The organism is Goodfellowiella coeruleoviolacea (assembly GCF_024171785.1).
GTDB classification, from domain to species: domain Bacteria; phylum Actinomycetota; class Actinomycetes; order Mycobacteriales; family Pseudonocardiaceae; genus Goodfellowiella; species Goodfellowiella coeruleoviolacea.
Map to the genome: position 1 here is coordinate 282,554 of NZ_JAMTCK010000003.1, position 57,671 is coordinate 340,224.

Annotated in this window: 49 protein-coding genes, 1 tRNA gene, 1 pseudogene and 1 riboswitch (2 of these 52 running past the window's edge); of the genes and pseudogenes, 32 read left to right on the plus strand and 19 right to left on the minus strand. The window is 72.5% G+C overall.

Features of this window, described 5'->3' with window-relative positions:
• Positions 1-82 (minus strand): annotated as a pseudogene (locus LX83_RS07370) (GNAT family N-acetyltransferase) (its annotated part extends 494 nt beyond the left edge of the window); the annotation flags it as partial.
• Between the two features lie 102 nt (positions 83-184).
• On the opposite strand from LX83_RS07370, the gene LX83_RS07375 reads away from it, so the two are divergent.
• A complete protein-coding gene (locus LX83_RS07375; RefSeq protein WP_253768451.1) occupies positions 185-934 on the plus strand; it encodes a DUF3067 family protein in 750 nt (249 codons plus the stop codon).
• A 151-nt stretch (positions 935-1,085) separates the two neighbouring features.
• On the opposite strand, the gene murQ is transcribed toward LX83_RS07375, so the two are convergent.
• The 7 genes from murQ to LX83_RS07410 all read right to left on the minus strand — a co-directional run bounded on the left by murQ (position 1,086) and on the right by LX83_RS07410 (position 10,282).
• Complete coding sequence (gene murQ, locus LX83_RS07380) at positions 1,086-2,021, minus strand: N-acetylmuramic acid 6-phosphate etherase (RefSeq protein ID WP_253768452.1); 936 nt, start codon at positions 2,019-2,021, stop codon at positions 1,086-1,088.
• Complete coding sequence (locus LX83_RS07385) at positions 2,018-2,947, minus strand: MurR/RpiR family transcriptional regulator (protein ID WP_253768453.1); 930 nt, start codon at positions 2,945-2,947, stop codon at positions 2,018-2,020. Before LX83_RS07385 ends, murQ begins: the two co-directional genes overlap by 4 nt.
• Positions 2,948-3,141: 194 nt before the next feature.
• Positions 3,142-3,771, minus strand: coding sequence for a L,D-transpeptidase (locus tag LX83_RS07390; protein ID WP_253769119.1), 630 nt, complete (start codon positions 3,769-3,771; stop codon positions 3,142-3,144).
• Between the two features lie 147 nt (positions 3,772-3,918).
• Complete coding sequence (locus LX83_RS07395) at positions 3,919-5,691, minus strand: serine hydrolase domain-containing protein (RefSeq protein WP_253768454.1); 1,773 nt, start codon at positions 5,689-5,691, stop codon at positions 3,919-3,921.
• Positions 5,692-5,699: 8 nt separating this feature from the next.
• Positions 5,700-7,010 carry an exo-beta-N-acetylmuramidase NamZ family protein gene (locus LX83_RS07400; protein WP_253768456.1) on the minus strand — a complete coding sequence of 437 codons (1,311 nt, stop codon included), beginning with the start codon at positions 7,008-7,010 and terminating at the stop codon, positions 5,700-5,702.
• 8 nt (positions 7,011-7,018) lie between these two features.
• Positions 7,019-8,713, minus strand: a complete 1,695-nt coding sequence (locus tag LX83_RS07405) for a glycoside hydrolase family 3 protein (protein WP_253769121.1) — start codon at positions 8,711-8,713, stop codon at positions 7,019-7,021.
• 786 nt (positions 8,714-9,499) lie between these two features.
• A complete protein-coding gene (locus LX83_RS07410) occupies positions 9,500-10,282 on the minus strand; it encodes an HAD-IB family hydrolase (RefSeq protein ID WP_253769124.1) in 783 nt (260 codons plus the stop codon).
• 672 nt (positions 10,283-10,954) lie between these two features.
• On the opposite strand from LX83_RS07410, the gene ssd reads away from it, so the two are divergent.
• From ssd to LX83_RS07450, 8 genes are all read left to right on the plus strand, one after another.
• Positions 10,955-12,139: a septum site-determining protein Ssd gene (ssd, locus tag LX83_RS07415; protein WP_253768457.1), complete on the plus strand. Its 1,185-nt coding sequence runs from the start codon at positions 10,955-10,957 to the stop codon at positions 12,137-12,139.
• Entirely contained in the window at positions 12,136-13,302 is a 1,167-nt protein-coding gene (locus LX83_RS07420; protein ID WP_253768460.1) for a TadA family conjugal transfer-associated ATPase, read from the plus strand. The genes ssd and LX83_RS07420 overlap by 4 nt, the downstream gene beginning before the upstream one ends.
• Positions 13,299-14,201, plus strand: coding sequence for a type II secretion system F family protein (locus LX83_RS38345; protein ID WP_253768462.1), 903 nt, complete (start codon positions 13,299-13,301; stop codon positions 14,199-14,201). Before LX83_RS07420 ends, LX83_RS38345 begins: the two co-directional genes overlap by 4 nt.
• Positions 14,198-15,124, plus strand: a complete 927-nt coding sequence (locus LX83_RS07430) for a type II secretion system F family protein (RefSeq protein WP_253768465.1) — start codon at positions 14,198-14,200, stop codon at positions 15,122-15,124. Before LX83_RS38345 ends, LX83_RS07430 begins: the two co-directional genes overlap by 4 nt.
• Positions 15,125-15,203: 79 nt before the next feature.
• Entirely contained in the window at positions 15,204-15,395 is a 192-nt protein-coding gene (locus tag LX83_RS07435; RefSeq protein ID WP_253768468.1) for a DUF4244 domain-containing protein, read from the plus strand.
• A gap of 596 nt (positions 15,396-15,991) precedes the next feature.
• The gene (locus tag LX83_RS38350) at positions 15,992-16,525 is read left to right on the plus strand and encodes a pilus assembly protein (protein WP_308203929.1); all 534 of its coding nucleotides are present in this window, start codon (positions 15,992-15,994) and stop codon (positions 16,523-16,525) included.
• Positions 16,526-16,681: 156 nt separating this feature from the next.
• Positions 16,682-17,083: an Rv3654c family TadE-like protein gene (locus LX83_RS07445; protein ID WP_253768470.1), complete on the plus strand. Its 402-nt coding sequence runs from the start codon at positions 16,682-16,684 to the stop codon at positions 17,081-17,083.
• Between the two features lie 212 nt (positions 17,084-17,295).
• Positions 17,296-17,937, plus strand: coding sequence for a bifunctional DNA primase/polymerase (locus tag LX83_RS07450; RefSeq protein ID WP_253768472.1), 642 nt, complete (start codon positions 17,296-17,298; stop codon positions 17,935-17,937).
• On the opposite strand, the gene LX83_RS07455 is transcribed toward LX83_RS07450, so the two are convergent.
• Positions 17,904-20,330, minus strand: coding sequence for a DEAD/DEAH box helicase (locus tag LX83_RS07455; protein ID WP_253769126.1), 2,427 nt, complete (start codon positions 20,328-20,330; stop codon positions 17,904-17,906). The two genes, LX83_RS07450 and LX83_RS07455, sit on opposite strands and share 34 nt — an antisense overlap.
• A 347-nt stretch (positions 20,331-20,677) precedes the next feature.
• Between LX83_RS07455 and LX83_RS07460 the strand changes: the two genes are divergently transcribed.
• From LX83_RS07460 to LX83_RS07480, 5 genes are all read left to right on the plus strand, one after another.
• Positions 20,678-22,975 (plus strand): sodium-translocating pyrophosphatase, encoded by a 2,298-nt coding sequence (locus LX83_RS07460; protein WP_253768475.1) that lies wholly within the window; start codon positions 20,678-20,680, stop codon positions 22,973-22,975.
• A 314-nt stretch (positions 22,976-23,289) separates the two neighbouring features.
• Entirely contained in the window at positions 23,290-23,889 is a 600-nt protein-coding gene (locus LX83_RS07465) for a hypothetical protein (RefSeq protein ID WP_253768477.1), read from the plus strand.
• Between the two features lie 480 nt (positions 23,890-24,369).
• The gene (topA, locus tag LX83_RS07470; protein ID WP_253768479.1) at positions 24,370-27,330 is read left to right on the plus strand and encodes a type I DNA topoisomerase; all 2,961 of its coding nucleotides are present in this window, start codon (positions 24,370-24,372) and stop codon (positions 27,328-27,330) included.
• Positions 27,331-27,820: 490 nt separating this feature from the next.
• Positions 27,821-29,989 carry a bifunctional MFS transporter/dTMP kinase gene (locus tag LX83_RS07475; protein WP_253768481.1) on the plus strand — a complete coding sequence of 723 codons (2,169 nt, stop codon included), beginning with the start codon at positions 27,821-27,823 and terminating at the stop codon, positions 29,987-29,989.
• Positions 29,986-31,191 carry a DNA polymerase III subunit delta' gene (locus LX83_RS07480; RefSeq protein WP_253768483.1) on the plus strand — a complete coding sequence of 402 codons (1,206 nt, stop codon included), beginning with the start codon at positions 29,986-29,988 and terminating at the stop codon, positions 31,189-31,191. Before LX83_RS07475 ends, LX83_RS07480 begins: the two co-directional genes overlap by 4 nt.
• Before the next feature lie 157 nt (positions 31,192-31,348).
• Here LX83_RS07480 and LX83_RS07485 read toward each other — a convergent pair whose 3' ends face one another.
• A complete protein-coding gene (locus LX83_RS07485; RefSeq protein WP_253768485.1) occupies positions 31,349-32,926 on the minus strand; it encodes a hypothetical protein in 1,578 nt (525 codons plus the stop codon).
• A gap of 121 nt (positions 32,927-33,047) precedes the next feature.
• Between LX83_RS07485 and LX83_RS07490 the strand changes: the two genes are divergently transcribed.
• A tRNA-Thr gene (locus LX83_RS07490) sits at positions 33,048-33,121 on the plus strand.
• A 530-nt stretch (positions 33,122-33,651) separates the two neighbouring features.
• Here LX83_RS07490 and LX83_RS07495 read toward each other — a convergent pair.
• Positions 33,652-34,563 (minus strand): MerR family transcriptional regulator, encoded by a 912-nt coding sequence (locus tag LX83_RS07495; protein WP_253768488.1) that lies wholly within the window; start codon positions 34,561-34,563, stop codon positions 33,652-33,654.
• A 127-nt stretch (positions 34,564-34,690) separates the two neighbouring features.
• Between LX83_RS07495 and LX83_RS07500 the strand changes: the two genes are divergently transcribed.
• Positions 34,691-35,068, plus strand: coding sequence for a hypothetical protein (locus LX83_RS07500; protein WP_253768490.1), 378 nt, complete (start codon positions 34,691-34,693; stop codon positions 35,066-35,068).
• An 81-nt stretch (positions 35,069-35,149) separates the two neighbouring features.
• Here the strand turns inward: LX83_RS07500 and LX83_RS07505 are convergent, their stop codons facing one another.
• On the minus strand, positions 35,150-35,851 hold the full coding sequence (locus LX83_RS07505) for an SDR family oxidoreductase (RefSeq protein ID WP_253768492.1): 702 nt from the start codon (positions 35,849-35,851) through the stop codon (positions 35,150-35,152).
• 60 nt (positions 35,852-35,911) lie between these two features.
• Positions 35,912-36,661 carry a GbsR/MarR family transcriptional regulator gene (locus LX83_RS38640; RefSeq protein WP_407649502.1) on the minus strand — a complete coding sequence of 250 codons (750 nt, stop codon included), beginning with the start codon at positions 36,659-36,661 and terminating at the stop codon, positions 35,912-35,914.
• A 234-nt stretch (positions 36,662-36,895) separates the two neighbouring features.
• On the opposite strand from LX83_RS38640, the gene LX83_RS07525 reads away from it, so the two are divergent.
• The 5 genes from LX83_RS07525 (at position 36,896) to LX83_RS07545 (ending at position 41,015) form a co-directional block, all read left to right on the plus strand.
• On the plus strand, positions 36,896-38,101 hold the full coding sequence (locus LX83_RS07525) for a cytochrome P450 (RefSeq protein WP_253768494.1): 1,206 nt from the start codon (positions 36,896-36,898) through the stop codon (positions 38,099-38,101).
• A 3-nt stretch (positions 38,102-38,104) separates the two neighbouring features.
• Positions 38,105-38,929, plus strand: a complete 825-nt coding sequence (locus tag LX83_RS07530; protein WP_253768496.1) for an oxidoreductase — start codon at positions 38,105-38,107, stop codon at positions 38,927-38,929.
• A gap of 113 nt (positions 38,930-39,042) precedes the next feature.
• Entirely contained in the window at positions 39,043-39,669 is a 627-nt protein-coding gene (locus LX83_RS07535) for a dihydrofolate reductase family protein (RefSeq protein ID WP_253768498.1), read from the plus strand.
• 246 nt (positions 39,670-39,915) lie between these two features.
• Positions 39,916-40,653, plus strand: coding sequence for an EndoU domain-containing protein (locus tag LX83_RS07540; RefSeq protein WP_253768500.1), 738 nt, complete (start codon positions 39,916-39,918; stop codon positions 40,651-40,653).
• A complete protein-coding gene (locus LX83_RS07545) occupies positions 40,650-41,015 on the plus strand; it encodes a hypothetical protein (RefSeq protein ID WP_253768502.1) in 366 nt (121 codons plus the stop codon). Before LX83_RS07540 ends, LX83_RS07545 begins: the two co-directional genes overlap by 4 nt.
• Before the next feature lie 155 nt (positions 41,016-41,170).
• Here the strand turns inward: LX83_RS07545 and LX83_RS07550 are convergent, their stop codons facing one another.
• A complete protein-coding gene (locus LX83_RS07550) occupies positions 41,171-41,323 on the minus strand; it encodes a hypothetical protein (protein WP_253768504.1) in 153 nt (50 codons plus the stop codon).
• 187 nt (positions 41,324-41,510) lie between these two features.
• Here LX83_RS07550 and LX83_RS07555 point away from each other — a divergent pair, with 187 nt between their 5' ends.
• From LX83_RS07555 to LX83_RS07575, 5 genes are all read left to right on the plus strand, one after another.
• Positions 41,511-42,239 carry an SGNH/GDSL hydrolase family protein gene (locus tag LX83_RS07555; protein WP_253768506.1) on the plus strand — a complete coding sequence of 243 codons (729 nt, stop codon included), beginning with the start codon at positions 41,511-41,513 and terminating at the stop codon, positions 42,237-42,239.
• A 256-nt stretch (positions 42,240-42,495) separates the two neighbouring features.
• Complete coding sequence (locus LX83_RS07560; protein WP_253768508.1) at positions 42,496-42,744, plus strand: hypothetical protein; 249 nt, start codon at positions 42,496-42,498, stop codon at positions 42,742-42,744.
• Entirely contained in the window at positions 42,741-43,007 is a 267-nt protein-coding gene (locus tag LX83_RS38355) for a hypothetical protein (RefSeq protein ID WP_253768510.1), read from the plus strand. The genes LX83_RS07560 and LX83_RS38355 overlap by 4 nt, the downstream gene beginning before the upstream one ends.
• On the plus strand, positions 43,000-44,505 hold the full coding sequence (locus LX83_RS07570) for an MFS transporter (protein WP_253768513.1): 1,506 nt from the start codon (positions 43,000-43,002) through the stop codon (positions 44,503-44,505). Before LX83_RS38355 ends, LX83_RS07570 begins: the two co-directional genes overlap by 8 nt.
• A gap of 61 nt (positions 44,506-44,566) precedes the next feature.
• The gene (locus LX83_RS07575) at positions 44,567-45,577 is read left to right on the plus strand and encodes a LysR family transcriptional regulator (RefSeq protein WP_253768516.1); all 1,011 of its coding nucleotides are present in this window, start codon (positions 44,567-44,569) and stop codon (positions 45,575-45,577) included.
• 20 nt (positions 45,578-45,597) lie between these two features.
• On the opposite strand, the gene LX83_RS07580 is transcribed toward LX83_RS07575, so the two are convergent.
• From LX83_RS07580 to LX83_RS07595, 4 genes are all read right to left on the minus strand, one after another.
• Positions 45,598-46,455, minus strand: a complete 858-nt coding sequence (locus LX83_RS07580; protein ID WP_253768519.1) for a S1 family peptidase — start codon at positions 46,453-46,455, stop codon at positions 45,598-45,600.
• A gap of 270 nt (positions 46,456-46,725) precedes the next feature.
• On the minus strand, positions 46,726-46,929 hold the full coding sequence (locus tag LX83_RS07585) for a hypothetical protein (RefSeq protein ID WP_253768521.1): 204 nt from the start codon (positions 46,927-46,929) through the stop codon (positions 46,726-46,728).
• Between the two features lie 45 nt (positions 46,930-46,974).
• The gene (locus LX83_RS07590) at positions 46,975-47,553 is read right to left on the minus strand and encodes an ArsR/SmtB family transcription factor (protein ID WP_253768523.1); all 579 of its coding nucleotides are present in this window, start codon (positions 47,551-47,553) and stop codon (positions 46,975-46,977) included.
• Positions 47,554-47,678: 125 nt separating this feature from the next.
• Positions 47,679-48,131 (minus strand): DUF4442 domain-containing protein, encoded by a 453-nt coding sequence (locus LX83_RS07595; RefSeq protein ID WP_253768525.1) that lies wholly within the window; start codon positions 48,129-48,131, stop codon positions 47,679-47,681.
• Positions 48,132-48,214: 83 nt separating this feature from the next.
• A riboswitch (ZMP/ZTP riboswitch) is annotated at positions 48,215-48,297 on the plus strand.
• Between the two features lie 37 nt (positions 48,298-48,334).
• Here LX83_RS07595 and LX83_RS07600 point away from each other — a divergent pair.
• The 3 genes from LX83_RS07600 to LX83_RS07610 all read left to right on the plus strand — a co-directional run bounded on the left by LX83_RS07600 (position 48,335) and on the right by LX83_RS07610 (position 52,233).
• Positions 48,335-49,597 (plus strand): serine hydroxymethyltransferase, encoded by a 1,263-nt coding sequence (locus LX83_RS07600; protein WP_253768527.1) that lies wholly within the window; start codon positions 48,335-48,337, stop codon positions 49,595-49,597.
• Between the two features lie 381 nt (positions 49,598-49,978).
• Positions 49,979-50,518: a MarR family winged helix-turn-helix transcriptional regulator gene (locus LX83_RS07605; RefSeq protein WP_253768529.1), complete on the plus strand. Its 540-nt coding sequence runs from the start codon at positions 49,979-49,981 to the stop codon at positions 50,516-50,518.
• A gap of 11 nt (positions 50,519-50,529) precedes the next feature.
• Positions 50,530-52,233 (plus strand): MDR family MFS transporter, encoded by a 1,704-nt coding sequence (locus tag LX83_RS07610; RefSeq protein WP_253768532.1) that lies wholly within the window; start codon positions 50,530-50,532, stop codon positions 52,231-52,233.
• Positions 52,234-52,346: 113 nt separating this feature from the next.
• Here LX83_RS07610 and LX83_RS07615 read toward each other — a convergent pair whose 3' ends face one another.
• Positions 52,347-52,847, minus strand: a complete 501-nt coding sequence (locus LX83_RS07615; protein WP_253768534.1) for an inorganic diphosphatase — start codon at positions 52,845-52,847, stop codon at positions 52,347-52,349.
• A gap of 208 nt (positions 52,848-53,055) precedes the next feature.
• Here LX83_RS07615 and dacB point away from each other — a divergent pair, with 208 nt between their 5' ends.
• From dacB to tilS, 3 genes are all read left to right on the plus strand, one after another.
• A complete protein-coding gene (gene dacB / locus LX83_RS38360; protein ID WP_253768536.1) occupies positions 53,056-55,791 on the plus strand; it encodes a D-alanyl-D-alanine carboxypeptidase/D-alanyl-D-alanine endopeptidase in 2,736 nt (911 codons plus the stop codon).
• Positions 55,792-55,917: 126 nt separating this feature from the next.
• The gene (locus tag LX83_RS07625; protein WP_253768538.1) at positions 55,918-57,114 is read left to right on the plus strand and encodes a zinc-dependent metalloprotease; all 1,197 of its coding nucleotides are present in this window, start codon (positions 55,918-55,920) and stop codon (positions 57,112-57,114) included.
• Between the two features lie 95 nt (positions 57,115-57,209).
• On the plus strand, positions 57,210-57,671 hold the 5' end (the start) of the coding sequence (gene tilS, locus LX83_RS07630; protein ID WP_253768540.1) for a tRNA lysidine(34) synthetase TilS. The gene runs 534 nt beyond the window's last position; 462 of the gene's 996 nt are visible here — the first part of the coding sequence; its start codon is at positions 57,210-57,212; its stop codon lies off the right edge, out of view.

A 57,671-nucleotide genomic window follows, 5' to 3' on the forward strand; every position in this document is an offset into this window, starting at 1 on the left:
CGGGGGCGTGTGCGGGAGTCAGGGGTTCGAGCCGGACGTGCTGACCGGTGAGGACGGGGCGGTGGTACCAGGGGTTGTTCACGGCGAGCAGGCTAAACAGCCCAAGTGGCTTTGGTGGATGGCCAGTTTTCGCCAAAATCAAAGGGCCACTTTGCGGTGTCGGGGCGACCGGTACTGTCCAGGCGTGACCGATGCCGATCCGCTGGGTCCGCTGCTGGACCTGCCCGGGGTGCCCGACGCCGTGCGCGACGCCAGAGCGGCGGTGGACGAGGTGCACCGGCACCCGACCAACCGCAAGGGCTGGCCGACCACGGCCGCGGAGGCGTCGGTGCGGGCCGCCCGCGCCTCGGCCGTGCTGGACGGCGGCGGCGCCGAGATCCCGGCCGGCGGTGCCGTGGACGACCCGGTGCTGGCCGGCGCGCTGCGCATCTCCGAGGCCATCGGCCACCTGCTGGCCACCTGGCGGCGGGCCCCGCTGCAGGCGCTGGCCCGGTTGCACGTGCTGGCCGCGGCGGACCTGGTGCCCGAGGCGGGCGAGGACACCCTGGGGCGGCCGCGCGCCGGGCGTGCCGTGTCCGCCCGGCTGGACCTGCTGGCCCAGCTGGTGGCCGGCGGCACGAGCGTGCCGGGGCCGCTGCTGGTCGCGGTGGTGCACGGCGAACTGCTCGACCTGGCCCCGTTCGAGGTGGGCAACGGCGTGGTGGCCAGGGCGGCGGCCCGGCTGACCGCGATCAGCACCGGGCTGGACCCCAAGGGGCTGACCGTGCCCGAGGTGGCCTGCCTGCGCCGGGCCGACCGCTACCGGGACACGGCGCGGGCCTTCGGCGAGGGCGACCCGGACGGCGTGCGGGACTGGCTGCTGTTCTGCTGCGAGACGTTCGTGGCCGGCGCGCGCGAGGCCACCAGCATCGCGGACGCCGCCGTGCCCTCCTGACCGCCGGCCGCACGGCCGGCGGTGGGGCTGCCGCTGGCCGTGACCGGAGCGCTCGGTCGGGTCCGCCGTGCCGGGTTCGGTTGTGCCGGGTTCGGTTGAGCCGGGATCGGTTGTGCCCGGTCCGGTCGAGCCCGGCCCGGTCCGGCCGGGGTCAGTTCTCGTCAGCCGGGACCAGCGCGCGCACCGCCGCCCGCACGTAGCCGTCGTGCTCGTCAAGCGCCTTGGCGGCCGCCTCGGTGGACGCGCCGGTCAGCAGGTGCACCAGCGCGACCTTGAGGTCGCCGCCGGCCCGGTTGAGCGCGGCCTCGCACTCCTGCTCGCCCAGCCCGGTGGCCTCGCCGAGGATGCGCAGGGTGCGCCCGCGCAGCTTGGCGTTGGTCGCCCGCATGCTCACCATCAGGTTGGAGTAGGTCCGGCCCAGCCGGACCATCACCGCGGTGGAGAACGAGGTGAGCACCAGCTTCTGCGCGGTGCCCGCCTTCATCCTGGTCGATCCCGCGATCACCTCGGGGCCGGTGTCCAGCGCGATCAGCACGTCCACCCGGATCGGCAGGGCGGCCAGCGGGTTGTTGGAGATCAGCGCGGTGCTGGCGCCCAGGCTCCTGGCCGCGTCCAGCGCGCCGAGCACGAACGGGGTGCGCCCGGACGCGGCCACGCCGACCACCAGGTCACCGGCGCGGGCGTGCGCCCGGATCTCGGCCGCGCCCCGCTCGGCGCTGTCCTCGACCCCCTCGGCCGCGTTGACCAGGGCGTCCACCCCGCCGGCGTGGTGGGCCACGAACCAGTCACTGGGGCTGTTGTAGGTGGGGCCCAGCTCGGCGGCGTCCAGGGTGGCCAACCGGCCCGAGGTGCCGGCGCCCACGTAGTGCACCCGCCCGCCGGCGCGCAGCGCGGCCACGGCCAGGTCCACCGCCCTGGCCAGCGCGGGCAGCGCGTTGGCCACGGCGTCGGCCACGGTGTGGTCCTCGGCGTTGATCAGCCGCAGCATGTCCAGGGTGCCCATCTGGTCGATGTCCACCGTGCGCGGATTGCGTAACTCGGTGGGCGACTGCACGTAGACCGAGGCCGCCGGCCGATTGTTGGTCATTTGCCCGTCTCCCGCCTGCGCCGCCCGTCCGGGCGCGACCCGAGTCGATGTCCGCTGACCGCCTGGTAGGTGGCTTCCAGCGCGGTCATGGCCGTGTCCATGTGCTGCTGTGCGACGCCGATGAACAGGCAGTCGATCACGGTGAGCTGTGCGATCCGGCTGGCCATGGCACCGGACCGGAATGTTGTCTCCCTGGCCGCCGTGCTCAGCACGTGGTCGGCGACCTCGGCGATGGGCGAGCGGGGGAAGTTGGTCAGCGCCACGGTGACCGCGCCCTGCTCCTTGGCCACCCGCAGCGCCTCCACGGTCTCCGCGGTGGAGCCGGTGTGCGAGATGCCGATGGCCACGTCGTTCGCGCGCAGCACGGCCGCGGAGGTGAGCGCGATGTGCGTGTCGTTCCACGCGAAGCAGGTGCGGCCGATCCGGTGCAGCTTCTGCTGGAGGTCGAAGGCGACGAACGCGCTGGCGCCGAACCCGTAGACGTCCACCCGGGACGCGGCGGCCACGGCGTCCACGACCTGCTGCAGGGTGCCGACGTCGAGCTGTTCCGCGGTCTCCTCCACGGCACGGGCGTCGGCGAACGCCACCTTGCCCACCACCTGGCGGAGTTCGTCGGAGGGGGTGATGGCACCGCCGAGGTCGCGGTTGGTCCTGGCCGCGCTGCGCGCGGTCTCCGCGGCCAGCGCGATGCGCAGTTCCGGGTACCCGCCGACACCGATCGCCTTGCAGAACCTGGTCACTGTTGTCTCACTGGTGCCGGCGGCCTCGGCCACCTCGGTGATGCTGCGGTGCGCCACCGAGGACGGGTGTTCCAACACCACCTTGGCCACTCTCTGCTCGGCCCGGGCCAGGCCGGGGAGCAGCGAACGGATCTTCACCAGTGGACTGGCGTCGCTTGGTTCTGTTGCCGGGGAGCTACTAACCACGTCGGAAACTTACTAACCGCTACTCCCGTGGTCAACGCGGGGATGGCAGAACGTCACCCTTTTGAGTAATAAAGGCGACATCTGAGCAGGTCGTTGTCCCGTTATAGCAGCGTTCCGTAATCGTTGCCTGTGAAGCGCTGCCCTGGCTGGGGGCTGCCCACTGGTCCTGGTGACTGTTAGGCAACCCCCGACGACTAGGCCAGCACCTGCACCGCGTCCCCGGGCCGCAGGGAATCGAAGAACCTCGCCGCGGCGTCAGCGGCCAGGTGCACGCAGCCGTGCGAGGGCTCGGTCAGGCTGCCCTCGTGGAAGGCGATGCCACCCGAGGCGAAGAACACCGAGTACGGCATGGGCAGGCCGTAGATGTTGCTGGTGTGCTCGCGGTCCTTCCAGGACACCCAGAAGCTGCCGACCGGTGTCTCGTGGCCGGGTCGGCCGTACATCATCGGCACCGGCCCGTAGTCGATCCGCCCGTCGGTCAGCAGCCACGCCTGCTTGGTGGACAGCCGCACGCACGCCCGCACCCGAGGACCGCACGGCGCGGCCTCGGGCACCGGCGAGACCGCGACCTCGGCCGGGGCGGCCGGCTCCGCGCTGGCGCCCTGCTGGATCCCGGTTGCCGCACCGGTCGGCGCGGCGCTGCCGGCCGGTGCCGCACTGCTGGCCGGTGCCGCCGTGCTGGTCGCGCTGGTCGCGCTGGTCGTGTCCGCCACCGGGGCCACCGACCGGCCGGCCGACGCGTCCGGCGTGCCGCTCCCGCAGCCGGCCAGCGCCACCGCCAGCGTTCCCGTCACGGCCGCCAGGAGCCACTTGGTCGCCACCATGATCACCCATCCGTTCCTGTCGCGTACTGCCCATGAATATGGGGTTCGCGGCGCGCGGGTTGCACGGGCGACGAAGAAAAAACCGGGTGGTGCCGGGACATCACGGCACCACCCGGTCGGGAGCGGTCGGGGAAGGAGGTCGGTGGTTCAGCGGGACACGGGCGTCCAGGACGACGCGGTCAGCGCCCCGGGGTGGCGTTCGCCGTCCAGCACCGGGCCCCGGCCGTCGCGCACCTGGATGTCGTCCACGAACACGCCGCGCCCGGCGTAGCTGCCGCCCTTGGTGAACTGCCAGCGCAGCAGGCCGTTGCCGGGCAGTTCGGCCGACACCCGCCACCAGGCCCGGTGGCCGTGCCCGGTCAGCGCGGTCACCACGCCGCCGGGCGCGCCCTCGCCGCTGACCCGCAGGCCGACCGGCTGCCAGGTCGCGCCGTTGTCCTGGCTGGTCTGCACGGTCAGCACGTCACCGGCGTCGGTGTCCACGAACGCGTCGAAGCCGACCCGCAGCACGCCGGCGCGCGCGGTGAGCGCGGGCGTGGTCAGCGTGCCGGTCTGCCCGGTGGCCGCCGCGGTGGCCTGCCAGGACTGGCCGCCCGCCCGGGGCCGCACGGCCAGCGCGGTGGCCAGGCCGTCGGCCAGGGCCCGCCGGGCCGGGTTGATCGAGCCCCAGTTGCGTGACGGGTGCACCCGGTTGGTGAGCAGGATCGACACCGACCGGGACCGCGGGTCGATCACCAGGGTGGTGCCGGTGTAGCCGGTGTGCCCGGCGGTGACCTGGCTGCTCAGCGCGCCCATGTACCAGCGCTGGTCCAGCTCGAAGCCCAGGCCGTGCGAGTCGTCCGGGAAGCCGGTGTTGAAGTTGGTCAGCATCTGCCGCACGGTCTCCGGCCGCAGCACCCGGTGACCCCGGTAGCTGCCGCCGTTGAGGATGGTCTGGCCGAGCACGGCCATGTCGGCGGCGGTGGAGAACACGCCGGCGTGCCCGGCCACGCCACCCAGCGACCAGGCGTTCTCATCGTGCACCTGGCCGCGCACCATGCCCCGGGGCGGGGTGGCCTGGTACTCGGTGGCCGCGATCCGGTCCAGCTTGCTGGCCGGCGGGTTGTACCCGGTGTCGACCATGCCCAGCGGCGCGGTGATCCCGGTGCGCACCAGTTCGTCCAATGTGGACCCGGTGACCCTGGACACCAGCACGCCCAGGGTGATCAGGTTCAGGTCGGAGTAGACGTAGGCGCTGCCCGGCGGGTTGGCCGGCGCCACGTCCATGACGGCCTTGATCCGCGCGACCGGGTCCGGCCAGTCCCGCCACAGCGGCAGGAACGGCTCCAGCCCCGAGGTGTGCGTGAGCAGTTGGCGGACGGTGATGTCCGCCTTGCCGTTCACGCCGAACTCGGGCAGGTAGTCGGCCACCCGCGCGTCCAGCGCCACCCGGCCCGCCTCCACCTGCCGCATCACCACGATCGAGGTGAACAGCTTGGACACCGACGCCATGTCGAAGATGGTGTCGGCGCGCATCGGCACCCGCGCCTCGACGGGCAGCTCGGTGCCCTCGCCGTCGGCGTAGCGCACCGCGTACCCGGTGGCCCGGGTGCTGACCACGGTGCCGTTGTGCGCCAACAGCGAGACCGCGCCGGCGAACAGCGGGTGGCCGCTGGCGTCCGGCTCGGTCCACCGGGTGATCCGGGCCAGCGCGTCCTCGATCGGCGCCCGGGCCAGCCCGGCCTGCTCCGGACTGCCCGGCCGCAGCACGGTGCCGGCCGGCGCGAACCCGGTGAACGGCTGGTCGAAACGGGCCCGGCCGAGGTGGTCGGGCCCGGCCTGGCCGGGACTGGCCGGCGCGGGCCCGGTCCCGGTGGGCTCGGCGACCGCGGTGCCGCCGAGCAGCACCAGCGCGGCCAGGGTCGCGGCAACGGTTCGCATCGGCCACCTCACCGGTAGATCAGGTACCGCTCGCGCTGGCGGCGGAACTCGGCCAGCTCGGTCTGCCAGGACGCGACGATCTCGGCGGTGTCCGCACCCGCGTCCACCATGGTGCGCAACCGGGCCGACCCGGACAACCGGTCGATGGCGTTGTCCGGCCGCCAGCCGAACACCTCCGGGTACAGCGCCCTGGCCGTGACGATCATCGCCACGGCCGTGCGGACCGCGTCCAGCCGAGCGGGGTCGGTGAGGTGCAGCTGCACGCCACCGCAGGTCTGGTTGGGGAACTTGCCGAAGGTCGGCACGAAGTAGGTCTCGCGGAACCGCACGCCGGGCAGGCCGAGTTCGTTGAGCCGCTCCGCCCAGCGCCAGTCGATGCCGGGCGCGCCAACGGTTTCGAACGGCCGGGTGGTGCCCCGGCCCTCGGCCAGCAGGGTGCCCTCGAACAGGCAGGTGCCCGGGTAGACCAGGGCGGTGTCCGGGGTGGGCATGTTCGGGCTCGGCGGCACCCACTGCAGACCAGTGGCCGCGAACAGCGTGTTCCTGCGCCAGTTCCGCACCTGCACGACGTCCAAAGCGGACAGTCGGCCGCCGTCGGCTGGCAGGAACTCGGCGTCGAAGAACCGGGCCAGCTCGCCCACGGTCATGCCGTGCTGCTGCACGATCGGCTTGCGGCCGACGCCCGAGGCGAACGCCGGGTCCAGTCGGGGCCCGAACGCCGTGCCGCCCACCGGGTTGGGCCGGTCCAGCACCACGAACGCGGCCCCGGTCCTGGCCGCGGCCTGCATGGCCGTGTACATCGTCCAGATGTAGGTGTAGAAGCGGGCGCCCACGTCGGCGATGTCGAAGACCACCGTGTCCAGCCCGGCCTTGCGGTACAGCTCGGCCAGCTTGTCCGCGGTCACGCCGTAGGCGTCGTAGACGGGCAGGCCGGTGCGCGGGTCGGTGTAGTCGCCCTCGGAGCCGCCGGCCTGGGCGGTGCCCCGGAACCCGTGCTCCGGGCCGAACACCGCGACCGGGCGCAGGCCGGCCGCGACCATGGCGTCCACCACGTGGGTCTGGTCGCGCAGCACCCCGGTGGGGTTGGTGACCACCCCGACCTTGCGGCCGGCCAGGTCCCGCCAGCCGCGCTGGGCCAGCAGGTCGGCCCCGGGCAGCACCCCGCCGGGCCGGCCGGCGGTGGCGTCGGCGCCGTTGGGGCCGGCGGGGTTGGTGTCAACGGGGTTGGTGTCGGCGCTGGCCGTGGCCGAACCGGCGGCCAGCGCGGGCGCGGCCAGGGCCGAGGCGGCCAGGAAGCGTCGTCGGTCCAGGTTCGGCACGCTCCACCTCACCAGGACAGGCCAAAGCCGAGCGGGTAGCGCACCTTGGTGGCGTCGGCGCCGTCCGGCACGTCCACCGGCAGCTTGCCCCTGGGCTTGATCTCGCCGAAGAGCACCTTGGTCAGCGCCTCGGTGGAGGTCGCGCCGTAGAAGTAGGTGGCCAGCCAGGTCTGGGCGCTGGGCACGTAGCCGGTGTCGTAGGGGTTGCGCACGGCCACGGCCACCACCGGCTTGCCGGTGGCCACCAGCGCGTCGACGAGCTGCTGCTGGGCCGGCGAACCGGCCAGGTTGTAGGTCAGCACCACCACCAGGTCCCGCTGCCCTGCCGCGTCGACCGCGGCGCTGATCTGCGCGGCGGTGGGCGCCGAGCCGGTGTCCAGCGCGGTGGTGGCCGGACCGCGGGCGGCGATCTGGTTGGCCAGGGTGGTGGTCACCGTGCCGGCCGAACCCCAGCCGGTCACCAGCGCGCTGGCCGGCTTGCTGGTCAGCGGCAGCAGGTTGGCGTCGTTGCGCAGCGCGGTGACGGTCTGGTCGGTGATCCGCTGCGCCTCGGCCAGGTGGCTCCGGTTGCCCACCACCGAGTTCACCGCGCGCACGTCCACCAGCGGCTTGGCCACGAGGCCCCGCTTGTACTTGAGCTTGAGGATGCGGGTCACGCTCTGGTCGATGCGCTGCTCGGTGATCTCGCCGCGGCGCACCGCGTCCAGCACGCTGGTCGCGGCCAGTTCCAGGTTCACCGGCATGAGCAGCTGGTCCACCCCGGCCTTGAGGGCCAGCACCGGGATCTCGGCGTCGCTGTGCAGCTTGCGCACGCCGGCCATGGCCAGCGAGTCGGTGACCACCACGCCGTCGAAGCCCAGTTCGTCGCGCAGCATGCCGGTGAGGATGGGCTTGGACAGGGTGGCCGGCTCACCGGACGGGTCGATCTTGGGCATGGTGATGTGCGCGCTCATGATCACGTCGATGCCGGCGTCGATCGCGGCCCGGAACGGCGGAGCGTCCACTGTGGACCACTGTTCCTTGGTGCGCTTGGCCTCGGGCAGGCCGTAGTGGCTGTCGTCGGAGGTGTCGCCGTGGCCGGGGAAGTGCTTGGCGGCGGCGGACACCGTCTCGGTGGCCCGGCCGGAGTCCTGGTAGCCGTGCACCTGCGCGGCGACCAGCTGGGCGGCCAGTGCCGGGTCGGAGGAGAACGATCTGACCCCGATCACCGGGTTCTGCGGGTTGGAGTTGACGTCCGCGTCCGGGGCGAAGTTCTGGCCGATGCCCATGGCCCGCAGCTCGCGGCCGGTGATGGCGGCGGCCTGCCTGGCCGCGGCCGGGCTGCGGCTGGCGCCGAGCGCCATGTTGCCGGGGAACTGGGTGGCGGGCGCGGTGATCCGGGTGACGATGCCCTGTTCCTGGTCGGTGGAGATGATCAGCGGCACCCGGCTGCCCGAGCTGAGCGCGGCCCGCTGCAACCCGTTGGACAGCTCGGCGACCTGCTTGGGGCTGTCGATGTTGTCGTAGCTGCTGTTGTTGAAGTAGATGACCCCGCCGGGGTGGAACTTCTTCACCACCTCGGCCGAGGTGGCCACGCCGAAGTCGCGGACGCTGCCCTCGGTCGGCTCGTCCGCGGCCTGGCCGTGGACGTAGGTGACGAACAGCTGGCCGATCTTGTCCTCCAGGGACATGCGGCGCAGCGTCGAGGTCACCCAGCCGTGCATGGCCGCCTCCGGGGTGGCCTGCGCCTGGTCGGCCCGTGCCTGGTCGGCGGAGGCCGTCGGCTGGGCCGCGACCGGAGCCGATCCGGCGAGCGCGACCGTGGCCAGCGCGGCCAGCGTGGTGGTGAGCGAACGTCGAACGACGGAGCTGCTCGCCGGACTCTGCCCGGTGAGTGCCCTGTTAGCGCGGACCCGGTGCACAACGCCCTCCTCAACCCGGTTCGTCAGACGAACAGGGCACGTTGAAACCTTCCCACTAGGTGGTGGTTTGAATCGGCAAACTACCCACGCAGTGAGAGTGGGTCAACAGGTCGGGGAGCGTGTGAAGACACGCCTGAACTCGCGAAAAACACCGGCGGTGCCGTGGTCCGGACACAGGAAGCGCTCACAGGCACCTACCTGTGAGCGCCACCCGTCAGCGTGGGCGATCGGGCTACCAAGCGTGCAACTCATCGTCGTATTCCCGGGGCCTCGGCGGCCGGCGTCCCGATCCGCAAGCCCCTAAACGACATGCCTCCCGCGGCGTGCTGCGCGTGGGTACCGCGATGTCCGCGCGCGGAGTTCGGACGGGGTGGGCGACGCTTCTCCTCTGGATCGCCCCTGGCCGTTTCGAAGTCCGCAACTCCTTTGTAATCCCGATCCGCACGCACGGCAAGGTCTCGAACAGGTGCACCGTTCAAGCCACGTTCGGTCACGAAATCCCGGTGGTTTCCCGGCCCGGGTAGCACTGGTGGCCGGTGCCCGCTGCTCCGTTCGGGTCCGTGCCGGCGGGGCCGGCGCTACCCGCGGCTACCTGGGCCGGCGGCGCCGCAGCCCGTACCAGGCGAACCCGGCGGCGGCCACCGCGCCGAGGCTGACCGCGGCGGCGGCCACGGCCGTGCCGGACGGCGTGGGGAACCGGGCGCGCAGCGGCACCGGGTCGCTGAAGGTGAGCACCGGCCAGCCGCGCTGCGCCGCGACCTTGCGCAGCGCCCGGTCCGGGTTCACCACGGTCGGGTGGCCCACCGCGTCGAGCAGCGGCAGGTCGGTGATCGAGTCGGAGTAGGCGTGCGAGGCGGACAGGTCGTAGCCGTGCCGCTCGGCCAGCTCCCGGACGGCCACGGCCTTGTTCTCGCCGTAGCAGTAGAAGTCGATGTCCCCGGAATAGCGGCCGTCGGAGACCACCATCCGGGTGCCGACGCTGTGGTGGGCGCCCACCATGCCGGCGATCGGCGCCACGATCTCCTCGCCCGACGCGGACACCACGACCACGTCGTGCCCGGAGTCCCGGTGCTCGCCGATGAGCTGGGTGGCCTCCTTGTAGACCAGCGGGTCCACGATGTCGTGCAGGGTCTCGTCCACGATCGCCCGGACCTGCTCGACGTCCCAGCCCTCGCACAGCGCGGTGATGTGCGCGCGCATCCGGTCCATCTGGTCGGCGTCGGCGCCGGCGAGCATGAAGACGAACTGGGCGTAGGCGCTCTTGAGCACGGCCCGCCGGTTGATCAGGCCCTCCTGAAAGAAGGGACGGCTGAACGCCAGCGTGCTCGACTTGGCGATGACCGTCTTGTCGAGGTCGAAGAACGCGGCCACCCGGTCGCCCTTGCGGGGCCGTTCGACGCTGGGCCGTTCGACGCTGGGCCGCTCGACACTGCCGGAATCGGTCACCGGGACAGCATATGTGGATCTGTCCGGCCACCGCTCGCCGCTCGTGTGGCGGTGGCGCGGCGGGCCGCCCGGCCGGGCGAGGGGGCGTTCCCCGGCGGCGTGAACCGGTTCGGAACCTCCTGTCACCAAAATTTTGGCGTGTCCCTCAGCCGGATGGGAGGCGTCACCCTGCCGCGGGGGGATACAGTAGGGACGTCCGGTTCTTCCGGACGGGTTCAGTCCGACCCCCCGGGGCTGAACCTTGGCGACCCCCGTCCCTCCCCCCTGGCGGGGGTCGTCCCATGTCCGGGGTCGGTTATCCCGCCGCTGACCTGCGGCTCTGACTGGATCACCACGGTGAACGGGCCCGCGGCGCTGGCCGGTTGCGGTCCCTGGCGCACGCCGAACCGGGCCGAGAAGCCGGCCCCCCGGCCATGATCCCAGGCCTCGCCGACACCGGCCGCGGATCCACTCTTCCGGGTCTTTAGTTGTCCACAGCACCCCCAGTTGTCCACATGTTGATCTTCACCCGTTGTGGCGTTGGTCACGACAGGCCACTGTCGTCCTCGCGGGCGCCCGGCATTCGGCCGGGGCGCGGGAGCGGACAGGAGGGCCGCGATGAGCGGGGCTGGCGTGGGTGTGTCGAACGGTCGCCGACCACTGGTGCTGATCAACGACGACCCGGTGCTCGACGACGTGCTGCGGTTGGCCGCCGCGGCCGGCTGCGACGTGGAGCGGGTACCGGACGTTGCCGCCGTACGGCGTAACTGGAGCGGTGCGCCACTGGTGCTCCTCGACGCACGCGCCGCGGCCGAATGCGCCCAGGCCGGGCTGCCCAGGCACCCGCTGGTGGTGCTGGTCTGCGCGGCCGACCCCGAGCCCGGGGTGTGGCGGCAGGCCGTCGCGGTCGGCGCCGACCGCGTGCTGGAACTGCCCGGCGGGGAAGCGTGGCTGGTCAGCGTGCTGGCCGACCTGGTGGAGGGACCGAGCGGGCGCACCGGCCGCGCCCTCGCCGTGCTCGGCGGCCGGGGTGGCGCGGGCGCGTCGGTGTTCGCGGTCGCCGTGGCCAAGGCCGCGCTCCGCGCCGGGCACAGCGCGCTGCTCGTCGACTGCGACCCGCTCGGCGGCGGCCTCGACCTGGCCCTCGGCGCCGAGACCAGCGCCGGCCCGCGCTGGCCGGAGCTGCGGCTGACCGGTGGCCGGATCGCCGCGTCGGCACTGCGCTCCGCCCTGCCCGGGGCCGGCCGGGGCGATGCCGCGCTCACCGTGCTGTCCTGCGACCGGACCGGCGCTGGACCAGGGCCGGACGCGGTCGCCGCCGTGCTCGACGCCGGCCGCCGCGCCGGCGACCTGGTCGTCTGCGACCTGCCCCGGCAGCCCGGCGAGGTGGTCAACGCCGTGCTGGACCGCGCCGACCTGGCCGTGCTCGTGGTGCCCGCCGAGGTGCGCGCGTGCCTGGCCGCCCGGCAGGTCGCGGGTTTCGTCCTGGCCAGGGGCACGCCGCTGCGGCTGCTGGTGCGCGGCCCGGCCCCCGGCGGGCTGGACGTGCGGACCATCGGCGCGGCGCTGGACGTGCCGCTGCTGCACGGCATGCGGCCCGAACCCGGCCTGGCCGAGGCGCTGGAGCGCGGTCGCTTCCCGACCCGCGCCCGGGGGCCGCTGGCCAGCGCGGCCGACGCGGCACTGGCCGCCCTGGGCTACCACCCCGCACCCGGCACCCCGGGCAGGCGGCCGGCGGGCGCCGCCGCCGACGTGGTCACCGGCGCTGGCGCGGCACCCGGCGACGGGCAGGTGCCGGCATGAGCGGCGAACTGGTCGACCGGGTGCGCCAGCGGCTGGCCACCCTGGGCGGCGCGGTCACGCCGAACCTGGTCGCCCAGGCGGTGCGGGCCGAGGCCGGTGGCGTGTTCGGCGACGCCGACCTGCTGGCCACCCTGCGGGAGCTGACCCAGGAGTTCGTCGGCGCCGGCCCGCTCGACCCGCTGCTGCGCGACCCGGCCACCACCGACGTCCTGGTCACCGCCCCCGACCAGGTGTGGGTGGACGGGCCGAGGGGCCTGCGGCGCACCGCGGTCGAGTTCCGCGACGAGGACGCGGTGCGGCGGCTCGCCCAGCGGCTCGCGGCCAGCGCGGGCCGCCGGCTCGACGACGCCCAGCCGTTCGTCGACGGCTGGCTGCCCGGCATCGGCGCGGGCGGGCAGGTGCGGTTGCACGCCGTGCTCCCGCCCATCGCGCCCGCCGGCACCTGCGTGTCCCTGCGGGTGCTCCGGCCGGCCGTGCACGACCTGGCCGAACTGGGCGCGCTCGGCACGATCGACGCGACCAGCGCCGAACTGCTCACCGCCGTGGTGGCCGCGCGGCTGGCGTTCCTGGTCACCGGTGGCACCGGGTCGGGGAAGACGTCCCTGCTGGCCGCGCTGCTCGGCTGTGTGCCACCCACCGAACGGGTGGTGTGCGTGGAGGACGCCGGTGAGCTGGCCCCCGACCACCCGCAGTTCGTCCGGCTGGTGGCCCGGCCGCCCAACGTCGAGGGCGTCGGCGAGGTCACCCTGCGGGACCTGGTCCGCCAGGCGCTGCGGATGCGCCCGGACCGGATCGTGGTCGGCGAGGTGCGCGGCGCCGAGGTGTGTGAGCTGCTGGCCGCGCTGAACACCGGGCACGACGGTGGCGCCAGCACCCTGCACGCCAACTCGCCGGCCGAGGTGCCGGCCCGGCTGGCGGCCCTGGCCGCGCTGGGCGGCCTCGACCAGGCGGCGCTGCACAGCCAGCTGGCCGCGGCCGTGCGGGTCGTGCTGCACATGCGGCGCGACCGCGTCGGCAGCCGCCGGCTGGCCGAGATCGCCGTGGTCGAGCCGCACGGCCCCGAGGTCGCCATCCGCACCGCCTGGCGCCACGGGCACGGCTGGGCCGAGGGCCGGGCGCTGCTGACCCGGCTGCTGGCCGACCGGGAGGTGGGCCTGCCGTGACGAACGCGACGAGTGCGCTGAGCCTGGTGCTGCTGGCCGCCGCCGCACTGGTGCTGCCACCGCCGTCGACCGCCCGGCGCCGACTGGCCCGGCTGGTCGCGGCCACCGCGCCGCGGCGGCCCGACCGGCGAGCGGTCCGGTGGCTGCCGGCTGGCCGTGCTGGTGGGCCCAGGGGTGGCGGGTCCAGGGGTGGCCCGGCTGGCGGGAGGGCGGTGCTGACCGCGGTGGTGGTGCTGGCCGTCGGGGGCCTCGGTGGGCTGCTGGCCGGTCCGGGTGGCGGGCTGGCCGCGCTGGCCCTGGCCGGGGTGACCTGGCGGCGCTGGCGGGCCGGACGGGCCCGCCGCGCCCGGGCGGCGGCCACGGCCGAACTGGCGGACGCGCTGGCAGCCCTGGCCGCGGAGCTGCGTGCCGGCGCCGCCCCGGCCAGGGCTGCCGAGGAAGCGGCCAGGGACGCCCAGCCGCTGGCCGCCACCACACTGCGGGCACTGGCCGCGACCACCCGGTTGGGCGGAGACGTGGCCGTGGCGCTGCGGGCCGTGTCGGCCCAGCACCCCGGGCTGGCCGCGGCCACCGAGTGGCTGGGCAGGGCCTGGCAGTTGGCCGAGCGGCACGGGATCGGCCTGGCCGAGGTGGTGGACGCGGTCCGGCGCGACCTGGACCAGCAGCTGCGCCGCGACCAGCGGGTGCGCGCGCACACCGCCGGTGCCCGGCTGAGCGCGGCCGTGCTGGCCGGCCTGCCCGTGCCCGGGGTGCTGCTCGGCCAGGTCGTGGGCGCGCGGCCGTGGCACGTGCTGACCACCACGACCGCCGGACAGGTGCTGCTGGTGCTGGGCACCGGGCTGGTGAGCGCGGGCCTGCTGTGGACCGCGCGGCTGGTCGACCGGGTGGTGCTGCCATGAACCACCACTCGCTGGCCGCACTGCTGGTGGCGGTCGCGGTGCTGCTGGCCCCCGGCCCGGCGCCGGCCAGGGCACGGGTGGTCCGGCTGACCACACCCACCCGCTCGGCCGCGACCCGGGCCCACTGGCGACCGTTCCGCCTGGCTGTCGGCCCGGTGGTCGGCACCGCGGTGGTGCTGGCGCTGTCGGGCCGGTGGGTCGGGACAGCCACCGCCCTGGTCGCGGGCGGGCTGCTGCTCGCCGTGCTGGGCGCCCTGGCCAGCCGGTCGGCCGGTGCTCCGCCGAGTGGCCCGCCCGGCGGGGCCGAACCCCGGCCAGGTCTGCCCTGGTCAGCGGACAGCCCCGGGGCAGGCCGGTTACCCGGCCAGCTGGGTTGGCGCGGCCGGCCGGGTCGACTCGGTCAGCTCGGCCGGTTCGGGTGGTTCGGTCCGTTCGGGCGGGTCGGTGCTGCTGGCCCACCTCGACCGGCCCGCCGGTCAGCCACCGACCCGCACCTGGCCACCTGCTGGGAACTGCTCGCCGCCTGCCTGCGCGCCGGGCTCGCCGTGCCCACCGCGGTGCGCGCGGTGGCCGAGGCCGTGCCGGGGCCGGCCGGCCAGGTGCTGCGCCGGGTGGCTGACCTGATGGCACTGGGCGCGGACCCGGTGCGGGCGTGGACACCCGCGCTCGCCCACCCGGACACCGCGCCACTGGCCCGGGGCGCCCGGCGCAGCGCCCGATCCGGCGCGGCACTGGCCGGGGTGGCCGCCGAGTTGGCCGAGCGGGTGCGCGGTCAGGCCGCCGACCAGGCCGAGGCCCGGGCCCAGCGGACAGCGGTGTGGGTGACCGGGCCACTGGGACTGTGCTTCCTGCCCGCGTTCCTCTGCCTGGGCGTGCTGCCCGTGGTGGTGGGCCTGGCCGGCGAGGCACTGACCGCCGGGTAGCCGGGCGGAGTCCGATGTGGACAGCTGGGTGGCCGGTGCGTTCCGGCCACCACGGGACGAACAACAACGAGGAGGAGAAATGGCCCCACTGCGGGGAAGCCGGCTGGTCGAGGTCGGGCGGGCCGAGGACGGGAGCGTCAGCGTCGAGTACGCGTTGGTGGCCGTTGCCATCGCGGGCCTGGCCGCCACGCTGTTCGTGGTGCTCAGCGGGGACGCGGTCCGCCAGGCGCTGAGCGAGTTGGTCATGCGCGCGCTCACCGGTGGCACCTGATGCGCCGGCCAGCAGTGCGGAAACCGTTGCCCGCCTTGGCATCGCGGGCCGCCGCGCGGCCATCGACCGCCGCAGGGCCGCCGGACCACACGGGACCGGTGGCCCCCACGCCGTCGGCGGGTGCCACGGGTTTGGTGGGCGCTGCGGCGCCGGCGGGTGCGGTGAATTCGGGTGTTGAACCGGTTGCACGGATTGCGGTGCGGGCGCGACACAACACGCGATCGCTATCCGTGAGACGCGAATTGCACAGCGTGCACAGTTGGTGTGGGTGCACCCGGGAATCGGTGATACCGACGTGGCCGGTGAACTCGGCGCGCACACCGGTTGTCAGACGGGCATTGCGCGTCGCGGTGAAAACGCAGCGTGCCCGACGATCACACAGTGTTCGCCAATCGCGTCGATCACGCGCACCAGAACACGCCGAACCGGGGTGCCGCGCGGAATCACCGCACACCGTGGAATCGCAATGCGCGGTGGCGGCGCGGCATTGTTCCCGTGAGCCGGAGCCGGAGCCGGAGCCGGGCCGTGGCGCGTCGGAGCCCGTGCCCGAGCGTGCGCCGCGGTCCGTACCGGGCACACCCGGGCAGCGGACCGGGGTGCGCAAGCCGTTGGCGGGCCTGGTGTTCCGGGCACCGGCACGGCGGAAGTGCCGGGCGGGCAAGGCAAAGCCCGTTCGGCACCGCAACCTGGTGCTGCCGCCGCCCGCGGGGTGGCCGGCGGACCGGGGCTCGGTCACCGTCGAAGCGGCGCTCGTCCTGTCCGCGATGGCACTGGTGCTGGTGTTGGGGGCGGCCGCCGTCAACGCGGTGCTCGGGCAGCTCCGGTGTGTGGACGCCGCGCGCGAGGCCGCCCGGCTGGTCGCCAGGGGCGAGGCGGAACGGGTTGCCGAGGCGGTGCACCGGATCGGCCCGGCACGCGCGGAGTTCTCCGTGACACGCGACGGGGACACCGTTCGCGTCGAGGTGGCCGCGGCAGCCGATGCCGGCCTGCTGCCCGGGATTCGGCCCAGGGCCGAGGCGTACGCGGTCCTGGAACCCGAACTGGTTGAGAGCGGTCAGGCCACACCAGGTCCGCCGACCCCACCCGGCTCACCGGCCACCCGAACCGGTGACGACACCCGGATCGGGTGACGGCCGCGCGCCGGCTCCGGCGGTGGCTGCCGGTCGGCGGTGCCGGATCCTGCGGGCCGGTTCTGGGGTCCAGGATCCGGGGGCGCCGGAACCTCGGTCCCGGTCTGGGGTCCCGTGCCCGGGGGCGGGTTTGTGCGGGCGAGAAGGGGGAAACACATGGGACAGCAGGAGGAGCGCCGGGGCGATCCGGATCGCGGGTCGGCGAGCGTGCTGGCCGTCGCGGTGATCGCGGTGTTGCTCGGGTTGGCCGCTCTCGGCGTGGCCGTGGCGACCGCGGTCACGACCAGGCACCGCGCGGCCAGTGCGGCCGACCTCGCCGCGCTGGCCGGTGCCGCCCACGTGTTGGCCGGTCGGCAGGAGGCGTGCCAGCGGGCCGACTGGGTGGCGCGGCGGATGCGGGTAGAACTGACCGGGTGCGTGGTCGTCGGGCGCGACGTGCTCGTGGCGGTGGCCGCGCGGCCACCGGAACCACTCGCGCTGTTGGGTACGACCAACGCCCGGGCGAGAGCAGGTCCAACTGAAGGATTAACGCCCGATTCCGCGACGAACGGTCGATGATCGGCGGTGAACGGGCATTTTCACTCTCGCGAATGGGTGACCCAGTCAGGGCGACGGTTGCTGGACGGTTCTGCTGGGCCATCGTGGCCCGTTTCATTCGCCGTTTCGTAGCGACCAGTTGTCGACAGGGGAGTTACCTCGAATCGCTGTTGTGTCGTTAAGTCTGATGCGGGCACCGCGTGGTGCTCCCAAAGACGAGGAGGCGAACCAAGATGGAGTGGTCGGATAGCTGGCGCGGGGCCTTCCGCATTGAACTCCGGGCGGAGGCCATTGGCTACGCCTGGGGCGGTTGGCCCGTGCTGCCAGGCACCTATCCGGCGGGCTCGCAGTGGGCGGGCCGGAGCGGCGCGGAGCAGGACGGCCCGGTCCCGGTGCACGCGGACTGGCAGGACCGGCTGAACGCCAAGCCCGAAGAGATCGCGACCTGGTGGACCGGCCAGCCATACAGCCTCCTGGTGGCCACCGGCCTGGTCGTCGACGCGATCGAGGTGAGCGCGGACCTTGGCCGACTGGTGGCCAGGGCGCTGCGGGAGAACGGCACCCCCGTGCCGATGGCGGCCACCCCGGCCGGCCGCTGGTTGTTCCTCACCTCCGCCGGGCAGCCGCTCCGGCCCGAGCTGTCCGGGCACCACGACGTCCGGCTGCACGCCAAGGGCAGCTGGATCCCGCTGCCGCCCACCCCGTTCCAGCACGGCATCGTGCACTGGCGGGTCAAGCCGCAGGTCTGCGGCCGGCACCTGCCCAGCTCGCTGCTGGTGCAGGACGCCGTCCTGCAGGCCGTGGGCGACCCGGAGCTGTTCGAGCCGCTGCACCCGGCGACTCAGCTGGTGACGGCCGAGCGCTCGGCCGCCTGATCATTGTCGAACTGAACAGCGTGGTCGCGCTGTTCGTCGGCTTGGCCCACCGCGGCGAGGACGACGTCCAGCACGGCCAACCCGCCCGCCTTGTCCAGCGGTTCGTTGCCGTTCCCGCACTTCGGCGACTGAACGCAGGACGGGCACCCAGCCGGGCACGCACACGAGGCGATTGCCTCCCGCGTAGCGGCCAACCAGGGGACCAACGCGGCAAAGCCGCGATCGGCGAAACCGGCTCCCCCGGGATGACCATCGTGCACGAACACCGTCGCCTCCCCGGTGTCAACGTGCAGTGCGGTGGACACCCCGCCGATGTCCCAACGGTCACAGGTCGCGAACAGCGGTAGCAGGCCGATCGCAGCGTGTTCGGCAGCGTGCAGTGCGCCGGGGACGCGCGCCGGAGCCAGACCGGCGCCCCCCGGCGCACTGCCGCACAACAACTCCTGGCCCACCGTGTACCAGACGGCCCTGGTGCGCAGGGTCTGCGCCGGAAGGTCCAGCGCGACCCGGTCCAGCACCGCCCCGGACGGCAGCCGGCGCAGGTAGCCCACCACCTGGGAGGTCACCTCGACCTCGCCGAGGCACACGGTCACCTCGGCGTCCGGGCCCACCGGGTACCGGCGCCGCTCCTGCACCCGCACCACCGAGATGTCCACGACATCGCGCGGCAGCGTGGACCACTCCGGATCCTCGGCGTGCACCAGCGCCACCCCGGTGTCCAGGTCCAGCTCGTCCACCACGTACGCCTCGCCCTGGTGCAGGTACACCGCGCCCGGGTGCACCTGCCAGCACGCCGCCCCGCTGTCCACCGTGCCCAGCATCCGGCCGGAGTCGCCCTCGACCACGGCCACCTGGTCACCGCCACCTCCCCGGATGTCCACCAGCGGGTGCGGGCGCTCCGGCGAGGTCCAGTACCAGCCGGTGGGCCGCCTGCGCACCACCTGGTCGGCGATCAGCTGGTCCAGTGCCTCGGCGACCGGGGCCGAGTCGGCACCGCCGAACGCGTCCAGGCACTGGCTGGTCAGCGGCAGCTCGGCCGCGGCGCAGGCCAGGTGGGGCGCGAGCACGTACGGGTTGGTCGGGTCCAGCACGGTGGCCTCGACCGGGCGGTCCAGCACGGCGGCCGGGTGGTGCACCAGGTAGGTGTCCAGTGGGTCGTCCCTGGCCACGAACACCACCAGCGCGCCGTCCCCGCCCCGCCCGGCCCGACCCGACTGCTGCCAGAACGAGGCGAGCGTGCCGGGGTAGCCGGCCACCACCACGGCGTCCAGCCCGGCGATGTCCACGCCCAGCTCCAGCGCGTTGGTGGTGGCCACGGCCAGCAGGTCGCCGTTGGCCAGCCCCCGCTCCAGGGAGCGCCGCTCCTCGGGCAGGAACCCGGCCCGGTAGGCGGCGACCCGCTCGGCCAGCGCGGGGTCGACCTCGTCGAGGATGCGGCGGGCGGTCAGCGCGGCCAGTTCGGCGCCCCGCCGGGACCGGACGAACGCCAGCGACCGGGCGCCCTCCACCACCAGGTCGGCCAGGATGCGGGCGGCCTCGGTGCCGGCCGACCGGCGCACGGGCGCGCCCTGTTCACCGGCGAGCTGGTCGAGCAGGGGCGGCTCCCACAGCGCCACGGTGCGGCCACCGCGCGGCGAGCCGTCCTCGGTGACCGCGACGCAGGGCACGCCGGTGAGCTGGCTCGCCGAGCCGGCTGGGTGCGACACCGTAGCCGAGGCCAGCACGAACACCGGGTCGGCGCCGTAGCGGTTGGCCACCCGGCGCAGCCGGCGCAGCAGCAGCGCCACGTGCGAGCCGAACAGGCCCCGGTAGGTGTGGCACTCGTCCACCACCACGTAGGTCAGCCGGCGGAAGAACCGGGCCCACCGGGCGTGCGCCGGCAGCACGCCCCGGTGCAGCATGTCCGGGTTGGTGAACACCCACCGCGCGTGCGACCGCACCCAGTCGCGCTCCTGCATGGGGGTGTCGCCGTCGAAGGCGCTCGGCCGGATGTCGGGCAGCCCCAGTTCGCGCACGGACCGCAGCTGGTCGGCGCCGAGCGCCTTGGTGGGGGACAGGTACAGGGCGGTGGCCCGGGGATCGGTGGTCAGCCTGGTCAGCACGGGCAGCTGGTAGCCGAGCGACTTGCCCGAGGCCGTGCCGGTGGCCAGCACCACGTGCTGGCCGGACCAGGCCAGCTCGGCCGCGTCGACCTGGTGCCGCCACGGTCGGCGCACCCCGCGCTCGCGCAGCGCGGCCACCACGTCCTCGGCCGCCCAGTCGGGCCAGTCCGCGTGCCTGGCCGGCCGGTCGGGCAGCTCGCGCACGTGGGTCAGCGGCGCCTCCCCGGCGGGCACGCCGGCCAGCACCCGGTCCAGCAACCGCGCGCCCCGACTGGTTCCATCCCGCTCCACCACGCCAGCGAGCTTCGCATATCAGACCGACAATCGACGGTGAGCGGTGGGGTCGGGCCGCTGACCGGCCCGGATCAGGGTCCGGGAAGCAGGCCAGTTGATCTGTCAATAGTGGACTGGTGTGGGTGATCCCACAAAAAGGATCTTGATCGATCAGGGGATCGATCTTGACCTGCCTGCGGAGATAACGGTGTGTGCTCGGATTGGGACGCCCGGTTGTCATCTCGATCATTACCAATAGACTCCGCCCGCATCGCACTCCACTGTGGGAGTGCACACAGTGGCGTCGGGGCCGACGTACGACCGCTGGTTCCTGGCGCTGAACAGGCAGACACCCAGGAGGACGGATGTCCCGGCACTTCCTCGCGGAGGGCATTGAGCTCTCCGGAGGTGATCGCGGCATTGTCGTCGCGGTCGCCGTGGTCGCCCTGGCTGCCCTCGTCGTCGGGTACGTCCTGCTCCGGGAGGTTCTGGCCGCCGGCCAGGGCACGTCCCGGATGCAGGACATCGCCAAGGCGGTGCAGGAGGGCGCAGCGGCCTACCTCAACCGACAGTTCAAGACGCTCGGCGTGTTCGTCGTCGTCGTGTTCGTACTGCTCTTCGTGCTTCCCGCCGACAGTCTGGGCCAGCAGATCGGCAGGTCGCTGTTCTTCCTCGTCGGTGCCGCGTTCTCGGCCAGCATCGGCTACCTGGGCATGTGGCTGTCCACCCGGGCCAACGTCCGGGTGGCCGCGGCGGCCAACCAGGCGGGCGGCCGGGAGAAGGCCATGCGCGTGGCGTTCCGCACCGGTGGTGTGGTCGGCATGATCACGGTCGGCCTCGGCCTGTTCGGCGCCGCGCTGGTGGTGCTGGTCTACGCGGGCGGCGCGCCCAAGGTGCTGGAGGGCTTCGGCTTCGGCGCCGCCCTGCTGGCGATGTTCATGCGGGTCGGCGGCGGCATCTTCACCAAGGCCGCGGACGTGGGCGCCGACCTGGTCGGCAAGGTGGAGCAGAACATCCCCGAGGACGACCCGCGCAACGCCGCCACCATCGCCGACAACGTCGGTGACAACGTGGGCGACTGCGCCGGCATGGCCGCCGACCTGTTCGAGTCCTACGCGGTCACGCTGGTCGCCTCGCTGATCCTGGGCACCGCCGCGTTCGGCGCGCAGGGCCTGCTGTTCCCGCTGATCGTGCCGGCCATCGGCGTGCTCACCGCGGTGATCGGCGTGTACATCACCAACGCCCGCACCGGTGAGAGCGGGCTGTCCGCGATCAACCGCTCCTTCTACATCTCCGCGGTGATCTCGGCGGTGCTGTGCACGATCGCCGCGTTCAGCTTCCTGCCCAGCTCGTTCGCCGGCCTGTCCGGCATCTCCACCGAACTCAGCTCGCAGTCGGGCAACCCGGCGCTGATCGCGGCCATCGCGGTGATCATCGGCATCGTGCTCGCCGCGGTCATCCTGTGGCTGACCGGCTACTTCACCGGCACCGAGCACAAGCCGGTCAAGGACGTCGGCAAGACCTCGCTGACCGGCGCGGCCACCGTGATCCTGTCCGGCATCTCGGTCGGCTTCGAGTCCGCGGTGTACACCGCCGTGGTGATCGGCGCGGCCGTGTACGGGGCGTTCGTGCTGTCCGGTTCGGTGGTGGTGGCGCTGTTCGCGATCGCGCTGGCCGGCTGTGGTCTGCTCACCACCGTCGGTGTGATCGTGGCCATGGACACCTTCGGCCCGGTCAGCGACAACGCCCAGGGCATCGCCGAGATGTCCGGTGACGTCGAGGGCGAGGGCGCGCAGATCCTCACCGAACTCGACGCGGTGGGCAACACCACCAAGGCGATCACCAAGGGCATCGCCATCGCCACCGCTGTGCTCGCCGCCACCGCGCTGTTCGGGTCCTACACCGACGCGATCAAGCAGGCACTGGCCGCGGTTGGCGGCGCGTTCAATGATGGCGCGTTCGCGGTGTTCAACCCGAGTGTGCTGGTCGGCGTCGCGCTCGGCGCGGCCGTCGTGTTCATGTTCTCCGGCCTGGCGGTCAACGCCGTGTCCAGGGCGGCCGGCGCGGTCGTGTTCGAGGTGCGCAAGCAGTTCAAGGAGAACCCGGGGATCATGGACGGCAGCACCCGGCCCGAGTACGGGCGGGTGGTGGACATCTGCACCAAGGACTCGCTGCGCGAGCTGGCCACGCCCGGGCTGCTGGCGGTGCTGGCCCCGATCGCGGTCGGGTTCGGCCTTGGCACCGAGTCGCTGGCCGGCTACCTGGGTGGCGCCATCGCCACCGGCACGCTGATGGCGATCTTCCTGGCCAACTCGGGCGGCGCCTGGGACAACGCCAAGAAGCTGGTGGAGGACGGCAACCACGGCGGCAAGGGCTCGGACGCGCACGCCGCCACGGTCATCGGCGACACGGTCGGCGACCCGTTCAAGGACACCGCCGGCCCGGCGATCAACCCGCTGATCAAGGTGATGAACCTGGTGTCGGTGCTGATCGCGCCGGCCGTGGTGGCCGCGACGACCGGCGCGGGCGCCTCGGTGGGGCTGCGCGCGTCCATCGCGGTGGTCGCCGTGGTGATCATCATCGGCGCCGTGGTGGTGTCCAAGCGCCGGGGCACGGCCATCGCCGACTCACCGGCGGAGACGGTCAGCGACGGCGTGTCCTGACCCGGCCGGTCACGCACCGTCGCGATGGCGGTGCGCACAACTGAAGATCCCCGTGTGACAGGGCCCGCCGGCCTCGCTCCGGCGGGTCCTGTCGCTGTTCGGCGGTGAGCGCATCCACCTGTTCGGCGTGTCCGCTTTGGGGCGCTATGGCCGGGAATTTCACCGTTGGTCCAGGGCTATACGCCCAATCGGTCTAAATCTTGAGCCGTTCGGGGTAACGTCTGCCTACCTCAGCAGTAGCCAACACAGGGAGTGACCAGATGAGGCGTTGCCTCGCCACCACCGGAATCCTGACTGCCGCACTGTCGGTCGCTTTGGTCGGATGCAGCAGCGGTGGTTCCACCAACGCCAGTGGCTCCACCAGCAGCGCGAGCAGCACCACGGCGGCCAGCGGCGACGCCAAGGTGACCTGGGCCAACGACTACTGCGGCGCGCTGATCCCCCTCGCCACCGTGGTCAACCAGCGCCCGGAGATCGACACCTCGAACATGGCCGCCACCAGGACCAGTCTGATCGGCTTCTTCGGCAACCTGTCCGATGGCCTTGGTCAGAGCCTGGACGGCCTGAAGGGGCTGGGCGCCGCACCCAGCGCCACCGCCAGCGGCGTTGTCGAGAGCGTCACGAAGACCCTGACCGACATCAAGGCCGGGGTGGACGAGAGCAGGGCCGCCCTGGACAAGGCCGATCCCGCGAACCCCGCCGCGATGTCGCAGGCCATGACCGGGGCGGGCTCCAGCCTGGGCAAGCTGGCCAACATCGGCGACACCATGTCGGCCCTGGAGAAGGATCCGGAGTTGGCCGCCGCCGGTGACAAGGCGCCCAAGTGCGAGGAGATGACCAAGGCCCTCGAATCGGACAGCACGTCCGCCAGTTCGTCCAGCGAGGAGCCGTCCACCAGCACGAGCGGCAACTGAGCGGCTTCCGGGAGCCCTTCCCGAGGACTGCTGACGCCGGCTCGCCGAACCAGGGGGTTCGGTGGGCCGGCGTTCGTCTACCCGCACCCCCGGTGTCCCGGCCCGGGGGCTGGTGACCTGCCCCGCCGGTCGGCGCCGCGTATTGTTGAACAATACTCGTGTTGACCCCGGCTCCGGTCGGTGGCAGGTTCACGCGGGACGGCGTGTTCGCGACCCCGACCCGGGCACCCTCGTTGGGGTGACATCGGCTCGCCCCGGCCGGCAACCGGAACAAGGGGCGGTGGTCCGACGTTGCGCAACGCCGAGGCGGAACGGTCTCGTCGGCGCCGGTCGAACACGGGCGGTCACCGCCGTTGACCAGCCCACCGAAGGTAGCCGAACGCATGGGGCTGACTGCACAGCGCATCCTCCTACCGGGTGATGCTGGCCGGTTATGTCACCCTGTCTCGGCGGAGAGCAGGGCGGTCGGCGTAGCAAACAATGCACACTGACGGGTCGGGGACACAGGCGGTAGGAAGAGAGCAGGACAGCGTGGCTGGGTCGACACGGACGAAGAAGAGCACTGGCGGGACGGAGGGTTCTGGCGGTCGCCGGTTGGTGATCGTCGAGTCCCCCGCCAAGGCCCGCAAGATCGCGTCGTATCTCGGCGGGAACTTCGTTGTGGAGTCCTCCCGGGGACACATCCGCGACCTGCCGCGGGGCGCCGCCGACGTGCCCGACGAGTACAAGGGCCAGGCGTGGGCCCGGCTCGGCGTGGATGTGGACAACGACTTCGAGCCGCTCTACATCGTCACGCCGGACAAGAAGACCACCGTCACCGAGCTGCGCAGGGCCCTGCGCGACGTGGACGAGCTGTACCTGGCCACCGACGGTGACCGGGAGGGCGAGGCCATCGCCTGGCACCTGCTGGAGACCCTCAAGCCCAAGGTGCCGGTGCGCCGGATGGTCTTCCACGAGATCACCGAGCCGGCCATCCGCGCCGCCGCGGCCAACCCCCGTGACCTGGACCAGGACCTGGTGGACGCGCAGGAGACCCGGCGCATCCTGGACCGGCTCTACGGCTACGAGGTCAGCCCGGTGCTGTGGAAGAAGGTCATGCCGAAGCTGTCGGCGGGCCGGGTGCAGTCCGTGGCGACCCGGATCGTGGTCGAGCGGGAGCGGGAGCGGATGCGCTTCGTGCCCGCCTCCTACTGGGACCTGTCCGCGCTGTTCGACGCCGGCCCGGACGCCCAGCCGCGCAACTTCGGCGCCCGGCTGGTGGCCGTGGACGGCAGCCGGGTCGCGGTGGGCCGCGACTTCGGGCCGGACGGCCAGCTCAAGCCGGGCAGCGAGGTGCACCGGCTGGACGAGGCCGAGGCCAACCGGCTGGCCACCGCGCTGGCCGGGGTGACCTTCCGGGTCAGCAACGTCGAGGAGAAGCCCTACACCCGCCGGCCGTACGCGCCGTTCATGACCTCCACGCTGCAGCAGGAGGCCGGCCGCAAGCTGCGCTTCTCCGCCGACCGGACCATGCGCACGGCCCAGCGGCTGTACGAGAACGGCTACATCACCTACATGCGGACCGACTCGACCACGCTGTCCGAGACGGCCATCGCCGCGGCCCGCTCCCAGGCCAAGCAGCTCTACGGCGCCGAGTACGTCTCGCCGCAGCCCCGGCAGTACACCCGCAAGGTGAAGAACGCCCAGGAGGCGCACGAGGCGATCCGCCCGGCCGGTGAGGTGTTCCGCACCCCCGGCGAGGTGGCCGGTGAGCTGGACGCCGACGGGTTCAAGCTCTACGAGCTGATCTGGCAGCGCACCATCGCCTCGCAGATGGCCGACGCGCGCGGCACCACGCTGAGCGTGCGGATCAGCGGCACCGCCGCCAGCGGCGAGGAGTGCGTGTTCGCCGCGTCCGGCCGGACCATCACGTTCGCCGGTTTCCTCAAGGCGTACGTGGAGTCGGTGGACGCCGAGGCCGGCGGTGAGGCCGACGACGCCGAGTCCCGGCTGCCCCGGCTGGTCAAGGACCAGGCGGTGACCGCGAACCGGCTGGCCGTGGACGGGCACACCACCAGCCCGCCGCCCCGCTACACCGAGGCCAGCCTGGTCAAGACGCTGGAGGAGCTGGGCATCGGCCGGCCCTCCACCTACGCCTCGATCATCAGCACCGTGCAGGACCGCGGCTACGTGTGGAAGAAGGGCTCGGCGCTGGTGCCGTCCTGGGTGGCCTTCGCCGTGGTCGGGCTGATGGAGCAGCACTTCGGTCGGCTGGTCGACTACGACTTCACGGCCGCGCTGGAGGACGAGCTGGACAGCATCGCCGCCGGCCGGCAGGAGCGCACCACCTGGCTGTCCGGCTTCTACTTCGGCGGCAACGTCGGGCCGGAGAGTTCGGTGGGCCGGGCCGGGGGCCTGAAGAAGCTGGTCGGGTCGAGCACCGAGGAGATCGACGCCCGCGAGGTGAACTCGATCCCGCTGTTCACCGACGACGCCGGCCGCACCGTGGTGGTGCGGGTCGGCCGGTACGGGCCCTACCTGGAGCGCGAGCTGGAGCAGGACGGCGAGCGCACGTCCCAGCGCGCCAACCTGCCCGACGACCTGCCGCCGGACGAGCTGTCCCCGGAGATCGCCGAGAAGCTGTTCGCCACGCCCCAGGAGGGGCGGGTGCTGGGCACCGACCCGGAGACCGGCCACGAGATCGTGGCCAAGGAGGGGCGGTTCGGCCCCTACGTCACCGAGGTGCTGCCGGAGGCCGAGACCGAGCGCGCCGGCGCCGACAAGGGCAAGAAGGCCAGCGAGGCCAAGAAGGCCGCGGTCAAGCCGAGGACCGGGTCGCTGTTCAAGTCGATGTCGCTGGACACGGTCACCCTGGAGGACGCGCTCAAGCTGCTGTCGCTGCCCCGGGTGGTGGGCGTGGACCCGGCCACCGGTGAGGAGATCACCGCGCAGAACGGCCGGTACGGGCCGTACCTGAAGAAGGGCACGGACTCGCGCTCGCTGGCCGGCGAGGACCAGCTGTTCACCATCACCCTGGACGAGGCGCTGAAGATCTACGCCGAGCCCAAGAAGCGGGGCCGGGCCGCCGCGGCCGCCGCCCCGCCGCTCAAGGAGCTGGGCGCCGACCCGGTCTCGGGCAAGCCCATGGTGGTCAAGGACGGCCGGTTCGGGCCCTATGTCACCGACGGCGAGACCAACGCGTCGCTGCGCAAGAGCGACAGCGTGGAGACGCTGACCGACGAGCGCGCGGCCGAGCTGCTGGCCGAGAAGCGGGCCAAGGGCCCGGCCAAGCGGACCACCCGCAAGAAGGCCACCACGACCAAGACCACCAGCGCGACCAAGAGCACGGGGACGAAGTCCACCGCGGCGAAGAGCACGGGGGCCAAGACCGCGGCGGCCAAGTCCACCGCGGCCAAGTCCACCGGGGCGAAGTCCGCGGGGACCAAGTCCAGCACCGCGTGAGGGGGGCCGGGGCCGAGGCACGTTCTGCCCGGTCCGGGCGTTGGGAGGGCAACAGGTCCTGGTAGCCGTGCTGATCCGCGCGGCGGGCCGAGGGGTGCGCCACCATGAGGGAGGTGTTGAGCGCGCAACCGGGCTGGCGGAATCGCGGATCACGCGGGAGTTACGCTACGTGTCTGTCAGTGCGGCGTTCCGCCCGACGGGTCGAGGGTTTCTCGACGTGGTCGGGCGGTGCGCTCCGGTTGCGATGGCCGTGGTCGTGCCTCGGCGATGCTCGCCCGAACAGGTAGCGGCTGTCGGGCGTTGGCCCAGCTCACGTGGGTTGGCGGCCGGTGAATTGCTCCGAATGGGGGTGGGCGGCATTCAAGAGGGCATCGGGGTGACCTCGGCTGCTGACCAGCTGGGCGATGCCCAGACCGGGTCAGCCGAGTCCGGGGGGCCCGGCTCCGGATCACGGCGGTCCGAGGCGTCCACGTCACATCGAATACGCAGCGTGCTGTCGATTCGGGCGTTTCGCCGGTTGTGGGGCGTCACCTACCTGTGCAGCATGGGCGACTGGCTGTCGATGCTGGCGCTGTCCGGTCTGGTCGGCAAGCTCACCGAGGGCTACCAGTGGCAGACCTTCGCGTTCAGCGGGGTCGTGTTCACCCAGCTGCTGCCCGGCGTGCTGTTCGCCCCGGTCGGCGGGGTGCTCGCGGACCGGTTCGACCGGCGCAAGGTGATGGTGACCGCCGACCTGCTGCGCTGCGCGCTGCTGCTGTCCATCGCCCTGGTCGGGTCGGTGCAGTGGCTGTTCGCCGCCAACTTCCTGGTCGGCTGCTGCGCCATGCTGTGGATTCCGGCCAAGGAGTCCGGCGTGCCCAACCTGCTGCGCCGCTCCGACCAGGTGGAGACCGCCAACCAGCTCGGCCTGGTGATGACCTACGGCATCTCCGTGGTCAGCGGCGCCGGCCTGTACTCGCTGGTCTCGTCCATCCCCGGGGCGCTCAACCTGAAGGGCGCCGAGTTCAGCATCGCCATCATCGCGGTGATGATCACCGGCCTGCTCTACCTGGCCTCGGCGATCCTGGTGGCCACCCGCATCCCCGAGCTGTCCGGCCGGCCCGCGGTCAGCCGCCAGCGGCGCGCCAAGGAACCGGCCGAGCGCGGCGGCTTCGCCCGGATGTTCCGGGAGGGGCTGCGCTTCGCCGGCTCCACCCCGTTGACCAGGGGACTGGTCATCGGCATGGCGGGCGCGTTCGCCGCCGGCGGCGCCGTGGTGGGCGCGGCCCGACCCTACGCGTTCAGCCTGCTCGGCGGTGACACCGCGTTCAGCATGCTGTTCGTCGCGGTGTTCGTCGGCCTGGCCGTCGGCATGGCCACCGCGCCGCGGCTGGCCCGCCGGCTCACCCACAGCCGGCTGTTCGGCACCGCCATCGTGGCGGCCGGCCTGGCCCTGGTGGTGGTGGCGCTGGCCCCGCACCTGTGGGTCGCGCTGGTGGCCGTGGCCCTGGTCGGGGCCAGCGCCGGGGTCGCGTTCCTGACCGGGCTGACCATCATCGGCTCCCAGGTGGAGGACGCCATCCGGGGCCGGATCGTGGCGGTCCAGCAGTCCCTGATGAAGATCGTGCTGGCCGCGGCGACCGCGCTGGCGCCCACGCTGATCACCCTGGTGCAGGTGCGCACCATCACCGTGTTCGGCCACCAGATGATCATCGACGGCAGTCGGCCGGTGCTGCTCGGCGCCGGCGTGCTGGCCGCGGTCGTCGGGGTGGTCGCCTACCGGCAGATGGACGACCGGCGCACCGAGCCCATCCTGTCCGACCTGCTCGCCGCCATCCGCGGCCGGCCGCGCCCGTCCAACGGCCTGCTCATCGCGATCGAGGGCGCCACCCCGGCGGACACCAACGCCCAGGCCAACCGGCTGGCCGCCGCACTGCGCGCCGAGGACCGGCCGGTGCTGCTCGCCCACGACCCCGAACTCAACGACATCCAGCTGAACTCGGTGCTGGCCACCGTGCCGCTGATCAGCCCGCGCTCGCACGCCCTGGTGGCCGCGGCGGTCCGCGCCGACATGGTGGAGCAGCGCATCCGGCCCGCCCTGGACGCCGGCACCCTGGTGGTGATGGAGCGCTACCTGGACACGCCCACCGCGCACTTCAGCGCGCAGGGCAGCCTGGACCAGGCCGAACTGGAGGGGCTGGCCGACTGGGCGACCGGGCGGCTGCGGCCGGACATCACCGTGCTGCTGGACCGCGCCGCGCCCGACCCGGTGACCGGACCGGCCGGCCTGGACGGCGTCCGCTACCACTGGCAGGTGCAGCGGCTGCTCAGCGAGATGGCCGCGGCAGACCCGGAGCGGTACGTGGTGGTCGACGCCGAGGGCACCGACGAGGAGGTCGCCGCCCGGGTGTGGGCGGCGCTCACCCCGATCCTCACCCAGCGCCGTCCGCGCCGGCCGCAGCCGACGCCCCCACCCACCCCGCCACTCCAGTCGCCCCCGCCGGATGAGGCCGGCCCGGTGCTCGCCGACACCGTGCTCACCGACACCGCGCGCACCGACACCGCGCTCGCCGGCACGGGCCCGGGGGAGCCGGCCGAACCCTCGGCCGGGGCCGCGGGATCATCGGGGACGGCAGGACCAACCGGGTCATCGGGAACAGCGCGGGTGGAGGGCGTGTGAGCCACGGCGGGGTGTGGGCCGAGGTGGTCGGCCAGGACGACGCGGTGCGGGTGCTGTCCGCCGCGGCCGAGGCGGCCGCCGACGTGGTGGCCGGGCGGCCGACCGCGCCCGGGGCCATGACGCACGCCTGGCTGTTCACCGGCCCGCCCGGCTCGGGCCGCACCGAGGTGGCCCGCTCGTTCGCGGCGGCGTTGCAGTGCGCGGCCGTCGACGACCGGCCCGGCTGCGGCGTGTGCACCGGCTGCCGCACCACGCTCGCCGGCACCCACGCCGACGTGCGGTTCGTGGCGCCGGAGGGGCTGTCCATCTCGGTCGCGGAGATGCGCGCGCTGGTGCAGGCCGCGGCGCGCCGGCCCACCACCGGCCGCTGGCAGGTGGTGGTGATCGAGGAGGCCGACCGGCTCACCGAGGGCGCGGCCAACGCACTGCTCAAGGCGGTGGAGGAGCCGCCGCCGCGCACCGTGTTCCTGCTGTGCGCCCCGTCCGACCACCCCGACGACGTGTCGGTGACCATCCGCTCGCGCTGCCGGCTGGTCGCGCTGCGCACGCCACCGGCCGCGGCCATCGCCCAGCACCTGGCCGGCCACGACGGGATCGACCAGCGCACGGCCGAGTGGGCCGCGTCGATCTGCGGCGGCCACGTGGGTCGGGCCCGCCGGCTGGCCACCGACGAGGCCGCCAGGCAGCGGCGCGAGGCCGTGCTGCGCATCCCCCTGGCGTTGCGCCGCCCGGCCGACGTGTTCACCTGCGCGGACAAGCTGATCAGCGCGGCCGAGACCGAGGCGAGCACGGTCAACGACGCCCGCGACGAGGCCGAGCGCCAGGCGTTGGAGACGGCCATGGGCGCGGGCGGCACCGGCAAGGGCACGGCCGCCGCGACCAGGGGCGCCAAGGGCGCGCTCAAGGACCTGGAGCGGCGGCAGAAGTCCCGGTCGACCCGAACCCAGCGGGACACCCTGGACCTGGCCCTGGTCGACCTGGCCGCGTTCTACCGGGACGTGCTGGTGACCACGACCGGCGCCGAGGTGAGCCTGAACCACCCGGACCGGGCCAGTGACGTGGCCACCGCCGCGGCCTCCTGGACGCCCGAGTCCACCCTGCGCCGGCTGGAGGCGGTGCTGGCCTGCCGCCGCGCGCTGGAGCGCAACGTCAAGCCGAGGATCGCGGTGGAGGCCATGGTCACCGCCCTGCACCACGGCTGACCCGCCGCACGCCGGCGCCAACCCGCTGGCCGGGCCTGCCTCGGGCGCCTCGACCGGTCGAGCTGGCCCAGGCCGTTGTCCTGTTGTCGTTGCCCGCCAAGGCCTGTGGGGGCGGCGGCCTGGGGGAAACCGCCGCCCCCGCCGGGTGCGTCGGCGCTCAGCCGACGGGCCCGCGTGGGCGGGTGGACTCGGGGGTGCCTCGGGTGGCCCGGCCACGGCGGGGCGGGGTCGCGGCCACCAGGACCACGCCGGCGAACAGGGCGGCCGTGCCGGCCCAGAACAGCGGCACCACCCCGGTTGCCGCGCTGGTCCGGGCCAGCGGTGGCGTTGGGGCACCACCCCCGGCCGGCGCCGGTGGTTGGTCCGCCGGTGGCGCGGCCGCCGCGCAGCGCACCCCGCCCGCGGGTGCCGCCGCCCTGGCGATCTGCTCGCCCAGTGCGACCTGGACCAGCGCGGCGGGCAGGTTGGGCAGGGCAAGCCGGTCGGTGGGCAGCAGCTGCAGGTCGAGCAGGCGCGCGGTGGCGCCGAGTTGGAACCCGGTGAACGGTTCGGCCAGCACCGACTTCTTCTCTGCCGGCCCACCGGTGCGCAGCCGCAGCACCCCGATGTCTATTGTGGACAGACCAGCGGTGAGTTCGGTGCCGTCGGGCAGCAGTTCCCCCACCGCCGGCAACCGGAAGTCCGTTCCCGGCAACACCTTCACCGGTATGTCCATAGTGGACTTGTTCGCGTCCAGTGTGCCCAGTTCGCGCCCACCCTGGCTGACCCGCAGCACCGGCGCCTGGTAGCTGACCGAGGACGTGGCCTCGTCGCCCGTGGCCGTCACCGTCAGCGTGGGCGCGCTGACCACGTCCACCCGCAGCTCCATCGGGCTGCCCGCCAGCAGTCGGATGCCGCCGACCTGGAGCGTGGACGTGGACCGCACCGCCTTGCCGGCCACGCCCGGCGCGTCGACCAGGCTCACGCTCGCGTGCGCGCTGAGCGCGTCCGGCAGGCTCACCAGTGCGCCGGTCGCCGCACCGCCGGGCGTTCCCGACAGCAGCCCGCCCAACCGGCTCAACGGCGCCGCGAGGTTCTTCAGCGCGTCCACCAGCATCGCTGGGTCGGGCAGTTGCCGGGTCGGCTGGAGCAGCCCGGTGAGGTCGAGCTGACTGGGCAGCGCCGGGATCGCGGTGAGCGCGGACAGGCTGGCCAGCGACGTGCTGGCGGTCGCGATGTCGCCCACGCACGGGCCGGCCTGCTCGCTCCACCGGGCGTGCGCCGAACCGGTCAGCGCGCCCACCGAGGCCAGCGCGGCCAGCGGCCCGGTGGGCGCGGCCAGTCCACCGGTCACCGGCTCCGCGTTGTCCGGCAGCGCGGTCTGCACCAGGCCGCCGGGCAGCTGCGGCGTGCCGCCCGCCACCACCACCCCGGCCGGCGCCGCCTGGGCCACCGCGTGCTCGTAGGCCAGGGCCGCCTCGGAGTTGGCCTGCGCACTGGCCAGCCCCACGCCCAGCTCGCTGGCGCTCTGCTGCTGTCCCGACGCCGCCCCGGGCAGCAACCGGATCACCGCCAGCCCGGTGCCCGCGTCCCCGATCGCCCGCGCCGCCGACCCGACCGCACCCGACTCGCTCGGGGCCGGTCCGCTCGGGGCCGGCCCGGCTCCCGCCGGGGTCGCCCACCCGAGCACCACCCAGCAGACCAGCCCGGCCGCCACGACCGAGCGAGCCACGGCGCGAGCGCGGCGCACGGGCATCTACCTGCTCCTTCGTCCGAGGCCCCGACCCGGTGCGGCCTGGCCGGCGTTACGCGTGACACAACGAGGGCAGCCCGAATCGGTGACGCTCGACCGAGCCGCTACACTAGAGCCGCAACACGCCGCCTTAGCTCAGTCGGCCAGAGCGACGCACTCGTAATGCGTAGGTCGAGGGTTCGATTCCCTCAGGCGGCTCAGCACCTGACCTGGCCCTTTCCGGTTTCCCGGGAAGGGCCAGTGTGGTCAGGGTTGCAGTTTGGGTTGCAGTTGTTCCGATTAGGCCGGTTCCAGCACCCCGGCTGGCCCGTCGTCGCCTTCGTCCTCGTTGTGTTCCTGGTCACCCTGGCGCGGTGACCAGAGCAGTTCGCCGATCTGCCGGGGATGTCCCGCTTGATCTCGTCGGGCACGTGGACGTAGCGCTTGCGCATGGTCGCTTCCGACCAGCCCATCTGTTCCACACGGCGAAGCCATTGGTCTGAAGTGGACGGACCTGGACACCCAGGACGGCACACCCGGGCCAGGAACGAGGTACTGCTCGATGCCGGTGCGGTACCGCGCGGCCGTCTTCGTCGTCTCGGCAGGTGGGAGTTGGTGGCAGGGGCGCTGTGGTGGTTGGCTGGTTGTCCCTGGCCAACCAGGGTGGCCACACCTCATCGGCCCCGCACGGGACAGCAACGGCGGCACGGCATCACGGTGCTGGTCACGTGCGGGGGCTTGGCCGCGCTTCAGGTAGCGGGTGAGTCCTGGGCGGACAGCTCTTCGGCCAGTTCCATACAGCGCAGGCGAGCTGGGGAGAAGTCGTAGGGCATCTTGCCGATGGCGTCGAACGCGCTCATGGAGCCAGCCTCCCGCCGGCCAGAGCTGAGGTCGGCCTCGTCCTCGCCGTCATCGGCCGTAGCGGAGTGCAAAGTGTCCCAGGCGTCGCAGAGGGCGTCGTCGTCCTTACCCAGGCCGGACTCCTCGATGACGGCCTGCAGGGCGCTTTCGAAGGCGTGCCGCTCGGCGGCCACTTGAGCCACTCGTGGATCATCGACGGCGACGCTGTCATCGAGTGCCTCCTCGGCGTCATCGATGCGGTCGGAATCCGCCCGCAGAGCGGGATGCGTGGCCAGGACGACGAAGCGGGTGGCCTGGACGGCCGCGCCGAGCGGGCCGAAGATCCGCTCAGTGACCAGCAGACTGTCCAGGTCCGCCTGACGCAGGGAGCCTTCGGGCAGGCTCTTGAGGCGTTCGGTGACGAAGTCGGAGAGCAGGCCCATCCTGCTGCCTTCGGTGCGCATCCGCTGCACGGCAGCTCGTTGCCGCCGCAATTCCGCCTCCTGCTCGGCGAGGGTTTTCTCCAACCGCTCCAGGACGCCCGCGATACCGTCTCCGCTGTCCGCATCGGCGGAAGCCACGCCGGTGGTAAAGGCGTCGCGGATGTCGTTCAGGGCGATCCCGGCGTTGGCCATCTTGCGAATCCACAGCAGGCGGATTATGTCCTCGTACCCGTAGCGGCGGCGGCCATCACCGCCCCGCTCAGGCTCGGGTAGCAGGCCGATCTCGTGGTAATGGCGAATCGCCCGTGGCGTGGTGCCGGCGAAGGCCGCCGCGTCACCGATCTTGACCTGGCGGGGTGGCAGGAAGGACGAATGCATGAGTGGGGACCTTTCCGCACGGGATCGGGGCGTAAGTCCACTGGACCACATGCCGCTACGGAAGGTGCAACCCTGGCTGACGTCACCGGCTTTCCGTCGGCTTCGGCTCCAGCACGCGGGGATCGGCGTGGTCGGGCAGTTCCGCGACGAGGACGACCCGGACCGGTTCGGGTGGATCCGCGCCTTCCCCGACATGGCCGCCCGACGCGACGCGCTGACCGCGTTCTACGTCAACGGGGCAGCCTGGCGGAAGCACCGCGAGGCGGCCAACGCCTGCATGGTCGACAGCGACGACGTCCTGCTGCTGCGTCCGGCCCGACCCCACTCCGGGTTCACGCAGCCAGCGGCCCAGCGGCCACCGGTGGGTGCGAGCGCGGTGCCGGACTCCCGCATCGCGGTGACCATCTGCCACCGGCACACCCCGGTCGACGAGGAGTTCCTCAACTTCATCGAGCAGACCGTGGCACCGGCGCTGGCCGCGGCCGGAGCACCGCCACTGGCGTGATCCCCACCGCGCGCTCGCTGCTGCGCTGACCACCGGCCAGCGCGCACCACCGTCCGGCCGCACCGGCCGGGCCCGCGCGTCTCAGACGGGCTGGCCGATCGGGCGCATCACCACGGTGTTGACGTCCACGCCGGCCGGCTGGCCGATCGCCCACGCCACGGACTCGGCGACCTGCTCGGCGGTCAGCAGCTGCCCCTCGGGACGGCCGCCCAGCGCGTCCCAGAAGTTGGTCTCGACGCGGCCGGGCGCGATCAGGGTGACGCCGATGCCGTCACCGGTCACGGCACGCCGGGTGTTCTCGGCGAGTCCGGTCATCGCCCACTTCGTCGCCCCGTAGAGGTTGCCGGGGGCGTGGATGAAGCCGGCGACGCTGCCGACGATGACGATCCGGCCGCGCGTCTCCCGCAGTGCCGCCACCGCGGCCCGGATCAGCACCGCCGGGCCGAGCACGTTCGTCAGCACCATCTCCCGCCACTGGGTCGGGTCGCCGTCCACCACGCTGTCCGGCGTGGCGAACCCGGCGTTGGCCACGACCGCGTCCAGCCGCCCGAACTCCCGGACGGTGGCGACCACGGCCGAGCGCATCTCCGCGTAGTCCGCGGCATCGCCGGCGAAGGTCCGCAGGGAGTCCGGCCTGCCGCAGCTCTCGGCGAACCGGTCGAGCCGGCCGCGGTCGCGCCCGGTGACGGCGACCTGGTGCCCTCGCTCCAGCAGCAGTCGGGCCGCTGCCGCGCCGATTCCGCTGGAACCGCCCGTGATCAGGGTTACCGGAGAGGTGGTCATGCGGCCGACACTAGGTCCTGGAGTTAACTCCAGGACAAGTCCGCGCTGGGACCGGCCTGCTCACCGCGGCGGCTCGGCACGGGACTCCGCCACCGGGCGGGTCTCCGGGGCGAAGGTCTGCCGCCAGTGCTCGGCCAACTGGGTCAGCGCGTCCACGGCGAACCGGAAGAACCGGGTCGTCGTGTCGAGCCGGGCACCAGCGGGAGTGGCGTGCCCGAGGACGTCGGCCCCGTGCTCGGTGGTGGCGGCCCACCGGGTGAGCGATCGGCTGCTGGACAGCCACGCCCGGTACCAGACGTCGTCGTCGAGCACGTACCGCTCCCGCCGGCTGCCGGGATCGCGTTCGCGCCGCAGCAGGCCGATCCCCTCGACGTAGCGCACGCCCTTGGAGACCGACGCCGGGCTGACCCGCAGCCGCTGGACCAGTTCGGCGGCGGTGAGGCTGCCGGCGTCGCTGGTGAACAGGCAGGTGAGCACCCTGGCCGACATCAGGGGGAGTCCGGTTTCGACCATCATCGCCACGAACTGCTGCTCGAACTCCCGCACCGCCCCAGCACTGCGCTGGGCCGGGTCAGCGACGGCTGGCCGCTCGTGCGGCCGGTTGTGCTTGTGCCGGCGCGCCCGCCACGCGGCCGCCTGGTGGGCCCGGTTGGCCCGGTAGGCGTGCGGGCCGCCGTTGCGGGCGATCTCCCGGCTGATCGTCGACGTCGGCCGGCCCAGGAGCCGGGCGATCTCGGCGTAGCCGAGTCCCTCGGCCAGTCCCGCGGCGATCCGTCGGCGGTCCTCATGGCTCAGGCGCCGTCCCGGCATCCGTCCTCCCCTGGCGTTCCCGCGCCCAGCGTTGCAACGGAGTCACCAGTCGTTGCATTCGCCGGCAGGCTCGTTGCACCAATTAACACCCTATGACCTGCGCGGTTGACGAGACGACCGCGGTCTTCTGTTGCCCGTGGGGAAAACCCGGGAATAGCGTTTTCCGCAGCGTGAACCGGTTGGTTCCGCTGGGCGCGCCCAGCTCCGCGCCCCACTCTCCGAAAGGGAATCACCATGTCCTCGTCAGGTTCCGTGCTGCCCGCGTTGCCGACCGTGCGCCGGCCCGGCTGTCCCTTCGACCCGCCCGACGGACTGGCCGAGTTACGCGAGCAGCGCCCGCTCACCCGGATGTCCTACCCGGACGGACACGAGGGCTGGCTGGTGACCAGCCACGCGCTGGCCCGCAAGGTGCTGGCCGACCGGCGCTTCAGCGTCCGGCCCGACCTGCGGCACACCCCGATCCCCGTTCCGGGCATGGGCGAGCAGGCCCGCCAGGTGCCGCCGGGCACGTTGACCGCGATCGACCCGCCCGAGCACACCCGCTACCGCCGGCTGCTCACCGGCGAGTTCACCGTGCGGCGGATGCGCCTGCTCACCGCCGAGGTGGAGCGGATCACCGCCGAGCACCTGGACGCGATGGACCAGCACGGCCCGGAGATCGACCTGGTGGCGGCGTTCGCCCAGCCGATCCCGGCGCAGGTGATCTGCGAACTGCTCGGCGTGCCCTACACCGACCGGGACCGCTTCCAGAGCCAGATGCTGGACCTGTTCCACCTGGACAGGACAGCCGAGCAGCGGCTGGCGTGCTACACGGCCGTGCACGGCTACCTGGGCGAGCTGGTCCAGGCCAAGCGCGCCGAGCCCACCGACGACCTGCTCAGCGGCCTGACCACCACCGCCCTCACCGACGAGGAGCTGACCAACATCGGCTTCATGCTGCTGGGCGCCGGACTGGACACCACCGCCAACATGATCAGCCTCGGCATGTTCGCCCTGCTGCGCAACCCCGAGCAGCTCGCCGCCCTGCGCGCCGACCCGGGCATCGCCGACCACGCGGTCGAGGAACTGCTGCGCTACCTGCCGATCATCCCGTTCACCATGCGCGCGGCACTGGAAGACGTCGAGCTGGACGGCCAGCTGGTCAGGGCCGGCGAGACGGTGACCATCTCGCTCCCGGCCGCCAACCGCGACCCGAGCAAGTACACCGACCCCGACACCCTCGACCTGTTCCGCTCCACCAGCGGGCACCTGGGCTTCGGCCACGGCGTCCACCAGTGCCTCGGCCAGCAGCTGGCGCGGGTGGAGGTGCAGGTCGCGCTGCCCGCCCTGATCAACCGGTTCCCGACGCTGCGCCTGGCGGTGCCGGCCGACGAGGTGCCGCTGCGCACCGACATGGCCATCTACGGCGTGCACCGGCTGCCGGTCACCTGGGACCGGTGACCCGTGGCTGGAAAGGTCTGCCTGGTCACCGGTGCCTCGTCCGGGATCGGCCACGCCACCGCACTCGAACTGCTGCGCGCCGGCCACACCGTGTACGGGGCCGCCCGGCGGGTGAACCGGATGGACGCGATCACCTCGGCCGGCGGTCGAGCCCTGGCGATGGACGTGACCAGCGAGGACGACCTCGAACGCGGCATCCGCACCATCGTCGCCGAGCAGCAGCGGATCGACGTGCTGGTGAACAACGCGGGCAGCGGCCTGCACGGCGCCATCGAGGACGTGCCCATGACGCGGGCGCGCGACCAGTTCGAGGTCAACGTCTTCGCGCCGGCCCGCCTGGTGCAGCTCGTCCTGCCGCACATGCGTCGGCAGCGCTCGGGTGTGATCGTCAACGTGTCCTCGATCGGCGGTGAGATCGCCCTGCCGCTCGGCGCCTGGTACTACGCGTCCAAGCACGCGCTGGAGGCGTACTCGGACAGCCTCCGCCAGGAGGTCAGGCCGTTCGGCATCGACGTGGTGGTCGTCCAGCCGGGCATCATCAGAACCGAGTTCGAGAGCGGGACCGCTGACGAACTGCGCGCGATCTCCGGCGCGGGCGCCTACCGGCGGATGGCCGAGGCCATGGCCAACCGCGCCGAGACCGAACTGCACGGCAGGGACAAGGCGTCCGACCCCGTGGTGGTCGCGCGGGCCATCCGGCAGGCCGTCGAGTCGACCGCGCCGAGGCCGCGCTACGCCGTCGGCCACCTGGCCAGGCTGCTCCTGCTGCTCAACAAGCACCTGCCCGACCGGGCCTTCGACAAGCTGGCGACCCGTTCACTCACCTGACCGGTCCCAGCCATCCCGGCCACCGACCGATGAGTTCTCCGGCTGGCGCCCGTCTGTCCTGAGGGGCGTGCCACGCACACCGCTCACCACTGGGCGAGGACAGGAGACGATCGGTGAAGTTGACGGTGACGCAGTTCGTGTCGTTGGACGGGGTGTCGCAGGCACCGGGGGCCCCGGACGAGGACACCAGCGGCGGGTTCACCCGGGGCGGCTGGTTCGTACCGCACATGGACGAGCGGTTCCTGGAACTGGCGCTGGCCTGGCTCGCCGAGGCGGACGCACTGCTGTTCGGCCGGCGCACCTACGACAACTTCTCGCGGGACTGGCCGGAGATCGGCGCTGCCAACCCGGCCGATCCGTTCGCCGGCACCATGAACAGCATTCCCAAGTACGTGGCGTCGCACAGCCTGCGCACGGCCGACCGCTGGCAGCCCACCACCATCCTGTCCGGGGACATCCCGGCGCAGGTGGCCGAGCTGAAGCAGCGGCCGGGCCGGGAGATCCAGATCCACGGCAGCGCCCGGCTGGCCCAGTCCATGCTGGCGGCGGGCCTGGTCGACACGCTCCGGCTGGTGATCGCGCCCGTGGTCGTGGGCACCGGCCGCCGCCTGTTCCCGGACGGCGGCGCGCCGGTCGGGCTGCGCCTCACCAGCGGTGAGACCACACCCCGCGGGCTGGCCATCCACGTCTACGACACAACCGGCCGACCCGAGTACGGCACGTACCAGTCCGGTACGTGAGCCGGGGCCGGCGCGACACCTGAACGCACCCGGCGCCCCGACCGCCTTTCGGTGGTCGGGGCGCTCACCGCTGTTCGTCTTCTTTTCCGATGTCACCCCGCTGGCCCAATCAGCACCCGTCTGTTCTGTTTCCCGATAACCTCGCTGTCGGGCGGGAAACGGTCATTCAGGGGGTACGGGTTGTCGGGGCAACCAGCTACTTTCCAACAAATAGCGGACGTGTGCGAATGCGCGGTCGATCTCACCGTGCGGGTCGAGCAGCTGATCCTCCACGTCAGCGAGCACACCGACGAGATCGTGTCGATCCTGGTCGTCGTCGGCGAGGGCAGTTCGAACAGCGATTTTGAGTTGGCAATCACCAGATTCGGCCACCTCCGGTCGCGGATGCCGGACCTGTTGGTCTGCTGCGACCGGGCCAAGCAGCACGTGGCGACCTGGCTGGCCAGGGCACTGGGAATGACCCTCGCGGGCACGCCGGTCTACCCGCTCCCGGAGGACGTGCCCAGCCCGGCGCCGTTCACCCTCCCGAAGTACCCGCTGCGGGAGTGGGTCGACACGCACCTGTTCACCGGGCATCGTCGCGGCACGAACCTGTCCGGGCTCCATCATCTGCAGGATGAGACGCTGCCGGAAGGGATGTCTCTCGAAGAGCGAACGCCGAACGACAAGAACGGAGTTTTCGCGGCGAGGCTGCGGCAGACTCTGTCAGATGGAGAGGTGGCCGAGAAAGCACGATCGACGTTCTTCCCGGCGCACTGGGGGCGCGAAGAAGTGGCGCATGCCATTCGCTCCGCGTTTGCTGGCCGTCGTCGCCCCGTGCTGTCGGAGCCGGGTCAGGCTCCCCGCCAGACCATGTGGGAAGGCTACTACCGGGGGGTACGAATCCAGGGTTTCGTGCTTCCTGGCAAGGACGCCATGACGGCTGCGTTTGATGATGTGGGAACGGCCTGGCCTGTTTACGAAGTTCAGGAGGAGCGGCGGTGAAGGCTCGGATTGGACGTTGGTCGGACGGCAGGCTGACCATAGAGATCGACACGGAAAAGCATTCCGAGGCCCAGGTTCTCCACGACCTTATCAGGGACACCCAGGCGTGGCCCGAGTTTCTTGCGCAGGGTGCGGAACAGGCACGGCATCCCGAGCAGGTCACCGCGGACAATCGTCCCTTCTACACCGGCAACGAGACCGTGGCGCAGGTCACCCCGGACGGTGTTCACATCGAGCACGTCTGGTCCGGGGACAAGGTGCTGCTCAGCCACGCGGACTTCGTCGACTTCGTGGAGACGTACCTGCGGCTGCTGGAGCTGCGGAAGCAGGAGAGGGGCGGCGTGCGCGGCGAGGTCGAGTGAGTCGGCGCTGCGCTGTTCCCGCGCGGCACGGCGAAACCCCCTCTCGCTCGTCGGGTGTGCCGGGAGCGGGAGGGGGCCGTGTCACGGTGGGCCAGGCTGTCGGGCAGGTGGGCGGCCTTGGCGACCCGAGCAGCGCTGTCGGCCCTGGTCTGGTGTCAGCAGATCAGACCGGAGCAGTCCGGCGCGGCCTGGGCCAGCACGGTGTGGGTCGGCGCGGCCTGAGCCGGTGCCATCACCATGGTGGCGCCACCGAGCATGGCGAGCGCGAGCGCGCCAGCCGCGATGATCTTGTGCAGACTGCGGAACATGGGGCGGGTCCTTTCGTATTGGTGGTGAATCTGCCCCCATCGCGGCACAGCACAGCCGATCCTGACGACGTTTGTCCAGTTTGGACGCAAGGGGCCACTCCGCTGAGGGATGGATCGGACCCGATCGAGAGCCGCTGATCAGCCGTGCGGGGGACGTCGGACTGTCCCCGATGTCTAGAATTTCCGAATGCGGAGATCACGGGGGCGGGTGGTGGCGGTGTACGCCGCCGTGCTCGTCGTGCTGGTCACGGCGGGCGTGTTCCTGGCGGCCCGGCTCGGACAGGGGGCCAGGGCGGTCCGGGTCATGCCGCTGGGCGACTCGATCACCGGCACGCCCGGGTGCTGGCGGGCCCTGCTGTGGCAGCGGTTGCAGGACACCGGGCACACCGACGTCGACTTCGTCGGCACGCTGCCCGATCCCGGTTGCGGTGCCGGCTACGACGGTGACAACGAGGGGCACGGCGGGTTCCGGGTGGTCGCGGTGGCCAACGACAACCTGCTGCCCGGCTGGCTGTCGGCCACCCATCCGGACATCGTGCTGATGCACTTCGGCACCAACGACGTGTGGTGGGGCGGGGCCAGCACCGCGCAGATCCTGGACGCCTACACCACGCTGCTCGGCCAGCTGCGCGCCGACAACCCGCGGATCACCCTGCTGATCGCCCAGATCCTGCCGATCGAGTCGGACAACTGCGCGGACTGCGGGCAGCGGGTCGTGGAACTCAACGCCGCCATCCCGGGCTGGGCCAGCGCGCACAGCACCGCGGAGTCCCCGATCACCGTGGTGGACCAGTGGACCGGGTTCGATCCGGCCGCGGACACCAGGGAGGGCGTGCACCCCAACGACCAGGGCGAGCGCAAGATCGCGGAGCGGTGGTACCCGGCGCTGGCCGAGGTGCTGAGCCGGCCCGCGTAGCCGGGTGGTCCGGCCGGTACCAGGAAAAGCGCGGACACCTTCTGCGCGCCGAACCCGTCGTCGACGTGCGCCTGCCCGAACTCGTTCACCGGCGGACCGCTCGGCAGCGCGCTGGACCCGGCCTTCGCCGACAATCCGGCACGGCGTGGACGGGCAGTTTCCTGGTGGGCCTCCCGCTGATCGGCCGGGCCGCGCACCGGCCCCACCGGTTTCCCGCCGGGAACCAACTGCATGCTCTTCTTTCGCTGGTTCCCGGGTGCGCGCGCACATCTTCGGCCGCATGTCGAAGAATTGGGAAAGAAACAGGTGTGGCCACGCCGCGAAATCGGTGTGGGCGAATCGTCGTCTGGTTCTCGTCACCGGTGCCTACCTGTTCGTGTGCGCTGATCCGGGCGCCGGTCCGCTGGACACGTTCGCGTTCGGGCCGCACCGGCACGTGCCGAGCACCGTGGGGCTGGGCCTGGTCGACCGCGGCCTGCCGGAGTCGGCGACGGCGTCCGCGTGACTTTCCGCCAGGGCAACAACTCGTTTCCGAACTTTCCGTTGATTAAAACCAGCAGGATTCCTAACGTCGTGGTCGTGACGATTTCCGCGATGTCCGAGAACAGTTCAACGGGTGTGCGTGAGCCGTTGGTCAGAAATGCGATCGAGCAGATTCCGGCCCGGCGGGAAGAAGTCGACGCGGCGGCCAACGGCTACGCGTCGGTGGCCATCGCCGACGGCCAGGACCTGGAGCTGTCCACCCACCTGGGGCGGCCAGGTGACTGAGGTCGGCAGGGCACCCGCGCGGGCGCGGCCCGGCCTGGCGAGCGCGGCCATCTGCGCCTGCACCGCGCTGGTGTTCGGACTGGGCGCCTCGGTGAACCTGGCGGTGGGCACGCTGGCCACCAACGCGCTGCGCCCGTCGTCCACCGAGGTCCTCTGGATCATGGACACCTACCTGGTGGTGTTCGGCTGCCTGCTGATCCCGGCGGGCGCGGTCGGCGACCGGTTCGGCCGCAAGCGCACCATGCTGGTCGGGCTGGCCGTGCTGGCGCTGGCCTCGCTCGCCTCGGCGGTGGCGCCGACCGTGCCGCTGGTGATCGCGGCGCGCGCGGTCACCGGGCTGGGCGCCGCCCTGGTCCTGCCCAGCAGCCTGCCCCTGCTGATCAGCAACTACCCGTCCGAGCGGCGCGACCACGCGGTCGCGGTGTGGACGTCGACGACCGGCATCGGCGGCGTGCTCGGCAACGTGCTCGGCGGTGCGGTGCTGGAGTTCTTCGACTGGCAGGCGCTGTTCGCGGTGGCCGCGCCGATCGCGTTGCTCGGCGGGATCGCCGTGGCCGTGGCCACCCAGCCGGTGCCCGGCCACGACCGGCGGCTGGACCCGGGCGGCACGGTCATCCTGGTCGTGCTGGTGTTCGCGCTGCTGTTCGGCATCATCGAGGGCAGGGAACTGGGCTGGACCAGCGTGCCGGTGCTGGGCGCGTTCGCCGCGGCGGTGCTGCTGGCGCTCGCGTTCACCCGCTACGAACTCCGCCACCCCGCGCCGCTGCTGGACCCGAGGGTGTTGCGCGCGCCGGGGCTGCGCGCCGGCGGCATCGGCGTGATCCTGTCGTTCATCGCCATGTACTCGGTGTTCTACCTCAACGGCCAGTACCTGATGAGCGTCAAGGGCTACCCGCCGATCCTGGCCGGCCTGGGCACGGCCCCGCTGGCGGTGGTGCTGGTCCTGGTCACCCCGCGCGCGCCGCGCCTGGCCCGCTGGCTGGGCACCCGCACGCTGGTGGTGGCCGGGCTGCTGACCATGGTGGTCGGGCTGCTGCTGTTCGCCACCTGCACACCGGACACGCCCTACGCCTACTACGCGCTGTGCATCGTGGTCGTGGGGGTGGGTTCGGCCGTGTCCAACCCGGCGCTGTCCTCGGCGATCCTGTCCGCGCTGCCGGCCAGCCAGTCCGGGACGGGCGCCGGCGTCAACAGCTTCGCCAGGGAGATCGGGGGCGCGCTGGGCATGGCCGTGTTCGGCACGCTGGCCGGTACCTCGTTCGGGGCCAACCTGGACGCGGCCGGTTCGGTCATCCGCGATCTGCTCACCACCGCCGGCAACCATGATGTGGGGTCGCTGCTGGCGGCGGCCGCGTCCGCGCCGGAGTCGGTGCGCGCCGCGATCCGGGTGGCGTTCACCGACGCGACCAGTGGCGCGCTCGGGGTGGTGGCGGGCATCGTCGGCGCGGCCGCGGCGTTGATCGCGTGGTGGCTGCCCGGGCGGTCCACCCGGCGGTGAGTCGGGCGTGGACGCCGGCGCGGGTGGCGGTGAGCAGCGGCACGGGAGGAGCCGGAACCAGGTGACCGGACGGTTGCACAAGTTGGATCTGAGCCTGCTGGTCGCACTGGACGCGCTGCTGGAGACCGGCAGCGTCACCGGCGCGGCCGAGCTGGTGGAGGTGTCGGTGCCGACCATGAGCAAGACCCTGCGCCGCATCCGCGACCTGCTCGGCGACCCGGTGCTGGTGCGGGCCGGGCGCGGCATGGTGCCCACGCCGCGCGCGGTCGCGTTGGGACCCCGGGTGCGCGCGCTGATCGCCGAGGCCGAGGCCATCCTGTCCGACGGCCGGCACGTCGACCTGAGCCAGATCCGCCGCGGTTTCGGTCTGGTCGCCGACGACGGCTACGCCGCGCTGCTCCAGGCGCTGCTCACCCCGCGCACCCGGCGCGAGGCCCCCGGGGTGACGCTGCGGTTCCTGGCCACCGGTCCCGGGGACGCCACCCCGCTGCGGGACGGCACGGCCGACCTGGAGATCGGCATCATCGACGAGGACTCGCCGGAGCTGCGGGTGGAGTCGCTGTTCGTGGACCGGCTGGTGGGCGTGGCCAAGGCGGGCCACCCGCTGGCCACCGGTCCGGTCACGCCCGCCGCGTTCAGCGCGGCCGCGCACATCGGCGTGTCCCGGCGCGGCCGGCTGCACGGTCCGCTTGACCGGGGGCTGGAAGTCGTTGGGCTGCAACGAACGATCGTGGCCACACTGGCGAACTTCGCCTCGGCCCTGCTCACCGTGTCCACTTCGGACTGTGTGACCGCGGTGCCGGAGCGGGTCGCCCGCTACTTCGCGTCCGCGCTGGGCCTGGTGGTGTTCCCCGTCCCGACCGAGTTGGACCCGATCGAGGTGCGGATGGCCTGGCACCCCCGGCACGACGCCGATCCGGCGCACCGCTGGCTGCGCCAGTGCGTGCGCGAGGTGACCGCGGTGGAGGTGGTGGCGCCGACCGGAGCGCACCCCGTGGGCGCGCATCCGGTCGGCGCCGCTCACCAGACGGGTTCCGGCGCAGGGGCGGAGGCGGCCGGCACCCGCCGGTGAGATCCTGGGCGGCGGGTGGACTAGGCCAGGGTCCTGGCGTCCGCGCCGAGCGCGTCGATGATCCAGTCGGTGTAGTGCGGCACGCTGGGGGAGACGTCCGGCGTCTCACCGCAGACGTCGCCGACACCCCGGCTGTCGCTGCCGACCAGCTTCCACCGGCCCCACACCTTCTTGATGATCGGCGTGCCCGAGTCGCCGTTGCACGGGCCGAACGTGCCGCCCGGGTTGTTCAGGCAGAAGTCGCCCTCGCGCCAGCCGTACTCGCCGTAGCCGCAGTAGTCGTTCTCCGCGACCGTGGTGTCCAGCTGGTACAGCTGGGTGGGCAGGGTGGTGTCGCCGTCGGCCAGGTAGCCCCAGCCGATCACCCGGATGTCGTCACCCACGTTCACGGAGCGGGCCAGCGGCACCGGCGCGTTGCGCACCGGCTTGGCCAGCTTGATCAGCGCGATGTCCGCGTTCTGGGTCCGCGCCGACCAGTTCGGGTGCACCACGAACTCGGCGGCGTCGACCACCGTGCCGCCGGTGGTCCGGTCGTTGCTGCCGATGCGCAGGTGGAACAGGCTCGGGTCGAGCGGTTCGTCGGTGGTGCTGTCGGTGACGCAGTGCGCCGCGGTCTCCACCCACTGCGGGGCGATCAGCGCGCCACCGCACCGGAGGGCGTTCGGGTTGCCGTTCTTCTCCCACTGCAGTGAGGCGATGAACGAGTAGTTCTCGGTCGCCGGAACACCGCCGACGATGGTGGCGCCGGTGTCGGACGCCTGCGCGACACCCGGTGCGGCGGCCACGCCGGCGGCCACGGCCACCACCGCGGCCGTGCGAGCCAGTGCCGAGATCCACCGCGGCGCGGTGTGCCTTGTCCCAGCCAAGCGCTCGGTCAAGTTCGGTCCTCTCCCCAGTCGGTGTGCGCGGGCGCCGCACCACGGGTGGGCGCGGCGCGGTGCGGGGGCGCGGACCCACCGGGCCGACAGCACGTCCGCCGCGCCACACCTGTCGAAAGTTTCCAACGCAATTAGCTTGCGGTCCGGATACTACTTTCGGGTGACATGGCCGGGTATGCGTTGTTCGGCCGCTGCCGAACACCGCCGTTCGGACGTGTCCGGGCCGCTGGTCGCGTCGCGGGACTGGGTGGACCGGGGTAGTGGCGCCGGTCAGCTGGTCGCGACGAACGGGCAGGCGGGCAGGCCGCAGCCGGTTCCGGTGGCCGGGTTGGGCATGGCCGGCGCGGTCAGCGCGCGCCGCCACGACCGGCGGCGGACGGCCAGGCGGGCCAGCCGGCTCGCGGCGGCCTGGTCACGGCAGTCCTGTTCGCGAAAGCGAATATCGGCGCGCAGCGTGTCCGGGTGCTGGTACATGGGAAGAGCCCCTTCTCGGTGGGTGTGAGTGTCCTCAGTGGAGAGTCAGGAGCGTGGCGAGTCGTTGGAAGTCAGCCAGAAGGACGCGAACGTCCGCACCGGACGTGCTCCCTCGGGGCGCAGTGCGGAGTCGGCCACCCGGTTGTGGTAACGGTCCAGCAGGGCGCCGAACTCGTTCTTCAGTCGCGTGGCTTCCTCCGGGGTGAGGTAGACCAGGCCGGACATGCTCCCGGTGACCCGCTGCCACTGCTCGGGCTCGCGGTCCTTGCGACGGATGGCGGCGCGGTACTCGGCCATCTCGTGGTCGATGAGCGCGTCCGAGGCGGCCTCGGCGGCCAGCCTGCCCTCGTCGTCCAAGTCCATTTTGGACCAACCGAACTCCTGGGCGGGCAGTCGCCACGGCTTCTCCCTGCCCTCGCTGGGGGCCGGCTCGACAAAGCCGTACTTGGCCAACATGTTCAGGTGGTAGGAGCAGCTGGCCACGCTCTCGCCGGTCAACTCGGCGCACCGGGTCGCGGTGGCGGTGCCCTCGATCTGGAGCAGGTCGATCAGCTTCCAGCGCAGCGGGTGGGACAGCGCGCGCAGCTTCTTCGGGTCGCTGATGTTCTCCTGGTGGGGCGGCATGGGATCAAGGTACCTTGCTCAAGGTTCCTTGTTCAAGGGCTCTTGCTAAAGATTTCTTGTTAAAGATTTCCGGCTGGGTGGCCGAGTGGGCGGTCGCGTGCGGACCGCCCAGGCGACCAGCGGGTTCAGCGGTTGGGGCGCAGTGTCCAGCGCACGGTCAGCTCGCCGGTGGTCACGCCCTCGGCGTTGCTGATGGTCACGTGCACCGGGAACTCCGGACGGGTGCCGGCGTCCAGTTCGGCCAGCACCTCCTCGGCGGGCCGACCGAGCACGGCCTCGGCGCGCAGCGGGCCGAGAGCCAGCTTGGTGAACCTGACCTCGGCGCTGACCACCAGCGGCACGGCCCGGTCCAGCACGTCGCTGAACGCGGCCAGCACCACCGCGCCGGTCGCGGTCTCGCCCAGGCCGAACATGACGGCGGCGTGCGGGCCGCCCACGTGGTTCCGCTGCTCCGCCACGTCGGGCAGGGTGGCCACCACGCGCCCGTCGCTGATCTCGGTGAACTCGATGCCGGCGGTGCGCACCCAGGGCACGCTCTGCTTCATGCCCTGCGCGATCAACTCTTGGGTGGAATCCATGCCCGGCGATGCTACCCGCGTTGTTACTGGCGGGTAACCCGAATCGCCGGTCGGCCGGCTGATGTGACCTGGTCAGGTAGGCTTTACCGGGAAGCGACTGGCGTGTTGGGGTGGAGTCAACCACCGGGGAGCGAACTGGTCGGCACCGTGCGCCTGGGTGCCTCGGCCGGAGTCCCCGCGCGCAAGAAGGAAGTATGTAGCCCATGCACCAGCCAGCCATCTCCCACCTCGCGGCCAGTGACCCCGAGATCGCCGATCTGGTCGAGGCCGAGGCCAAGCGGCAGCACGACAAGATCCGGCTGATCGCGTCCGAGAACTACGTGTCCACGGCCGTGCTGGAGGCCACCGGCACGGTACTGACCAACAAGTACTCCGAGGGCTACGCCGGCAAGCGCTACTACGAGGGCCAGCAGTTCATCGACCCGGTCGAGCGGTTGGCCGTGCAGCGGGCCAAGGACCTGTTCGGCGTGGACCACGCCAACGTGCAGCCCTACTCCGGCTCACCCGCCAACCTCGCGGTCTACCTGGCCTTCGCCGAGCCCGGCGACACCATCATGGGCATGGCCCTGCCCTCCGGCGGCCACCTGACCCACGGCTGGAGCGTGTCCGCCACCGGCAAGTGGTTCCGCAGCGTGCAGTACGGCGTGCGCAAGGACACCGGCCGGGTGGACCTGGACGAGGTGCGCGACCTGGCCCGCGCCGAGCGGCCCAAGGTGATCTTCTGCGGTGGCACCGCCATCCCCCGCACCATCGACTTCCCGGCCTTCGCCGAGATCGCCCAGGAGGTCGGCGCGGTCCTGGTCGCCGACATCGCGCACATCGCCGGCCTGGTCGCCGGTGGCGCCCACCCCTCGCCGGTCGGCCACGCCCAGGTGATCACCACCACCACGCACAAGACGCTGCGCGGCCCACGGGGCGCCATGATCATGTCCGACGCCGCGCACGCCAAGGCACTGGACAAGGCGGTGTTCCCCGGCCTGCAGGGCGGGCCGCACAACCACACCACGGCCGCGATCGCGGTGGCCCTGCGGGAGGCCAGCCAGCCGGCGTTCCAGGACTACGCGCACGCCATCGTGGCCAACGCCAAGGCGCTGGCCGAGGCCCTGGTCGAGCGCGGCTTCGACCTGGTCTCCGGCGGCACCGACAACCACCTGATCCTGGTGGACCTGGGCAACAAGGGGATCGGCGGCAAGCCGGCGGCCAAGGCGCTGGACCGCGCCGGCATCGAGCTGAACTACAACACCGTGCCGTTCGACCCGCGCAAGCCGTTCGACCCGTCCGGCATCCGCCTGGGCACGGCCGCGATCACCACCCGTGGGCTGGGCGTCGAGCAGATGCCGCAGCTGGCCGCGTGGATCGACGCGGTGGTGCGGGCCGCGGACGAGCAGGACGAGGCCACCGTCGAGCGGGTGGCCGGCGAGGTGGCCGAGCTGCTGGCCGGCTACCCCATGCCCGGCTGGGCCTGATCGCACCGGAGTTCGCCACCGCCCGAGTCCCGCGCGGACCGAGTTCCACGTGGGTTGGGCGGCGCTCAGCCCGCTGACCGCGGCGCGCTGAGAAATTGCGTTGCGCCACCGCACCGTGGCCGGGTTTCGTATGCCCGCCACGGTGCGGTGGCGTTCGCATGTCCGGGAACAGCAGGCCCCACCTGGGAGTTCTCTCCTTCGCGCAGGGTAGTCAGTCAGGCACCTGGCGCGCTGCGAGCCGGATCACAAGATATTTCGGTTGCTAAGAATCCCAGAAAAGTTCATGCTTGTGTCGTACAAGTACTTGGGTGATGCAAGCAACGGAGGGGCGGGCAGGTGTCGCAGGACCTGGGGGCGGGCCCGTTGCTCACTGACGTCGGCGTGCGCACAGCTCAGCTGGCGGAGCCGGCTGCGGGCCCGACCGACACCGACACCACGCAGGCCGACGAACGCGCCGGCGGCGTGGTCGACCAGCTCAACATGGCCATGGCCAAGCTGGGGCGGCTGCACGGCTGCGTGTCCGCGCAGCTGAGCAAGGAAGGCTTTGACAAGACTTCCTTCGTGCTGCTCGGCACCCTGGCCCAGCGGGGGCCGCAGCGGTCCAGCGCGCTGGCCGAGGCCGTGTTCGCGGATCCGTCCACGATCAGCCGCCAGGTCGCCCAGCTCGTGCGCAACGGCCTGGTCGAGCGCACCGCTGACCCCGAGGACGGCCGTGCCGCCGTGCTCGCCATCACCAACTCCGGGCTCGCCCTGCTGGAACGGGCCCGAGACCGGCGCAACGCCGCGCTGGCCCGTGTGCTGTCGTCCTGGTCAGACACTGACCTGGGGGAGTTCGCCGCGCTGTTCGACCGGTTCACCCGTGACTTCGAACAGGCGCTGCCGATGTTCATCGCCGAGTGCGCCGAGGGGACGCGCTCCTGAGGGGAGACCTGATGTCCGAAGCGGTCATCACCACCGACCGTGAACCCGAGCCCGACAGAACCGGCCAACCCGGTGCTGTCAGTGGCGACGGATCGCTCAGCCACCGCCAGATCCTGACGGTGCTGTCCGGCCTGCTGCTGGGAATGTTCCTGGCGGCGCTGGACCAGACCATTGTGGCCTCGGCCATGAAGACCATCGCCGACCAGCTGCACGGCCAGACCCTGCAGGCCTGGGCCACCACCGCCTACCTGATCACGTCCACCATCGCCACGCCGTTGTACGGCAAGCTGTCCGACATCTACGGCCGCAAGCCCATGTACCTGACGGCGATCTCGCTGTTCCTGCTGGGCTCGCTGCTGTGCGGCATCGCCAACTCCATGTACGAGCTGGCCGCCTTCCGCGCCGTCCAGGGGCTGGGCGCCGGCGGTCTGATGTCGCTGGCGCTGGCGATCATCGCCGACATCACCTCGCCGCGGGAGCGCAGCCGGTACCAGGGCTACTTCATGGCCGTGTTCGGTGTCTCCAGCGTGGCCGGCCCGGTGGTCGGCGGCTTCTTCGCCGGCCTGGACACCTTCGTCGGTGTCACCGGCTGGCGCTGGGTGTTCCTGGTGAACGTGCCGATCGGCCTGATCGCCCTGGTCGTGGTCAGCCGGGTGCTCAACGTCCCGCACACCAAGGTCAAGCACCGGGTGGACTACTGGGGCGCGATCGCCCTGGCCGTGGGCCTGGTGCCGCTGCTGATCGTGGCCGAGCAGGGCCGCGAGTGGGGCTGGGCGTCGGGCGCGTCGCTGGCCATGTACGCGATCGGCGTCGTGGGGCTGGTCGCGTTCGTGTGGGTGGAGAGCCGGATGGGCAACGAGGCGCTGCTGCCGCTGCGGCTGTTCCGCCGGCCGGTGTTCTCGCTGAGCAACCTGCTCAACTTCATCATGGGCATCGGCATGTTCGGCGGCATGATGTCGCTGCCGCTGTACCTGCAGATCGTCAAGGGTTCCACGCCCACCGAGGCCGGCCTGCAGTCGCTGCCGCTCACCGCGGGCATCCTGCTCAGCAGCATGGTCAGCGGCACGCTCACCTCGCGGACCGGCCGCTACAAGATCTTCCCGATCATCGGCATCGGCGTGATGGTCGCGGCGCTGTTCATGTTCGGCCAGATCGGCACGGACACGCCCATGCTCTCGGTGATGGGCATCATGCTGCTGCTCGGCATCGGGCTGGGGCTGTGCATGCAGTCCCTGGTGCTGGCCGTGCAGAACGACGTTCCGCCGCGCGACATGGGCGTGGCCACCTCGTCGGTCACGTTCTTCCGCCAGATCGGCGGCACCGCCGGCACGGCCGTGTTCCTGTCGATCCTGTTCGGCGTGGTCGGCGAGCGGATCAACAACGCCTTCCAGAGCGCGGCCACCGACCCGGCGTTCCTGGCGGCCATGGCCAACCCGGCCAACCAGCAGGCCGTGGCCGGCATGCAGGGCGGCGGCATGGACCTCAACGACACCAGCTTCATCGAGAAGCTGGACCCGGCGCTGGCCCGGCCGTTCCTGGACGGCTTCTCCAGCGCCATCGACACCGTGTTCCTCGTGGGTGGCGCGGTGATGCTGGTGGCGTTCGCGCTGATCTGGTTCCTCAAGGAGGTGCCGCTGTCCAACAAGTCCGGACTGCAGCGCCAGGCCGGTGACGGCGACGCCGACGAGCAGCCCGTGGTCGTTGCCATGCACTGACCGGAAACCACGCCACACAGGCGAATCACCAGGGGTGGTAAAAGCCGGGGCCCGCACGTGCGAAACGTGCGGGCCCCGGTTGACGTTCGACAGGAACGCCGGCGGCTGCGGGCTCAGTGCTCGCCGCTGGCCTCGGCGTCCTTCAGTCGCTGGTAGGACTGGGCGATCTCGGCCTCGGCGTCGGCCCGGCCGACCCAGGTCGCGCCCTCCACGCTCTTGCCCGGCTCCAGGTCCTTGTAGACCTCGAAGAAGTGCTGGATCTCCAGCCGGTGGAACTCGGCCAAGTGGTGAATGTCACGCAGGTGCTCGGTCCGCGGGTCGTCCGCGGGCACGCACAGCACCTTGTCGTCCCGCCCCTTCTCGTCGGTCATCCGGAACATGCCGATCGCGCGGCAGCGGATCAGGCAACCGGGGAAGGTCGGTTCCTGGACGAGAACGAGGGCGTCGAGCGGATCGCCGTCCTGCCCGAGGGTCTCGTCGATGAACCCGTAGTCCGCGGGGTACTGCGTGGCCGTGAACAGGGTGCGGTCCAAGCGGATGCGCCCCGTCTTGTGGTCCATCTCGTACTTGTTCCGCTCACCCTTGGGGATCTCGATGGTGACGTCGAACTCCACGCGGTCCTCGCTCGTATTGCCTTGGGGTAAGGCCAGCACGCCGGCCTGCCGTTCCGTGTCGTTTGCTCCACTAGTGTGGACTACGTCCTCCATACGGCTTGCATTGAAGTGGCTGGTGGACGGTGTGACCTTGCCCCTGCTGACCGATGATGAACGTCTGATGAGGTAGGTCGTCCTCGTTTGTCAGACCGGCCCGAAGGAGGATCGAGTGTCCGAAGCCGACCGATCGCGTCCCGCGGACTCGGTGGAGCGGGCGGGTTCGCCCGGCACCGAGTCGAACCGGCCGACCGAGCAGGCGGAGACACCCGGTAGCGGGTCGACGACGCGCGGTGACGATCTGGCCTGGCCGACCGAGGATTCGTGGCCGGCCGAGGACGCCGAGGACGAGCCCAGCGACCAGGCCGACACCGACCAGGACGGCACCGGCGGTACCGGTGCGGCCGACAGCGGCTCCGCCGGTTCCGACGATTCCGCCGGCTCCGCTGGCGACTTCTCCGACTCCTCCGGCGTGGAACGCACCGTGGCGGTGCGGCCCACCGCGCCACCCGCCGCTGCCTCGCCCGCGCCCGCTCCGCAGGACCATCCGCGGGACCAGGATGCGCCGGAACGCGTTGGCCAGCAACAGGACGGCGTGCCGAGGGACGCGGCACAGGCGGACGTGGAGCAGGCGAACGCGGAGCAGGCGAACGCGGAGCGGACCGTGGCGCTGCGCCGCCCGGCACCCCAGCCCGCCCAGCCGTCCCAACCTGGGCAGCCGCCCCAGCCCGCACCGTCGAGCCAGCCAGCACAACAGATCCAGCCAACTCAACCGATCCAGCAGCCGCGGTTGTCCCAGCCCGCCGGCGACACCGGTGATCAGTCCGGTGTGGAGCGAACGGTCGCCGTGCGCCGGCCGGTGCCCGAGCAGAGCGGTGCTGGCAGCGCTGGAAACGCCGGTGGTGCTGGAAACGCCGGTGGCGCCGGTGATCAGTCCGGTGTGGAGCGAACCGTGGCGGTGCGCCGCCCCACGCCGCCCGGCCAGCAACCGCCGCAGCAGCCCGCACCGCAGCAGTGGTCGGGTCAACCGGCTCCGGGGTCCGCACCGCAAGGCCCGCAGGGGCCGCAGCAGCCGGTGGCCCAGCAGCACGCGGCGCCACAGGGCGAGGCCACCCAGATGCTGCGGGTCAACCCGCCCGGTGCGCCCCGACCGCAGACACCGCCGCAGCCGCAGCAGGTGCCACCGACCCAGCCGCTGCGCCAGCCGCAGCCACCGCAGCAGGCGAACCCGGCCGTGCCGGCGCCGACCGAGCGGGTCGAGCGCACCCAGGTGATGCGGCCGGTGACGCCGGCCAGGACGGCACCGCCTCCGCCGCCAGCGCCCGGACAGACCAGACCCGAACCGGTCCGGCCCGAAGCGCCGCGCCCGGAACCGGGCACCGTCAACCGGAACGCCCCAGCCGGCCACGACAGCGCCAGTCACGACAGCGCCAGTCACGACAACGCCGGCCACGATGGCGCCGGCCCGATCGGTCCGGGTGGTGCCGGCACCGGTGGCGACCAGCCGCCGAAGCGGCGCAGGACGCTGCTGATCGCCGGCGCGCTGGCGCTGGTGGTGGTGCTGGGCGTGGGGGTGGCCTTCGGCGGCTACCAGTTGGGCTGGTTCGGTGGATCGAGCGCGGCCGTCCAGCCGCCGCCGGCCCCGGTGCAGTTCTCCCCGAAGATGCGCCCGGCCGGTGCGGACGCGCCAGTGCCCACCGCCAACGGCGTGGCCGCGGCCGTGGCCGGTCCGGCGAGCAACCCGACCCTGGGCACGTTGACCGGCAGCGTGATCGACGCGGCCACCGGCACACCGCTGTGGCAGCAGGACCCGGGCAAGACCATCACCCCCGGCTCGACCAACAAGATCCTCACCGGGGCGGCGGCGCTGCTCGTGCTCGACCACACCGCGCAGCTGTCCACCAAGGTCGTGGCCGGCGCCGAGCCCGGCACCGTGGTGCTGGTCGGCGGCGGCGACCCGACCCTGTCCGCGCTGCCCTCCGGCAAGAAGTCGATCTACTGGGACGCGCCCCACCTCGACGACCTCGTCGCGCAGGTCAAGGCCAACGCGGGCGGCCAGATCAGCAAGGTCGTCTACGACACCAGCCTGTTCACCGGCGACACCATCGCGCCCGGCTGGGACCCCAACGACATCGCGTTCCCCGGCGGCGGCTACTTCACCCCGATCGAGTCGCTGATCATGGACGGCGGCCGCAGCGAACCCACCAAGGTGGACCCGCAGCGCAGCCACACCCCGGCCGAGGACACCGCCAAGGCACTGGCCCAGGGGCTCGGCGTCAGCGGGAACGTGACCAAGGGCAGCGCCCCGGCGGACGCCAAGGTGCTCGGCGAGGTCAAGTCCATGTCCATCGAACGGCTCGTGGGCAACGCGCTGGAACTCTCCGACAACGTGCTCGCCGAGGCCATCGCCAGGCAGGTCGCCATCGCCACCGGTGCCGAGCCGTCGTTCGCCGGCGCCGCCCAGGCCGTGCGCAAGGTGTTGACCGACAACGGTTTCGACCTGTCCAACGTGCAGATCGCCGACGGCAGCGGTCTGTCCACACAGGACAAGCTGTCGGCCACCGCGCTCAGCCAGGTGCTGGCCGCCGCGGCCGGCCCGGCCGGCAACGAGCGCACCGAGAAGCTGCGGCCACTGCTGGCCGGCCTGCCCATCGCCGGCGCGAGCGGCACCCTGGACACCAGCCACGGCCGCTACGACCAGGGCGCCTCACTGGCCGGCCGCGGCTGGGTGCGGGCCAAGACCGGCTCGCTGACCGACGTCAACACCCTGGCCGGCACCGTGCTCGACGCGGACGGCCGGCTGCTGGTGTTCGCGTTCCTGTCCAACACCCAGGGGCAGCGCAACGCGGACGTGCGGGACGCGCTGGACGCCATCGCCACGGCCCTGCACGGCTGCGGCTGCCGATGAGGACGCGCCCGGCGCCCGCCCGCCCGGCTGGTGCTGATCGCGTCCTGACCCGGCCCGACCGGGGAGCATGATCAGCAGCCGTTCGGGGCGGTTGTCACGATGGGCTGCTCGGGTAGCGTCGGAGGGGTGAACTCGGCAACGCAGGACCAGACCGCGCCGCCGGTCGACCGGGTGGTCGCCCCGATCGACTGGGGCTTGGCGGCCGCAACCGCCCAGCGCCTCATCCGCAGTGGGCCCGCTGTCCCGCTCGCCGAGGCGGAGACAGCCGTCCGGCAGTTGCGTGAGTTCACGCCCACTGCCGAGCGGCACGTGCGGGAACTCACCGGACTCGGTGCGCACCTGCCGCTGCACACCGGCGAGGTGGTCGACCGGCCAGGCTGGGTGCAGGCCGCCATCGAGGGGCTGGCCGTGCTCACCGACGGGGACGACCCGGCCGCGTCCGCGTCCGGCGACGAGAACACCGGCGCGGAGAACCGGCCGAGCGCCGGGAAGTACCTCGGTGGGCTGGTCGCCGGCACCACCGGCGTGCAGGCCGGCATGGTGCTGGCCTTCCTGAGTTCCCGGGTGCTCGGCCAGTACGACCCGTTCGGCCCCGGTCCGGCGAAGACCGGCACGACCGGTGCCGACGCCGCCGGCGGTGACGCCGGGGAGGCTGACGCGGCCGGCGCCGGTTCGGCCGCCGGCCGGCTGCTGCTGGTCGCGCCCAACGTGGTGGCCGTGCAGCAGGCGATGGACGTGCCGGCCGACGACTTCGCCATGTGGGTGTGCCTGCACGAGTGCACCCACCGGCTCCAGTTCACGGCCGTGCCCTGGCTGCGCGACTACTTCGCCACCGAGGTCCGCAACCTGCTGGCCGCCATGGAGGAGGGCGTCGGGCCGGTGACCCGACTGCCCGAGCTGATCCGCGCCGCCCGGCAGCGCGCCGCCGAGGGCGCCGGCGCCGGCGCGCTGGTGGAACTGCTGCAGTCCCCGGAGCAGCGCGTCGTGCTCGACCGGCTGCTCGCGCTGTCCACCCTGCTCGAAGGGCACGCCGACCACGTGATGGACGCGGTGGGGCCGAGCGTGGTCCCGTCCGTGGCCACCATCCGCAACCGGTTCACCGCGCGCCGCCGGGGCGGTGGCCTGCTCGACCGGGTGCTGCGCAGCGTGCTCGGGGTGGAGGCCAAGGTCCGCCAGTACGCCGAGGGCGCCGCGTTCACCGGGCACGTGGTCGACGCGGTCGGCATGGCCGGGTTCAACGCGGTCTGGCAGGCGCCGGAGACCCTGCCGACCCGCGCCGAGATCACCGACCCCGACGCCTGGCTGCGGCGAGTGCACGGGTGAGCGAGCCCGCCCCTGGCCGCGGCCGAGGCGGGCACCCAGACCCAGACCACCGGGCCCAACCCGATCCGGCCCGACCCGATCCGGCCTGGACCGCGGTGCGGCTCGCCGTCCGCCAGCTGCTGGCCGACGCCCGCCGCGCCGGCCACCTGGGCAGCGGTGTGGTGGCGGTGGCGTGCTCGGGCGGGGCGGATTCGCTCGCCCTGGCCGCGGCCGCCCGGCAGGTGACGCGCCGGCCCGGGCTGGCCGTGCACGGCCTGGTCGTGGACCACGGCCTGCAACCGGGATCGGCCGAGGTCGCCGGTTGGGCCGCCGACCAGCTGCGCCAGCTCGGCCTCGACCGGGTGGACGTGCTCACCGTGGCGGTGACCGGGCCGGGCGGGCTGGAGGCGGCGGCCAGGCGCGCCCGGTACGCGGCCCTGCGCGCGGCCCTGCCCGCGCCGGACGCACTGGTGCTGCTCGGCCACACCCTGGACGACCAGGCCGAAACCGTGCTGCTGGGGCTGGGGCGGGGATCGGGGCCCCGGTCGATCGCGGGCATGCGCGCGCTCGACGCGCCG

What these genes read in the sequence shown, in the direction of transcription:
- LX83_RS07610 (WP_253768532.1), top strand. Translation starts at nt 50,530, where the DNA reads ATGTCCGAAGCGGTCATCACCACCGACCGTGAACCCGAGCCCGACAGA.
- LX83_RS07395 (WP_253768454.1), bottom strand. Translation starts at nt 5,691, where the DNA reads ATGCGAACCGTTGCCGCGACCCTGGCCGCGCTGGTGCTGCTCGGCGGC.
- LX83_RS07590 (WP_253768523.1), bottom strand. Translation starts at nt 47,553, where the DNA reads ATGCCGCCCCACCAGGAGAACATCAGCGACCCGAAGAAGCTGCGCGCG.
- LX83_RS07460 (WP_253768475.1), top strand. Translation starts at nt 20,678, where the DNA reads ATGTCCCGGCACTTCCTCGCGGAGGGCATTGAGCTCTCCGGAGGTGAT.
- murQ (WP_253768452.1), bottom strand. Translation starts at nt 2,021, where the DNA reads ATGACCAACAATCGGCCGGCGGCCTCGGTCTACGTGCAGTCGCCCACC.
- LX83_RS07585 (WP_253768521.1), bottom strand. Translation starts at nt 46,929, where the DNA reads ATGTACCAGCACCCGGACACGCTGCGCGCCGATATTCGCTTTCGCGAA.
- ssd (WP_253768457.1), top strand. Translation starts at nt 10,955, where the DNA reads ATGAGCGGGGCTGGCGTGGGTGTGTCGAACGGTCGCCGACCACTGGTG.
- LX83_RS38640 (WP_407649502.1), bottom strand. Translation starts at nt 36,661, where the DNA reads ATGCCGGGACGGCGCCTGAGCCATGAGGACCGCCGACGGATCGCCGCG.
- LX83_RS07600 (WP_253768527.1), top strand. Translation starts at nt 48,335, where the DNA reads ATGCACCAGCCAGCCATCTCCCACCTCGCGGCCAGTGACCCCGAGATC.
- LX83_RS07450 (WP_253768472.1), top strand. Translation starts at nt 17,296, where the DNA reads ATGGAGTGGTCGGATAGCTGGCGCGGGGCCTTCCGCATTGAACTCCGG.
- LX83_RS07445 (WP_253768470.1), top strand. Translation starts at nt 16,682, where the DNA reads ATGGGACAGCAGGAGGAGCGCCGGGGCGATCCGGATCGCGGGTCGGCG.
- LX83_RS07505 (WP_253768492.1), bottom strand. Translation starts at nt 35,851, where the DNA reads ATGACCACCTCTCCGGTAACCCTGATCACGGGCGGTTCCAGCGGAATC.
- LX83_RS07495 (WP_253768488.1), bottom strand. Translation starts at nt 34,563, where the DNA reads ATGCATTCGTCCTTCCTGCCACCCCGCCAGGTCAAGATCGGTGACGCG.
- LX83_RS07405 (WP_253769121.1), bottom strand. Translation starts at nt 8,713, where the DNA reads ATGCACGGCTGGGTGACCTCGACGCTGCGCCGCATGTCCCTGGAGGAC.
- LX83_RS07420 (WP_253768460.1), top strand. Translation starts at nt 12,136, where the DNA reads ATGAGCGGCGAACTGGTCGACCGGGTGCGCCAGCGGCTGGCCACCCTG.
- LX83_RS07485 (WP_253768485.1), bottom strand. Translation starts at nt 32,926, where the DNA reads ATGCCCGTGCGCCGCGCTCGCGCCGTGGCTCGCTCGGTCGTGGCGGCC.
- LX83_RS07555 (WP_253768506.1), top strand. Translation starts at nt 41,511, where the DNA reads ATGCGGAGATCACGGGGGCGGGTGGTGGCGGTGTACGCCGCCGTGCTC.
- LX83_RS07550 (WP_253768504.1), bottom strand. Translation starts at nt 41,323, where the DNA reads ATGTTCCGCAGTCTGCACAAGATCATCGCGGCTGGCGCGCTCGCGCTC.
- LX83_RS07390 (WP_253769119.1), bottom strand. Translation starts at nt 3,771, where the DNA reads ATGGTGGCGACCAAGTGGCTCCTGGCGGCCGTGACGGGAACGCTGGCG.
- topA (WP_253768479.1), top strand. Translation starts at nt 24,370, where the DNA reads ATGCACACTGACGGGTCGGGGACACAGGCGGTAGGAAGAGAGCAGGAC.
- LX83_RS07435 (WP_253768468.1), top strand. Translation starts at nt 15,204, where the DNA reads ATGGCCCCACTGCGGGGAAGCCGGCTGGTCGAGGTCGGGCGGGCCGAG.
- LX83_RS07525 (WP_253768494.1), top strand. Translation starts at nt 36,896, where the DNA reads ATGTCCTCGTCAGGTTCCGTGCTGCCCGCGTTGCCGACCGTGCGCCGG.
- LX83_RS07430 (WP_253768465.1), top strand. Translation starts at nt 14,198, where the DNA reads ATGAACCACCACTCGCTGGCCGCACTGCTGGTGGCGGTCGCGGTGCTG.
- LX83_RS07595 (WP_253768525.1), bottom strand. Translation starts at nt 48,131, where the DNA reads ATGGATTCCACCCAAGAGTTGATCGCGCAGGGCATGAAGCAGAGCGTG.